At 54.2% G+C, this 57,671-nt stretch carries 26 protein-coding genes (1 of these 26 running past the window's edge); 15 read left to right on the plus strand and 11 right to left on the minus strand.

All coding sequences use genetic code 11. From position 1 onward, the window contains the following. From QET40_RS09250 to QET40_RS09265, 4 genes are all read left to right on the plus strand, one after another. On the plus strand, window positions 1–812 hold an 812-nt coding region (locus QET40_RS09250), incomplete at its 5' end, for an autotransporter outer membrane beta-barrel domain-containing protein (RefSeq protein ID WP_280126890.1). Window positions 813–967: 155 nt separating this feature from the next. Then, the gene (gene arsC, locus QET40_RS09255) at window positions 968–1,321 is read left to right on the plus strand and encodes an arsenate reductase (glutaredoxin) (protein ID WP_280126891.1); all 354 of its coding nucleotides are present in this window, start codon (window positions 968–970) and stop codon (window positions 1,319–1,321) included. A 102-nt stretch (window positions 1,322–1,423) separates the two neighbouring features. Continuing rightward, window positions 1,424–2,137, plus strand: a complete 714-nt coding sequence (locus QET40_RS09260) for a prepilin-type N-terminal cleavage/methylation domain-containing protein (RefSeq protein ID WP_280126892.1) — start codon at window positions 1,424–1,426, stop codon at window positions 2,135–2,137. Between the two features lie 196 nt (window positions 2,138–2,333). Continuing rightward, window positions 2,334–4,034 carry a trehalase family glycosidase gene (locus tag QET40_RS09265; RefSeq protein WP_280126893.1) on the plus strand — a complete coding sequence of 567 codons (1,701 nt, stop codon included), beginning with the start codon at window positions 2,334–2,336 and terminating at the stop codon, window positions 4,032–4,034. Window positions 4,035–4,391: 357 nt separating this feature from the next. On the opposite strand, the gene QET40_RS09270 is transcribed toward QET40_RS09265, so the two are convergent. From QET40_RS09270 to QET40_RS09280, 3 genes are all read right to left on the minus strand, one after another. Further along, window positions 4,392–6,989 (minus strand): alpha-galactosidase, encoded by a 2,598-nt coding sequence (locus tag QET40_RS09270; protein ID WP_280126894.1) that lies wholly within the window; start codon window positions 6,987–6,989, stop codon window positions 4,392–4,394. Between the two features lie 65 nt (window positions 6,990–7,054). Then, window positions 7,055–8,050 carry a D-isomer specific 2-hydroxyacid dehydrogenase family protein gene (locus tag QET40_RS09275; RefSeq protein WP_280126895.1) on the minus strand — a complete coding sequence of 332 codons (996 nt, stop codon included), beginning with the start codon at window positions 8,048–8,050 and terminating at the stop codon, window positions 7,055–7,057. Beyond that, complete coding sequence (locus tag QET40_RS09280) at window positions 8,031–8,201, minus strand: hypothetical protein (RefSeq protein WP_280126896.1); 171 nt, start codon at window positions 8,199–8,201, stop codon at window positions 8,031–8,033. Before QET40_RS09280 ends, QET40_RS09275 begins: the two co-directional genes overlap by 20 nt. Before the next feature lie 67 nt (window positions 8,202–8,268). Between QET40_RS09280 and QET40_RS09285 the strand changes: the two genes are divergently transcribed. Further along, window positions 8,269–10,611 (plus strand): heavy metal translocating P-type ATPase, encoded by a 2,343-nt coding sequence (locus tag QET40_RS09285; protein ID WP_280126897.1) that lies wholly within the window; start codon window positions 8,269–8,271, stop codon window positions 10,609–10,611. A gap of 3 nt (window positions 10,612–10,614) precedes the next feature. On the opposite strand, the gene QET40_RS09290 is transcribed toward QET40_RS09285, so the two are convergent. From QET40_RS09290 to QET40_RS09300, 3 genes are all read right to left on the minus strand, one after another. Then, window positions 10,615–11,046: an acyl-CoA thioesterase gene (locus QET40_RS09290; RefSeq protein WP_280126898.1), complete on the minus strand. Its 432-nt coding sequence runs from the start codon at window positions 11,044–11,046 to the stop codon at window positions 10,615–10,617. A gap of 96 nt (window positions 11,047–11,142) precedes the next feature. Next, window positions 11,143–14,478, minus strand: a complete 3,336-nt coding sequence (locus tag QET40_RS09295; RefSeq protein ID WP_280126899.1) for an SUMF1/EgtB/PvdO family nonheme iron enzyme — start codon at window positions 14,476–14,478, stop codon at window positions 11,143–11,145. 29 nt (window positions 14,479–14,507) lie between these two features. Then, a complete protein-coding gene (locus QET40_RS09300) occupies window positions 14,508–16,769 on the minus strand; it encodes a glycoside hydrolase family 95-like protein (protein ID WP_345783072.1) in 2,262 nt (753 codons plus the stop codon). Window positions 16,770–17,335: 566 nt separating this feature from the next. On the opposite strand from QET40_RS09300, the gene QET40_RS09305 reads away from it, so the two are divergent. Beyond that, complete coding sequence (locus QET40_RS09305) at window positions 17,336–18,358, plus strand: LacI family DNA-binding transcriptional regulator (RefSeq protein WP_280126901.1); 1,023 nt, start codon at window positions 17,336–17,338, stop codon at window positions 18,356–18,358. Between the two features lie 25 nt (window positions 18,359–18,383). Here QET40_RS09305 and QET40_RS09310 read toward each other — a convergent pair whose 3' ends face one another. After that, window positions 18,384–19,328 (minus strand): AraC family transcriptional regulator, encoded by a 945-nt coding sequence (locus QET40_RS09310; RefSeq protein WP_280126902.1) that lies wholly within the window; start codon window positions 19,326–19,328, stop codon window positions 18,384–18,386. 165 nt (window positions 19,329–19,493) lie between these two features. Between QET40_RS09310 and QET40_RS09315 the strand changes: the two genes are divergently transcribed. The 9 genes from QET40_RS09315 to QET40_RS09355 all read left to right on the plus strand — a co-directional run bounded on the left by QET40_RS09315 (window position 19,494) and on the right by QET40_RS09355 (window position 55,308). After that, window positions 19,494–20,606, plus strand: a complete 1,113-nt coding sequence (locus QET40_RS09315) for an alpha/beta hydrolase (RefSeq protein WP_280126903.1) — start codon at window positions 19,494–19,496, stop codon at window positions 20,604–20,606. Then, window positions 20,590–20,868 (plus strand): hypothetical protein, encoded by a 279-nt coding sequence (locus QET40_RS09320; protein ID WP_280126904.1) that lies wholly within the window; start codon window positions 20,590–20,592, stop codon window positions 20,866–20,868. Before QET40_RS09315 ends, QET40_RS09320 begins: the two co-directional genes overlap by 17 nt. Window positions 20,869–21,667: 799 nt before the next feature. Further along, on the plus strand, window positions 21,668–44,974 hold the full coding sequence (locus tag QET40_RS09325; protein ID WP_280126905.1) for a hypothetical protein: 23,307 nt from the start codon (window positions 21,668–21,670) through the stop codon (window positions 44,972–44,974). 1,070 nt (window positions 44,975–46,044) lie between these two features. Further along, on the plus strand, window positions 46,045–48,630 hold the full coding sequence (locus QET40_RS09330) for an autotransporter outer membrane beta-barrel domain-containing protein (protein ID WP_280126906.1): 2,586 nt from the start codon (window positions 46,045–46,047) through the stop codon (window positions 48,628–48,630). 771 nt (window positions 48,631–49,401) lie between these two features. Then, window positions 49,402–50,694 (plus strand): tyrosine-type recombinase/integrase, encoded by a 1,293-nt coding sequence (locus QET40_RS09335; RefSeq protein ID WP_280126907.1) that lies wholly within the window; start codon window positions 49,402–49,404, stop codon window positions 50,692–50,694. A 9-nt stretch (window positions 50,695–50,703) separates the two neighbouring features. Beyond that, on the plus strand, window positions 50,704–51,906 hold the full coding sequence (locus tag QET40_RS09340; protein ID WP_280126908.1) for a hypothetical protein: 1,203 nt from the start codon (window positions 50,704–50,706) through the stop codon (window positions 51,904–51,906). A gap of 532 nt (window positions 51,907–52,438) precedes the next feature. Then, window positions 52,439–52,615 (plus strand): hypothetical protein, encoded by a 177-nt coding sequence (locus tag QET40_RS09345; protein ID WP_280126909.1) that lies wholly within the window; start codon window positions 52,439–52,441, stop codon window positions 52,613–52,615. A gap of 102 nt (window positions 52,616–52,717) precedes the next feature. Continuing rightward, the gene (locus QET40_RS09350; protein WP_154301915.1) at window positions 52,718–53,839 is read left to right on the plus strand and encodes a toprim domain-containing protein; all 1,122 of its coding nucleotides are present in this window, start codon (window positions 52,718–52,720) and stop codon (window positions 53,837–53,839) included. Window positions 53,840–53,841: 2 nt separating this feature from the next. Further along, entirely contained in the window at window positions 53,842–55,308 is a 1,467-nt protein-coding gene (locus QET40_RS09355; RefSeq protein ID WP_280126910.1) for a DUF3987 domain-containing protein, read from the plus strand. 236 nt (window positions 55,309–55,544) lie between these two features. Here QET40_RS09355 and QET40_RS09360 read toward each other — a convergent pair whose 3' ends face one another. The 4 genes from QET40_RS09360 to QET40_RS09375 all read right to left on the minus strand — a co-directional run. After that, a complete protein-coding gene (locus tag QET40_RS09360; RefSeq protein WP_280126911.1) occupies window positions 55,545–56,297 on the minus strand; it encodes a type IV toxin-antitoxin system AbiEi family antitoxin domain-containing protein in 753 nt (250 codons plus the stop codon). A gap of 23 nt (window positions 56,298–56,320) precedes the next feature. After that, window positions 56,321–57,244 (minus strand): hypothetical protein, encoded by a 924-nt coding sequence (locus QET40_RS09365; RefSeq protein WP_280126912.1) that lies wholly within the window; start codon window positions 57,242–57,244, stop codon window positions 56,321–56,323. Window positions 57,245–57,376: 132 nt separating this feature from the next. Beyond that, complete coding sequence (locus tag QET40_RS09370) at window positions 57,377–57,508, minus strand: hypothetical protein (protein WP_256151000.1); 132 nt, start codon at window positions 57,506–57,508, stop codon at window positions 57,377–57,379. Then, window positions 57,495–57,671 carry the final stretch of a hypothetical protein gene (locus tag QET40_RS09375; protein ID WP_154301911.1) on the minus strand. The gene runs 306 nt beyond the window's last position, so the window shows 177 of its 483 coding nt (coding positions 307–483); the start codon falls outside the window, past its right edge; its stop codon occupies window positions 57,495–57,497. The genes QET40_RS09370 and QET40_RS09375 overlap by 14 nt, the downstream gene beginning before the upstream one ends.

Consider the following 57,671-nt stretch of genomic DNA (forward strand, 5'->3'; position numbering starts at 1 on the left):
ACCGCCTCAACACCGACGGGGACGAAGCGGGCTACCAGTACAACACCTGGGGAGGCACCTTCGGGGTCGACGCCAACCTCAGCAGCAAATTCACCGCGGGGCTCGCCATGACGGCGAGCTACGGGAAGCTCACCTCGACGGCGGCCGACTCCCTCAGCGGAGACATGGAAGTCTACTACGTGAACCTCTTCGGTCGCTACCAGAGCGGCAAGTGGGGGCACAACGTCATCCTGACGGCGGGGTGGAGCCAGAGTGACATCGACCGCACCGTCCCCTGCGGCTCGGGCAGCTACACCGGCCACGGCACGCCCGGAGGGCAGGTGTGGGGAGCGATGTACGAAGGCACCTACGACATCAGTCTCAACGAAGAGAACAGCGCGATCCTCCAGCCCCTCGTCAACGTCTCCATCCTCAAGAGCAGCGTGGACGACTACACGGAAGAGGGGGCGGGCAGCGCGGGACTCCGCGCCGGCGGCATGGACGCCACGACGGGCACCGTCTCGGCTGGGGTACGCTGGATGGGCCTGACGGGAGGCAACCTGTTCGGTCGCGAATCTCTGGCGGAAGTGCGGGCGCAGGTGTCGCAGGACTTCGGAGACACGCGGAACGAAGCGCAGGTGGGCTTCGTGGGCGTGCCCGGCTTCAGCCGTGGAGTGAAGGGGAGCAAGGCAGGGACGACGGGCCTGCAATTCGGTGCGGGACTGAGCATCCCGACCGGGGACCAGGGCACGATCTTTGTGGAAGTCAACGCGGACCTGCGGAGCCGGATGACCTCGGCCAACGGGAGCATAGGCTACCGGTACAACTTCTGATAGGAACAGAAGACGCAATAAAAGAGAAACACAGCGGGGCGGCTCCTCCACATAACGAGGGGTCGCCCCAAACTGTTTTAAAATGCCTCTGGATTGTCTGGACTTTTCTTGCGATTCCGTGATACGGAGGGATGTGCCTGCCCGGCAATATTTGCATGAAAAAGATCACCATTTACCATAATCCATCCTGCAGCAAGTCCCGTGAAGCGTTGAAGCTGATTCGTGAGGCCGGAGAAGAACCCGAAATCATTTTGTACAAAGAAACCCCGCCAACGCATGAAAAACTGGCGGAATTGATTCAAGCGACAGGTCTTGGCGTTCGTGGTCTCATTCGCACCGGTGAAGATATCTATGAGGAACTTCATTTGGATGATGAAAAATGGACTGACGATCAGTTGATTGATGTGATGATTGAACATCCGGAATTGATCAACAGGCCGATTGTCGTCACGGAGAAGGGCGTACGTCTTTGCCGTCCGATGGAAGCTCTGCGTGATATCCTTCCCTGAGAGCCAGAATGGATCGTTGGAGAGCAGGGCGGTAAAACGGTTTTTACCCCGGCCTATTTCTGCTTTGCATCGCGGTAGACGTATGATAGTTTATTCTAAAATATGAATATTTCCTTTTCTCCCCGAAAATCTTCCCGAGGATTTACCTTGATCGAACTTTTGGTCGTCATTGCGATTCTGGCATCTTTGGCCAGTATTGCTTATACGGTGTTTCTGGGAAGCCAGCGTAAATCGGACCGTACCCAGTGCATGGCGAACTTCAATGAACTCAAGCATCTGGGAACCCAGTATGCCGAGGATCATTATGGCATTCTGCCTTGCAGCGGCATGGATGACGATGAGACGACGGAAAATTACGATGAGAGTATGGGATGGTGGGTTGCCCTTGCTCCGTATGTGCTGACGGCTTACGAGCAGCAACCCAGCTCGGCTGCCGTGCCGCCGTCCCTGCCTGCAACGTTCCGTTGCCCGGCCGACCGCAATATGGCTCGCTATTCCCGTACCGATTACGTGGAAGCGACTCCCGACACCGTTTCCTATACGAGTTGGACGGATAACAGCCAGGATCCCTCCAATCCTTCATCCAGTATCCAGATCAGCCGAGGCCAGCTCTTGTCCGGTATTCCGTGGCTGTCCGATGGCCAGGCTATGGAAAGAAAGAGCATCCGGACCGATGCCGATTTCAAGGAATATGTCCTGCCTGTCACGGAACGCCATGCCGACTACATTTGCGTGCTGTATGCCGACGGTTCCATCAAGCAGATTGAGGAACCGACGTTCCAGAAGGTTGCCGTTGGATTGAAGGACAAAAACTGATCTCATGTTTCTTGTCCGGCGGAATGATCTGCCGTTTTCTGAAAAAGACCTCCGTTCCGGCCTTCGGGCAAGAACGGAGGTTTTGCGTTGATTAAGAAGTGGGATGGATCAGGGAGGCAGAGGGATTTTTTTCGGCGCTTACGTTAAAAGTCGTTATTTTTAGAAAGATTACCTGATTTGGCACGTATTTTGAGATATGTTCGTGAGAATGGGCAATACGACTAAGTTGTTGAAGGTGGCGGCGATAGGGCTTGCCTGCTGTACGGTTGCATTGTCGGCAACGGATGGAGGCGACTGGAAATCCCGGATTCCTCATCCCGTTTTTCCGGAACGCGGTTTGGTGGATTTGTATTATGAAGCGTGGACGATTGCACATTCCCGCGTGACGAAAGGCCCGGAGGGACTTCCTTCGTCGCCCTACATGGACGAAGCCCATTCGGCTCCGATTTTCATCTGGGATACTTGTTTCATGTCCCTGTTCTGCAAGTATGCACCGCAGGACTTTCCCGGCATGTCCAGCCTGGATAATTTTTACGTACCGATAATCGACGGGAAAGAAATTCCCCTGAAGGTGGAATGGTTGGACAACCCCCCCTTGTTTGCCTGGATAGAGCGCGATTATTTCCGATTTTCCAATGATCGCGAGCGGCTGAACCGGATATTGAATGAAAAGCAGTACCTGCAGAAATTTTTCGATTGGTTTAATACGACTCCCAAAGGATACGCACTGCCCCACGGCAAGAGTTTTCCCGTGCAGAAGAGGCTTGTGACGGATGTCGGCCATATCGGTCATGCCTGGACCGGTTTGACGAGCGGAATGGATAACACGCCCCGTGGTCGTGGCTTGGGGCGTTTTTCCAAAGGGGAAAGGATTGCTGCCGATGATTACATGGTAACGCGCGATTTCCGGGAGGCTATTCTTAAAAAGATCGAGCATGAGAAGTCCGGTAGCCGTGAAGACAAGGAATACTGGACTGCCAAGCACCGGGAATTGGATCGGTTGAAGCATGAAGTGCTCAGGGACGGCTATGACAAAATCCTCTGGGTGGATGCTATTTCCCAACAGGCTTTGGCAGCCATGTGTATCCGAGATTTGTTTGAAGCCCAGGGAAATAGTGAACAAGCAGCCGTTTGGAGTCAGAAATACGAAGATCTGAAAAAAACGATCAACGATGTTTATTGGGATGAGGAGGATGGTTGCTATTACGATGTGGAAATTGCCACGATGAAGCCGTGCCGGGTCAAAACTCCCGCTTCATTCTGGCCGTTGCTTGCCAAAGTCGCCTCGCCGGAACAGGCCGAACGGATGGCCAGGCTGGCGGAGGATCCGGAAGTGTTCGGGGGCAAATATCCTTGGGTTTCCATGCTCCGGAGCGATCCGGAGTTCCATCCTCAGGGCAATTATTGGGAAGGGAGCGTTTGGCTGCCGATGGTGTACATGGGAACAAAAGCCCTGGAAAATTACGGATATGTCGAACTTGCGGACAAGAATGCGGAAAATACCGTCCGCCAGCAATTGAGAACCTGGAAGAATTTTTCTCCTCATTCGATTTGGGAGTGCTACCACCCTGATGCCGACGAACCTGCCGGCGATTTCAAGCACCGTTATCGTGCCAATTTCTGCGGTTGGTCTGCATTGGGCCCTATTTCCCTGTTTATTGAAAATATCATGGGATTCCGGCATGTAGATGCTATCAACCGCGAGGTTTTATGGAGCCTGAAAAAAATAAATGGGAAACATGGCTTGAAAAATCTACGATTCGGTAATATAGTGACCGATATTGTTTTTGACGGAAATGATAAAATCCTCGTCAGCAGCAATGACAATTTTACGTTGATTGTGAATGGACACAGGTATCCGGTTACTCCGGAAACCAAGGAAATAGTTCTGAATTGATCAACCGGACATCTTGCCGGGGGGGCAACCTCCTGTCATAGCATACGGCACCAGAGATAATAGGGAGTCTCTCTGGTGCCGTTTTGTCTTTATCGCGAAGAGGGGGGACGTTACGGGTTCCCTTGTTTTTCCGGAGCAGGCGGCAATAGGCTTCGTAGTGTCGCTTCCCGATATCGATTATGTACCTGACTGGAGACCAGGTTATTTCTTGGAAAACGGCTCACTTCTGCAAGCAGGAGCAGTTGAATTTTTCATGAAGAGGCCATTGGATCGTTATGAAACAAACGATATCAAAGCAAAAGAGGAACCGGGGGGGCCGGTTCCTCTGTCTTGCCTGAGGGAAACAATTGCGGCCGATTACCGGGCTTGAAGATAAAGGGCGGCACTGTCGAATCTCTTGCTGCAATTGAAACGAAGTCCTTTTTCCATCAAGTCGCGGCCGGAGAGCGTCTGGCCGTTTTCCGCACAGGCAGCCTTGTCGGGAGAGTCGATGTTGACTTCTTCCAGCACGTAATTGGCATCCGGATTCAACCCCTGGAGTTTGACGGTCAATCCGTCCTGGTCGTCATTGGTCTGATAGAAGAAGACGACTGCCTTATCCCGTTTTTCCGGGCTGACGTACATCAGGGATGCCCGGTTGGTTTCGTAGGGGGAGACAAGGCGGTACAGGTCGCCGAACTGGACGACGGGACGCAACTTATCCTTGTAGGCGGCGACGGCTCTCTTGGTGATCTTCTTTTCTTCGTCCGACATTTTGGTCGGATCGGCGTCCATGCCGAGCGTTCCGCTCATGGCGACGTCAAAAGCGAATTTAAAGGGCTGGTTCCCCCAGTGGGTGACATGGGCTCCAACGGCTTTGGCAGGGAAGATATGGGAATATCCCCATTGGATGCGGACGCGGTTCAGGGGACCGGTGTTGTCGCTGGCCCAGAATTCGTGGAAGAATTTCAACGCGCCGTAGTCGGAGCGGGCTCCCCCGGCGGAGCAAAGCATCATCTGCAGGCGGGGATTGGCTTTGACCGTTTCCTGGAAGACGCGATAGAGCCCCAGGGTGTAATTGATCCAGAGGTGTTGCTGGTTTTTGCCGAGGTATTTGGAATAGGGATTGTGGAACGGGCTATTGCAGTCCCATTTGACAAAAGAAATGCCGGGATTGTCCTTGATGATCTTGTTGAAGGAAGAGATGCAGAACTGTTGAACTTCCGGATTGCTTAGATCAAGGACGTATTGGCCTCGCTGGAGGTGTTTCGGACGGTCGGGCTCGCACAGCAGCCAGTCGGGGTGCGATTTGACGAGACGGGCCTCGGGATTGGCCATCTCCATCTCGACCCACAGACCGAAATCGATACCGGCCTTGCCCGCTTCGTTGATCAGGACGGACATGCCCTTCGGATGCATGATGGGGGTCGGTTCCCATTCGCCGAGCACACGGGCCTTGTTCGGAAGGCCGAACCAGCCGTCGTCCAGCAAGAAAAGTTCGAATCCCAGATCGTGGGCGGGCTTGAAGAACGGCACGATCGTTTTGTCGCTCGTGTTCATGCCGGTTGCTTCCCAGTTGTTGAAGATCGTGCGCAGGGGTGTGTGCCCGTCCCGGAGGCCATGGGCAAGAGCCCAGCGGTGGAGGCGGCGGCTGGCTTCTCCTTTGCCTTTGTCGCTGAAAGTGTAGATGAGCCGCGGAGTTGTGAACTTCCTGCCGGGTGCCAGCGTATAGGCGGATGCCCAGGGATTCATGCCGGCCGTGACGACCAGCTTGTTGTCCGTAGTTAATTCGAACTGGAGCTTGTAGTTGCCCGACCATGCCAGACTGGCGGCCAGAACCTTGCCGCTGGTTTCCGTAGCTTCACCATCCATGGCGAGCATGAAGTGCTGCTGCCGTTCGTTGGAACTGGTTATACCCCATTTGTTCTCAATGACTTTGGACCCGGGTGTCAGCCGTGTTTCGTACACGGAGAACTCGTTGGCCCATCCGCCGGCAAAATGTGTCAGACGGAAATCCCCGGAACGGAACGTCATGGCAGCGGATGCAAAATTCGTCAGCGTCACGTTGTCGGGTTCCCGATGGCTGATTTCCGTCCATTGCTCGACGACATTGAGCTTCTTGTGGCTCTTGTAATTGAGGTTAACGTAAAATTCGTAGTTGGGGTCTTTGAGCGTGACCGTAGTCAATGTCGTGTTGGCATCGAGTTGCCGGGTGTCGGATTTCTGGAACTTGAGAGCTGTGGACATGTGGCCGTCCGCATGGATGGCATGCAGGGCGGGTTCCCCCCAGAATTGGAAGTCATTTGTGCTATTGATCGTAGGATAAGCGGGGTTTTTGGATGCTCCATGCCGGAACATGCCTGCCGTATCCGTTTCCGAGCCGATATATTGCTGGAAAACGTTGTTGTCCTTGTCAACCAGCAGGGCAATGCCGATATCGTCGGTACCGGCCTGGATGACGGTGGCGTCAGGTATGGCGACGGGTTTGCCGGATTCCATCGCAATAACGGCATCCGCCCAGTCGGCATGGTCGTAATTTTTACCATCGGGACCGGCCAGGGCTTCGAGTACCAGCTTGTTGACTCCTTTGAGGGATACGTCGATTTTGTGGGGTTCTTCACCTGCTTTGACGACGCCGGAATCAAAGAGCACTTTGCCGTCTCCCGTGACGCGGAAGGTTACGGTACCCGGACCTCCGGCGTTGTCATCGACACCGGCAAGCGCCGTAAAGCGTTCTCCCCTGCCGCCCAGGTCAATGATCATTTTGCTGTCGGCATGGGTACCTACTCCTTTGTATTCCTTGCCCTTCAGACTGATGGGTTTGCCGGAGGAGGACCTGTCGGCGCGGACGGAACCGAATCCGGCCGTCATCATGTTGAGATTTAATGAAGAGAGAGGAACGTTCTCTCCGGCTTCCGCGGAAATGCTTGTAAGGCTAAAAGTAAGAAGGAACAGGAGGAAAGGTGTTTTTTTCATGGATAGGATGGGAGGTGACGGATCTTCCGCCTCTTTCCATATACGGGCATGAGGGAGGGAATCTTTCAGGAGAGGCAGGGAGGAGGATTCTCCGGAGAACAATCGGCTGCATCCATGGAAAGGATGTTTTCGATGCCGCATCGGACCATGCTCTCGACAGCTTCCAGTGTGTAGAAGGCCATGTGCTGGGTCATGACGGTGTTCGGAAACTGGCGGATGTAGGCCATGTCGCGGTTGCTGATGATGTCGCTGCGGCGGTCCTGGTGGAAAATGCTTTCCTCATTTTCGAAAACATCTACGCCCAGGGCTCCGATCTTTTGGGATTCGATGCCTTCAATCAGGGCATTGACCTCAATCAGGGAACCGCGGGCCGTATTGATGAGAATGACTCCGTCTTTCATCCGGGCAAGAGTGTCGCGGTTGATGAGGTGGCGAGTGCTTTCCGTCAAACTCACGTGCAGGGTAATGATATCGCTTAGGCGGAACAGGTCGTCGAGAGGGACGTATTCCGCCAGCCCTGACAAAGATGGATTTTCGTGGCGCGAACTGGCCAGGATTCGGCAGCCGAATCCGCTCAGGCTGTGAATGACTGCCGTCCCGACGGAACCGGTGCCAATGACGCCGACCGTCAAATGCCTCATTTCGCGGCCTTGGAGCCCTGTGAGTGAATAGTCGTTGACGTTGCCGCGGAACAGAGCTTGCTTATACTTACGCAGGCAGTTGAGCATCAGCATAATGGTGAAATCGGCAATGCCGTGGATCGAATACTCGGCATGGCTGATCTGGATCCCGAATTCTTCGGCGGCCCGGATATCGATATGATTGACTCCGACCGTACGAGAAGAAACGTAACGGATGTTCATCTTCCGGAGTTCTTGTAGCAGGGAGCGGTTCAGCCGGCTTTGTCCGAGTGTCGTGACCCCCTCGCATCCTTCCGCCAGAGCCAGAGTGGAAGGGGAGAGTGGACAAGGGTGGAGATGCAGAGTCAGCCCCTCCCGGTTCCCGTATCGGGCGAAGAAGGGTCTCTCGTCATCCCGGACTTCAAAAGCGGCTATGTTCATAGGTATGATTGAGAGGAAATATAACAGAAATGCCTGGGCCATCAATAAACATCTCCCCGGTTTCGGGAAGGGTTTCTCCAAAAACGCTTTGGCAATTTTCCGGATCAAGCCATTCTTGAAAAGGGAACAGCTCCTCCTTCAGGCGGACCATGCCGAAGATATTCGTCTGTAGTTTGTCAGTGCTGTAACAGATACGGTATCGTTGTGGTCTACACAATATGAATATGTCTTGCCATCACTCAAAGCCGCAGGAGGATGCTCCGGGCGGTTGCGCCAGGGATCCTGTGTGTGGTATGGATGTTTCCCCGGATTCTCCCTTGAAAACATCTTTCAAGGGAAGGGAATACCATTTCTGCAGCAGGCATTGTCTGGAGAAATTCGAAGCAAATCCCGAACAATATATCGGTGATTCCCAGCCGGTTTCCACGGTTCCCGTACCGGAAGGGACTTTTTATACCTGCCCGATGCATCCCGAGGTGCGTCTGGACCATCCCGGTTCCTGTCCTAAATGCGGCATGGCATTGGAACCGGAGATTCCTTCAGCCGGAGAACAGGAGGAAAACCCGGAGCTGGCGGATTTTAAGCGGAGGTTCTATGGTTCCCTGCCGTTTACCGTCGTATTATCCGTACTGGCGATGGGAGGGCATGTGACCGATTTGATGAGACCTTCGGTTCAGAATTGGGTGGAATTGGCTTTGGCCGTTCCCGTGGTTTTGTGGGCCGGATGGCCGTTGCTGGTTCGTGGGTGGGATTCCGTCCGGACGGGCAACCCCAACATGTGGACGTTAATCGGCCTTGGAACGGTGGTTTCTTTCCTGTACAGCGTGGCGGCTACGGTAGCGCCGGGCTGGTTTCCGGTTACCTTTATGTCCCATGGCACCATTCCGGTGTATTTCGAGGCCGCGGCCATTATCATGACATTGAGCCTTCTGGGGCAGATCCTTGAAAATATGGCCCGTGCGCGGACGGCGGAAGCCATCCGTTCCCTGATCAATCTGGCTCCGGTTTCGGCCCGGGTTGTCTTGCCTGACGGGACTGAAAAGGATATTCCTCTCGGCGGGGTGCATCCGGGAGATATTCTGCGGGTGCGCCCGGGAGAAAAAGTACCTGTGGACGGGACTCTGCGGGACGGGGAGAGCGATGTGGACGAGTCCATGCTGACGGGAGAGCCGATACCGGTGCCGAGAAGGCCCGGAGACCGTTTGATTGGGGCGACTCTCAATACGACCGGCACCTTCACAATGACGGCGGAGGCCGTCGGGAGCGACACGGTGCTGTCGAGGATCGTCGGCCAGGTTGCCCAGGCGCAACGCTCCAAAGCTCCCATGCAGAGGATCGCGGACCGGGTAGCCCGGTATTTTGTCCTGGCTGTCGTGATCATTGCCGTCTTGACGTTTTTAAGCTGGGGGATCTGGGGTGCGTATCCGAGTTGGGGACACGGGTTTGTCAATGCCGTGGCCGTGTTGATAGTAGCGTGTCCGTGTGCATTGGGACTGGCAACGCCCATGTCGATGATGGTGGCATCGGGCAAGGCCGCTTCGCTCGGCATCCTGTTCCGTGATGCCGCGGCTTTGGAGGCGCTTCGCAAGGTGAACATGCTGGTCGTTGATAAGACAGGCACGCTGACGGAGGGGCGCCCCGGTATGAGCGGTATGAATGTGTTGCAGAAGGATGGAGAAGATGCCTTGCTGGCTTTGTGCGCTTCTCTGGAAAGGAACAGTGAACACCCGATTGCCAGGGCTTTCGTCCGCGAGGCCGAACACAGGAAGTTGGCGTTTTCTCCGGTGGAGGGCTTTATGTCCCATCCCGGAGGCGGAGTATCCGGCCGTGTGGAGGGTCGCGATGTTCTCTTGGGTTCTGCCGAGATGCTTCAAGACAGCAAGGTCGATGTCCTTCCTCTGGCGTCATGGACGGAACAGGAGAGGGGCAGGGGAGAAGTTGTCCTTTTTGCCGCTGTTGACGGCAAGCTTGCCGGGGCGTTCTCCCTGTCCGACAAATTGAGGGAATCCACGAAAGATGCCTTGGCCGCCTTGAAACAACGCGGCATCCATATTGTCATGGCTTCCGGCGATGCTCCGGCTACCGCCGGGTTCATTGCCCATGAGCTGGGAATTGTCGAATACCATGGCGGCATGACTCCCGCCGGCAAGCAGAAACTTGTGCAATCTCTCAAGGCAAAAGGCTACGTGGTCGCCATGGCGGGAGACGGCGTCAATGATGCCCCGGCTCTGGCGGAAGCCGACGTCGGCATTGCCATGGGAACCGGAGCCGACGTGGCGATGCAAAGTTGTGCCGTAACTTTGGTCAAAGGCAATTTGAAGGTCGTCTCCACGGCGTTCGACCTTTCGGCGGCTACCGTCGGAAACATGAAATCCAATCTGGCGTTTGCGTTCGTGTACAACGGATTGGGGATTCCGATCGCGGCGGGCGCGCTCTATCCCGTCTGGGGGATTCTGATGTCGCCGGTCATTGCTGCCGCGGCCATGTGCCTCAGCTCCGTATCGGTCATCCTGAATGCTTTGCGTCTGCGCAGGTTTCATCCGGAAAACCGGGAAGCCTAGGGATTACAAGGGGCAGAATTTGGTAAAATTGGCGCGGGATTCCTCCAGGGGAATGGGCTTTTTATCCGGCCCGAGTGCGACGTATACCAATTCTGCCTCAGTGATTTTGGCAATGTTGTTCCAGCGTTTTGTCAGGCGTTCGGCAAAAACTTCTACTTTGACGGTGATGGAGGTACGTCCGATCTTGACAATTTCGGTATAGAACGAGACGACGTCTCCGACCATGACGGGAGCTTCGAAGGTCAGGCTGCTGATGGCGCGGGTGACGATGAACCGGCTGAGAGCGTAGCGCATGGCCGTATTGGCTCCGGCCAGGTCGACCTGGCTCATAATCCAGCCGCCGAACACATCGCCGTTCTGGTTGGTGTCCGATGGCATGGTCTCGACGCGAAGGGCCGGAATGCGGTCTTTGGGAAGTTCGATATCTTCGTGCATGGAATGAATGGGGGTATCCGGGTGAGGAGACGGATGGGAGCTTCCGCGTCCATGGGTCTCTCCCATCCGCTCCCCCTTGTCAAGGAGATACTCCCGTCATTCCTCAATGAGGATACGGAAGCCGACGTTGAAGACTTTCTGGTATCCTCTGTATGGGAGCCGGAAACTGGAGGTTGCTTTAAATGGACGGTCATACCAGGAACCGCCGCGCACGACGCGCATGGCGGTCTCGTCTGCTGTATCGTTACGTCCGTCGTTATGGTTGTATGGATAGGGTTTGTACTGGGAGCGTGTCCATTCCCAGACATTGCCGTGCATATCGTAGATATCCCATGAATTGGGACGGTAACGGCCTGTATCCTCCGAGACAAATCCTCCGTCGTCAATGGTTGTATTGCGCGGAATCCAGTCATCGTAGCGATTCGGATTGTCCAGAATCCGGGTGCTTTCGTAGAATTTGTGTGCTGTACAGGCTGCGAATTCCTGAAGGCGTTTATCTCCGAGATTAGCATATTTACCGAAGTCTGCCCCCAGATCTCCGAAGGAATAAGCCATTCCACTCCCGGCACGGCATGCCCATTCCCACTGAGCTTCCGTGGGCAGAGAAACTTTCAAACCAGTTTTTTCCGACAACCATTTGCAAAATGCGGAGGCTTCCTGCCAAGAGACACGAACGACCGGTTGCTTCGGTTTGTTCAGGGGATATCCCAGTCTGCCGAACTGGTAACCGTGACGGTGTTCCGTTCGGCTGTCGTGATCTCTGCAGAAGGCGGCGAATTGTTCATTGGTGACTTCGAATTGGCCGATCCAAAACGGTTTGTGAATGGTTTGGACACTCATGGGCATTTCATCCGGCTGCCGAGAGCTACCCATGACGAAGCTCCCCCCCGGAACTTTGACAAGGTGCATTTCGATTCCGTCGGCAATATCGATGCTTTTCCTGATGTGTCCCAAGGCGATTTGGTGTTGGGCATTGTACCCGGAACCTGTTTTGTAGTAGGGCCAGCCTGGAAGGGAGGGAACGGTTGTATCTGGGAGGGCTTGCGGTTTTGGAAGTTCCGGGGTGATGTTCACCGGGCGTTCCGGGAGCCATTCCAGATCCGGAAGCCTAACTTGGAAAAGCGGAGCATATCGCGCTTTCAAGTTACACGCCTGCTTGGCCCTGTCGAAGCAAGGGATATCGGACCTCCTTCCATGGAAGGGAGCGTTCAAGTCGATCCAGCATGCCAGTTTGCGGCGTTCTTCATCGTTCAATTGAACGTTATGGTGGTTTTTGTCGAGAATTTGGAAGAGCTCCGTTTGGCTGGCATGGACATCCATGGGGGTGAGCATGTGCATGTCGCTTTCAATTCCCGGACGACGGACATACCGTTGGAGCTGGTAGTAGGATTCCGTAAATTTGCCGGAATAAGCGTGGTCTCCTCTTCCGGAAATACCGGAACTCCAGTCCGTTAACATTTTATCTCCTTTGAAATAAGGGAGTTGGGGGCGCTCTGCGTTATGGCAGGAGATACATTTTTTATCCAAAATAGGTTGGATTTCATGTATGAAGCTGAACCCCCGTTCCTTGCCGTAAAACGGTTGGATGGGCTGAGGTGCCTTGAATGCAGAAATAGTCTGTCTGGCTTTGACGACGGCGTCGCGTTCTTCATGGCAGCCGATGCAGGAGACATTCTCGCCTGGCATGGCAGTGAACCAGCTTCTCATGATCTGAAGGGCTCTGCCGTTTTCATCCAGGGGCTGGACGAATATAGGTTCATTGGCAGGCACGGTGAACATGGCCGAACCATCCGGTTCGACATCGACCTCTCCCAGGATACGTTTGATATCCCACGGACCATCCAGCCCAATGGTACCTAGCAGGCCTCCCTGGCTCCAAGGAGAAAAACTGTAGGAGCCGATTCTGAGTTTTTTGACTGTTCCTCTCGGGATTCCTTTTAATCCATTGCCAAAGTAAACATCCTGCAGGAAGACTGAAGCTGTTTGGGACTCTGGGTTGACACGCGATGGGATAATAGGGGGAGCTGGGCGGCGTTCAATGACGACGGGTTCCAGAATGGCGGTATCTTCCTGTTGGGCAATAAGAGTCATATTGTTGAATACATCCACGAGATAGATACCCCACAACGCATGAGGAGAACGTTTCATGGATACAAGGAAATACTTGTCGCTGAGCGGATAAGGATGTAAGAATTGAGGCCATTTACCGTCGGGGAATCTATCTCGTACTTCGGGTTTGACCTTTTTACCACGGAAGGGGATTTCCGCAATGACGCCTTCGGCTTCATGGCGGCTGACCGATGGATCCAAGACGATCATTTGTCCTCCCCGTGAGACGCTATGATGCCCTCCCGCGATACCGACTAATTTACCCGATTTCCCAGGTATGGGCCGGGCTCCAAACAAGGCCGTAGGAAAGTAAGAGTTAGAACCGTAGAAGGCGAGCTGGCTTGTCCCATCAGGGTTCATCGTGAATAGTATGCGGCTATTCGAGTGGGGAAGATCCGCATATTCCCACCGTTGGTAGAGAATCATCCCGTTGTCCATGACGACGGGGTTCCAGTTGCTGTCTTGGTCAAATGTGAGTTGCCTGGACTTTTTCGTTTCTGGATTGTAGGAGAACAGTCCGCACATTTTGTTCATTCCATTGGTACAGGGAAGGCCCAGAAAGGTGGCCGTGGAACAGAAAATATAAGAACCATCGGGCGAGTAACAACCATCGAAACTATCAAAGTCCTTGTATTCGGGCGGCGTGAGCTGAGTGACTGTCTCGTCATTGAAATTCAACTCGAAGAGGTGCCATCTGTTTTCCGTTCCAATGGATGAAAACATGACTTTCTCGCCGGACCAGTGCGGCTCCGGATCCGAGATGATCATGCCTGGAGCGGGCTTGTAGGCATTTTGTTCTCGTATTTCCCTGTTGCCGATTTCAAAGAACACGAATTCGTTGTCCCAACCCTTGGCAGGATTACCGATTTCGGAGTTGTTTTGGAAGTTGGAGGGTGCTAGACCAAGACCGCCTCTGGTACGTTGGCGGGCACTTCCCGGAAAGTGGCGCTTGATAGCGAGGACTTTTTTCCATCGAATCAGCGGATTGGACAACAAGGCGTTGTCGACCGACTTCAACAACTCGGCGGCACGGGCTATAGCACCATCATTGTTATCGGGGGGTGACATGTCCTGGAGCTGAGTGCGCAGTTGCTCCAATTCTTTCATTTGCGCCGCTAGTTCGGGCGGTAGGGTGTAGGTATCCGGATGGGGGCTTTGATCCTTCAGGGCGAGGAGGCAGGCCTGTGAATCAAAGTCGTTCAACCGTTGCAGGATATCATCTTTTACAAGGACTGCTTCGGTTGAATGAATGGATCCGAAAACGAACAGAATGCATAATTTTTGGAAAATGCGGTTATGTCGAAGAAGTAAATGTGAAGACATGATGTATAGGAATGGAATAGGATGTGTTCTTATTTGACTGCGCGGCCGGCGGTTGGGGGGGCGGAGAGCGAGATCGTTTCTCCCGGCCGGGTATTCATGATGAGGATGCCGTTGTCTTCCCGGAAGGGTTTGCCGTGTGTATCGGGCGTTTTCCCGGGGAAGGGATTTTCCAGACGGAGTTTTCCGCCCTGCTCGGAGTAGATGGAAACATGACCCACCTCTCCCTGGCGGCGCTCGGCGGAGACGAGGAAGGCTCCGTTGGCGCGCAGGGTGCCGAAGCGGACATCTTTCCAGTCAGCGGGGATGGCGGGAAAGACGCGTATGGTACCGGAGTGGCTCTGGAGCAGCATTTCCTGAACGCCCGCGGCAAAAGCGAAGTTGCCTTCCAACGTGAAAGGACGGTACGTGAAGCCGGATTTGCCGCTGCCCGTCTGGTCGCCGTTGGCATGGAAGGTATTCCGCAGGCAGAAACATTGTGCAAAATCGCGGAGGGCGCGTGCGGCTCCTTCTCCGTCGCGTGCGCGGGCCTTCATATTGCCGAGCCAGCTGTAGGAGTAGCCGCACCAGGCACCCGGGCCATATTGGTCGAGTCCGGCAATCGTGCTGCGGATGATTTGCCGCTCCTGCTCTCCCCGGTCCCAATCCAGCAAGCCCAGAGGGTGGATGGCCATGGCGTGCGAAAAATGGCGGTGAGAACCACGGTAGGGTTCTCCGGGGGCGAAAGCGAGAGCCTGCCCGTCGTCGACGGCAAACGAGGGCAGCTGCCCTTCCAGTTTTTTCCAGTGTGCCGCATCGTTGTTCAACCCCAGTTCTGTCGCGAGTTCGGCGCTGGCTTTGAAGGCAAACCGCATCAGGGCAAGGTCGTAGTTCGTCGTGTCGCGGAACCAGGCATTGATGCTGTTGTCATGGATTTCCGGGCTGGAGCTCAGAGGGAGCTTGCGTACGCCGTTCTCGACCGTGGAAAATTGTTCGAGGAATGTCGCCACGTCTTTCAGATAAGGGTAGGCGCGCTCCTTCAGAAACTTCTTGTCGCGCGAATACTGCCAGTGCTTGTAGAAATGCTGGGCGAGCCACGCCGAAACCGTAGGGGAACAGGAATACTGGACCCACCCTCCCATGGGGACGCCGGTCAGCGTACAGACGCCCGGCGCGTTCAGACCGTCCTTTTCGAAATAGCGTTTCGTGTATTGCTTGTGCGTTTGCCTCTGGTTCCAGAGCGTATTCAGGTAGCCGAGCCCTTCGTCCAGATAGTTGCCCGTATAGCAAGGCCAATAGCTGAGCTGGGTATTGAGGTCGTGGTGGTAGTCTCCCTTCCACGGGGGGAGCTTGCCGTTGTCGGCAGTCCAGACGGCCTGGAGGGAGATCGGGTAGGAGTTGCTGCGGGTTGTCGATCCGAGCTTGTAGATTTCGTTGTAGTACTGTTTTTCCAGAACGGGATCGGGAAGGGAAACCGAGGATTTTTTCCAGAACGTGTTCCACCAGGCCTTGTGGGTGGCGTACAGCTGACTGCCGGGTTCCGCCATGGCTTGGCGGCAGAGATTCGAGGCCTGGTCCTTGCTCAAGGACGAGGTGACGGCCCAGACTCCCGTCAGGCGTTTGCCCTCGCGCTTCCACCGGATGGAAACGTCATAGGAAAAATCCCCCCAACCCTGCTGGTGGTAGTCCGCGGTGTTGCCCGTGACGGCAACCCGGCCCTGCTTGTATCCGAGGCGGTCGAGGTCGGCCCCGGCGTGGGAATTGTCATGGGAGGCGGATTCTCCCTTGCGGTAGGCGGGGGGGACGAGTCGCGGAACAAAATCCTCCGGGACGTTGTCGAACGCGAACCAGCCCACCGGGCGCGTGGCGTGGACGAAGCTTTGCATGGAAGTTCCGTTTTCCCAGGTCACTTCACAAACGGCGTCTTTCAGATAAAGGTGCGATTGTTTGACCTTGCCCAGCGAGGAGATGTCGAATTCGAGGGCGGCCCCGGGGATTTTCGAGGGGCCGGGAAGAGCATTGTAGGGAGCGTCCAATTTCTGTTGGACAATGCCGTAGTCATTGTTCAGGACATGTTCCCTGACCCAGGAAAACCGGAAGATATCGCTCTCGACGAACTCCGTGGGCCTCAGATCCCAAAGATCGGTACGGTCCAGTGCGAAACGCAGGCAATTGCCTTTCTGCCAGATGATGGCCCCGACCGTGGCATTGCCAAGCGGCATGCCCTCATCCCAGGAAGAGGCCAGATCCGGAAATTGAAGGTCGTGGACGGATTCCGTGGTAGGGAGCATTTCTCCGGCAGACAGAGGAATCATGCTTCCGGCGAACAGGCCCAGGACGGCGAGAGATGGGGGAATCTTCATAGAAGGGATATACGTCGGCCGAACGGCCGGTATTTCAGACGGCTTTTCATCCCCTCCCGGTTTCATGGATGAGGGAGAATATGCCTCATCGATTGACAATCAATCCGGGGAGATCAAAAGAAGGGGTGGGGGAATCCGGAGGACGCGCATTTTTATCGCTTTTTTAACGTATTTTCTCTCTGCCTCAAGCTAATGCGAACACTCGTTTGGAGCGGATATCCGGACAATCCGGGAGGCAGCCGTCCGGGGAAGCGATCGTATGACGTAGCGTCAGGCGTACGGTAGACGGACCGGGAGTCGGGTGGATCGGATCGCTCCGGAGGGAGGTGAATCGTTTCCAATTGATATTGAGTTATTTTTGCGTTTCTATGGCATTTACGCAGAATGACTGCCCGGTATGTATCTAACGATATGTAACGTTTTTCTTACTGAAATTGTTGAAGATAGAGTATTTTCTTGATTCTAGATAATTTTTCTTTTAACGTAAACCCACAACTTTTCCCCAAGGGAATGATTTCATGAGGCGCAATAAGATTACTCTTCGCGATGTAGCAAAAGCTGCAAATGTTTCACAGATGACCGTGTCCAGAGCCATTCGAGGGCTGCCTGGAGTCAGTGAGCAATTGCAGCGTGACATTACCAATCTGGCTTTATCCATGGGCTACGTTCCCAACCGGAGCACCCAGGAGACGGGTCACAAAGGGCCGACCATGACGGTGGGTGTGATCCTTCCTTATTTGGGCAATACCATCTTTGCCGAAATTCTGGAAAACATTGAGACAGTCCTCTCTTCCTACGGGTACCGCATCTTCCTGTGTTGCTCCTACAATAATCTCATCAAGGAATTCCACGATATCTCCGCCTTGCTCGAAAGGCAGGTGGACGGCATCATCTGGTCCCCCCTGCATTTGAAGGACAGCCTTCCGGCGGCAAAAGCCATCAGGAAGCACCATTGTCCCCTGGTGTTTGTCGACAGGAAAATCCCCAATTGGAAAGCCGATGTCGTCATGGTGGATGACTTCGGTAGCGCCTTGAAGTTGACGCAGCACTTCCTCGACCAGGGACACAGGAAAATCGCCTATGTCGGATCCGCCCTGGATTCCTACGCCGAGAGGGAGAGGCGAAACGGCTTCCTGACTGGAATGAAGGAAGGCGGCTTGCCTGTCCGTGATGAATGGGTGATGAGGGGAGGATCCGATATCGCGGCCGGGAAAAGGGCCGCCGACCAGATCCTTGCCTGCGAGGAAAGGCCGGAGGCGGTCCTTTGCTTCAATGATTCCCTCTCGATCGGCGTTGAAATGGGACTGCTCGGACACGGGATCGAAATCCCGGGGCAAATAGCTTTGGCCGGGATCTCCGGTACCTTGGAAATGGAAATTGCGAGAGTTCCCATTACCGGCGTCTTCCAGGATGCCGTTGCTCTCGGCAAAACCGCGGCTGAATTCCTGCTCAAACGCATGATCAATCCCAAAGTCCAGTTCGTTCCCGAAGAACGGGTGTTGACAACCCGTCTCATTTCCAGGGAATCGTCCCAGTGCTGACCCGCTCCATTCCTTCTATTCCCCTTCACACTTCCTGCAAGCTTTTGATATCGGTACGGGGAGGTTTCCCGAACATGCGCTTGTATTCCCGGTTGAATTGGGTCGGGCTCTCATAGCCTACCTGGAAAGCGGCGTTTCCCGCGTCCAGGTTTTCCTGGAGCATCAGCCGTCTGGCTTCGTTAAGCCTGATGCGCTTCTGGAACTGGAGCGGACTGATGGCTGTCAATGCGCGAAAGTGCTGGTGGAATCCCGAGGGGCTCATACCCGCGTGTTTTGCCAGCTCCTTGATATGGAGAGGCTGGTCGAAATGTTCCTTCATCCAGTCGATGGCGCGCGCGATCTGGCTGCTGCGGCTTTCCGCCACGACAATTTGCCTCAACCTGGCTCCCTGTTCTTCATCCATCAGCAGCCGGTAATAGATTTCCCGCTGAATCAAATTCCGGAAGATGGGAATTTCCTCGGGCGTTTCCAGAAGGCTCACAAGCCGTTCTACCGCATTGAGCAATGGCGGGGTCAGCTTGCTGACGCCGATTCCCCGGCCAGTCGGGCCGGAACGGGGGGAAGGTAGTCTGTCGTGGTGCATGAGTTTGGAGATCTCCTTGACATCGAGTTCCAGCGTCAATCCCAGATAGGGCTTCTCCGGGCTTGCCTCGGTAACGTAGGAAACCAGGGGAAGTTCCACGGAAGAAACGACGAAGCTGCGTTCATCGTAGACATAAGCTTCTTCCCCCAGCAGGATACGCTTGACCCCTTGTGCGATGAGGCAAAGATGCGGGGAGAACATATAGCAGCTCGGCTCCGTAGGGGATTCCCTGCGGTGAAGCGCCAGCCCGGGGATGGCCGTCGTAACTTGATGCTCCCCTCTCGTCCATTTTTCAATCATGGTAGCGAGCCGGAGCGGTTTGCCTGAGGGCCGTTCCTGTTCCGTACCGGACGATGAACCGGTTGTCTCCCTTTCCTGTTTCATCATGGACGGATTCTATGCAAAGGACGGAAGAAGGCAAACACGTTTACCTTCGTTTTGGAGGATTGTGCAAGAATGCGAAAGGATCGGGCTAACTGTTTCCGGGAATCCCTGATATATTGCCATCATCCGGTTAAAAGAACCGGAATAGCCAAAATCCAAAAAGAAACCATGAACATGAAATCCATCATCGCCCGGGGTTCCCAAACCATCGGTTCGACAGTGCTGGGGGCTCTCGTCCTGTCAAGCGGCATAGCCTGCCCGGCGGACAAGCCGGAAGACGCGGACAATTTCTACAAGAGCCCCAAAATCTCCCCGCAGAAAGTGGCGTTCAACAACCAGTATGAAATGAAGGTTGCGGGCAACCTCTTCCTGCCCGACCGGATGGACGGGAGCGCCAAATACCCCGCGATCATCGTCGGGCACCCCATGGGGGCGGTCAAGGAACAGAACGCGAATCTGTACGCCGCGAAAATGGCCGAGCGCGGATTCGTAACGCTGGCGCTTGATCTCCCTTTCTGGGGCGAAAGCGGCGGGAAACCGCGGAATGCCGTATCTCCGGATATGTATGCCGAAGCATTCAGCGCTGCTGCGGATTTCCTGGGCTCCCGCCCGTTTGTCGACCGGAACCGGATCGGCGTCATCGGAATATGCGGAAACGGAAGCTTCGCCGTCAGTGCCGCCAAAATTGATCCGAGATTGAGAGCCGTTGCCACGGTCAGCATGTATGATATGGGGGCGGCCAACCGCAACGGCCTAGGAAAATCCCTGACGCTTGAACAAAGAAAGAAAATCCTTTCCGACGCAGCGGAACAACGCTACGTCGAGTTCACGGGAGGCGAGACGAAGTACACCGGTGGAACCGTGCATGAAATCCATGAGAACTCCAGCCCCGTCGAACGCGAATTCTATGATTTCTACCGTACGCCGAGAGGTGCGTTCACGCCGGAAGGCCAGTCGCCCGGGCTGACAACCCATCCGACGCTGACCAGCAACGTGAAATTTATGAATTTTTATCCCTTTGAGGATATTGAGACGATTTCTCCGCGTGCCCTGCTTTTCATCGCGGGAGAAGAGGCGCATTCCAGGGAGTTCAGCGAAGATGCCTACAAGCGTGCCGCCGAACCCAAGGAACTTTACCGGGTTCCCAAGGCAGGGCATGTCGACCTCTATGACCGGGTGAATCTGATTCCGTTCGACAAATTGACGGAATTCTTCACGGAGAACCTGAGGGAATCCTCCGGAGCCGGGGAACTTCGGTCCGACGATGAAATCGGAGGATGACGCCATCCGTAAAATCCGTGCGAAATCACCGGGAGAACGCTCCCAGAAAACGAGCCGGGCATGGAGGGATGCATGGATCCCTGCCATGCCCGGTATCGTGCTTCATGGGAACTTGATCGTTCGATTATTCAAGTCGTTCGGCATGGTCTCCGGTTCTTTCGGGAGTCCATCGAAGGCCGGTTCCCTCAAAAACGAAGCGGAAAATAGGGGCTTCCGTGACGCAAGCCGGAGGGAACTCCTCAAGGGCGGTATTTCCAGATAGGGGGGGAATTCCGGTATTTGCAAAACACTGTGCAGATCTGCTGATAATCGGTATTATTTGCGGACGGTGACTATCAGGGTATACCGGTTGCGGGAACTGTTCGAATTGGCGTTTTGACGGCATGGCCGCACGTCCCGTAAGAGGCTTGATTTCTAGGTTCCGCTTGATCCGGAGGAAAAATTCGAGCAGTCCGCGTTCCAGATCGGGAAGTCCGGTCGCGTCGGGTTATGATTCCGCATTTGTTTGTTTCTGCCGTTCCAAACATTCAATCTCGGATCTTTTCTTTTTCCCCTTAAGAGACATGCGGATTTAGCATCCGTCATCAAGTGTTTTCTTTTTTCTTTTGCAAAAAGAATATAAAAAATTTGACACACAAGAAGCCGAAGGAATCGGCATTGTATAATTGATTTCTTATCACGATGGCTTCGAATGCGTTGTGCAAAAAACAAGTGGATGCTAAATCCGCTATTTTGCAACTATGACCGATTGTATTGGAGTGGAGAATGTACACCAGATACCGGACATTTTCCCACATAGCGACTGTCCGAACTCTCTTTTGGAATCTTCTTGCGGGATTCTGTCCGACTTCTCGAATCTTGCGCAATCGTTTGATTTTCAACTTGATAAAATGCGTCGTAAAACTTTTGTTTCCAACGGCGCGCGCGGACATGGCCGTGCGACTTCTTCCATGCGATTTCCTTCTTCCCGGCGTCCGGGAAGTCGTCGTTCCGTTTTCGGAACCCTTATCCTCTCCCCTGCTTTTTAATCTTCCTTCAACCATTTTTAATCGACCAACGTTATGAAACTCCACCTCCCCCCCACGCTTCGCAAGGCTCTTCTTGCTACATTCGTCTCCGCCACTGCCTTTGTGGTGTCGACTTCCGCCGCCTCCGCGTCCACCGCTTCCGTGACGCCTCCCGGCGCGGATGTTTCCTACAATGTCCGCTCAGGCACGACCGCCACGATTACTACTGAAAATCTCGGAACAGTCGAAGGCGAAAAAACGCTTGATCCAGGCGACGGTACGACCGGGAAGGCCTACATGGCCGATGCAAACAACCATTTTAAGGGCGGCAGCGACGCCATGATCCGGAATACGGCCAACGGGAACGCCTGGATTCAGAACATTGAATCGGGCTGGAACGAATTCGTCGGCACTTATCTGGTCGACGGCGGTTCAATGACCCTCTCCAATGTTCAGGGAGGTAGTGACAACGCTGTCAACATTCGGATCGGTGTGAACTCGTCCCAGCAGAATAACGGAACGCTCGTCTTCCTCAACGGAACGTCTCTGACGGCCTCCGGGTTGACCATGCAGAGCAATACCGTCCTGACCTTGACGGGAAGCGGCGACTCCCTGTCCTTGTTCGGGAATGCCTCTATGTCCGGCAATTCCACAATCGGCGGAGATGGCATACTGACGTTGCAGGACGGTTCCTCATTGACGATGACCGGAGGTTCAAACTCTCTGGGGCATGTAGTTGTCGCGGCCGGAACCTCCGGTTCGTCTTTGACCGTGGCTGGCCTCAACAATTCCATAGCCGACTTGTCCGTTAAGGGTACGGCTAATATCACGCTGGGCGAAGGCATCGGCGCCGGCAATCTCTCGATCAAGGATTTGGGTGTTTCCTCGGAGGGGGGCCTTGCCCTTTCCGGCAAAAGCAGCATAAGTGTGACTCATGCCTCACTGGATGCTGCGATTTCTTCGACAGGAATTACCCTCAACATCAATTCTTTGGTGATCGGCAATACGGATGCCATCAAAGATGTATCCAAAATCAACCTGACATCCTCAAGTGGACTTTCTTCACTGATTTTGAATTCCTCTTTAAATACTTCATCCCCGCGTCTCGGACTGTCCAACGACATGATGGTGCTGAACCTGGGTGGATCGGCCCTTGCCGGCTATGCGGCCTCGGGCTTGTCCGATCTGTTCGATTCCACTTATTCCTGGGATGGAAAAACGATCGCTCTTGCTCCTACGGGCAATATTACCAAGGACCAGGTTCTTGGCTTGATTCATCAGATTGAGACCATGGGAGCGTCTCTGGACACGACGATGCCGTCGGTACTGGCCTCCATGGTCTACACGATGCCTTTCACCGGCAATAGCTACCTGACCAAGAATGACGGTGGCGGAACGGCCATGCTGATTAACGACCAGTCCGGATTTACGGGTACTTACAATATTGAAAAGGGCAGCCTTCTGTTCGTCGACCCCGGTTTTACTGACACGGTCAGGTCACTCGAACAGAGTGGCAAAATTGTTCTTGCCGACAATACGACCGCCACGTTCAACATTTCCGGCGGTAATACCCTCACTCAGAAAGGCGTTATCAGCGGTACGGGCAGTATCATCAAGCAAGGGGGCGGTATCCTGCGCGTCTTGACCACCGACAATCCATTCCAAACGACAGCGGGAGACATTACGATTGACGGCGGAACACTGAAGATTTTGACAAACGCCGGAGGTAATTCTTCCATATTAGGGGCGGCCGGGGCAACGGACAAGGTTGTGATCAACAATGGAGGGACGCTTGAAATTGGAGTAGAGGGAGGAAAACATCAGAATTTGATTAACAGGCAGGTAGTCCTCAACAGCGGTTCTACCCTGTACTATGTAGACGGAGCAAATGGGATAGAGAAGTCCCTCTGGTTCAAACAGGGGATTTCTGTCAATGGAGACGCTTCCTTCAAGATCGGTTCAGATAAAACGGTCCAAGTTAGCGAACTTTCCGGGAATGGGACTCTGAATATCAAAGCATTAAATAATTGGACCGGTCAAAGATGGTTCAATTTGAAAGGAGAGGGAGGTTTCGAGGGAATAATTAACGTTCAGGCACGCGCTTTTGACGCACAGACTTCGGGGTCTTATCCGATCGGACTTGTTATTCATTCGGAGAACGCTGCTGCATTGGCAACGGTAAATCTGGAAGGATATGGTGCGAATTCACAAGCCAGGCTTGTTCTGAAATCAGATGTAGGAAGAATCAATGCATTGACAGGCAATGAATACGGTTTGGTTTCAAGTGACAGTGTCCGTACCCTGAGCGTTTCTTCCGGCAACTACTCGGGACAGTTCTCCAACATCAGCATCACGAAAGTCGGTGAGGATATTCTGACGCTCTCCAACAGCAATGGGAATGGCAACGTCAAGGCACTGGATATTCAGAATGGTACGGTCAATTACGCCGCACCGGGAGTTGAATCCATCGCCATGGGTCAGGAGGGAGCCGCTACGTTGCACCTGACAGGAGGCGACCTGACGAACAGCGGAGCCCTAACGGTCTTATCCAACAGCGGTATAATCATTCTGGACGGTCACACTCTGAACGTTGCCTCCATCGCCATGTCGGGGACGGGATCCGCTACGCTGCTGAAGCTGATAGAAGGCAACCTGACGAATAGCGGAGCTCTAACGGTCTCATCCGACGGTGGTAAGATCGACCTGAACAATCACACCCTGAGTATTGCCGGGGGAACTACGCTGTCTGGTGCTCTGGAGGTAGACATGGGGCTGACGGAAGGAAGCGGAGTCACTTTCACGGGAGCTGTATCCGGTGCGGGAGCACTGACATTTTCCGGAATGGGAACCGCTACGCTTTCGAACGCAAGCACAGATTATGTCGGCGGTGTTACCTTGAAGGACTTTGCCAATCTCAATCTGCAGGCGGTCTTCGGAAAAAGTGGTAACCAGATTACCGTCGATGGTGGCAATCATACCATTGTTTTCAATGGCAAGAATCAGACCACAACCACGATTGTCATGACCAGCGATGCCAACCTGATTCTGGATGACAACATTGCAGGAAATCCTGGATGGGGTACTCTTATTACGAACAATGGTCAAGGAGAATTAATTATCCGTAGCAGTGGCAAAACAAGCTCTTCTACCAACGGAACATTTCTCTATGGCAGTGGTTCCCAGCTTGGGAAGCTCGTTCTGGAAACGAATGCACACATCGGTCTCCTTTCCCAGATGACCCTGAGTGCGTCTTCCGTTTCCGGCAATGATGCGAAGCTAAAAATTCAAAAAGGAGCTACATTTAATGTCACAGGCATAGTCGATGTGGGCAATCTGATACTTGATAATGGTAACATCGCCAACAAAATTACGGCGGCTTCCATTATGGCAGGCACCCTCACGATGTCCAATGCCACCGGAACGATCGAAGCTACGGGAAACATCACCTTCGATGGCTGGGGAAACAATGGTCGAGGCACCATTAAATCCACGGCAGGAAGCATCACCGCGAACGCGGTCTTCGGCTCAACTAACGGTTTGACTCTGAATGCTAACGGTGAGCTTAATTTGCCCCGGGGCGGCACGTTGGGCGCCGCGACATTGCAAGCCGGAACGCTGAATGTCGGCACAAATGACGCCGGCAACCAGGCGGATCTGGCTTTGTCGGGTTCATCAAACATCACGGCGGATGCTACGAACATCGGGGAGGGAGATACCCTGAGCATCGCCGTATCGAAAAGCAACAAGCTCGGTGTCCTTGACATCGCTGCGAACGGTATTCTGGCAATGACCGGCGGGGCGCAAGCGACGACGGAAAAGGGAATAACAGGGACAGAGTCCGATTACCAAACTGTCACCAATAACGGCAAGATCGACCTGAATGGTGAGAATACCTCCCTGATTGTCGGCGCTATTGCGGGCGAAGGAGATATCGTGCTGGGCGATAAGGCTGCACTGACTGCCAGCTCCATCACACTGTCTGGGGAAACGGCGATCACGGGCGGATCAACCGTTAATTCAACAGGAGACATCACCCTCTCCGGTAGTGTTTTTCTGAATGGAGGCTCGCTGACGTCCTCCGCCGGAGGCATCACCCTGTCGGACGTCTCCTCGATGGACAATGCGACCATCACGGCATCCGATGCAACCAGCGGCATGGTCACGTTTACGGGAACACAGGACATGAGCGGCACAGATGTTACTCTGACGGCGCAAAACCTGATGATCGGGGACGGAGTGAATGCCATTAAAGTGAACTTCGGAAATACGGGGGCCACGGCGCAAGAAACCGGTCAAATAACCATTGCCGATACGACGACGATTAACGCCAACGCAGAATTGTCCCTGCACAACCACAAGATCGCCAGCAATCCCGATTCTCTGGGAGCCATCGTCAACGACGGCAACCTGCGCATTGTCAATACCGACGCAACGGCGGTATCCTGGAGTGGAACCGGCACTCTGGAATTGGGATATGGTGGGCTGTATTTCGGCAATTTGACTCTGACTTCGATTGAGGAGCAAACGATCAATGGTCTCGTCAGGCTGACAGGAATAGAAGACGCCAAGCTGAGCGCCGCCGGTGATTTGACGTTGAAATCGGTTTCCGTTGAAGGGAACAACACCCTGGTTGAGGCAGTCGGAAACCTGACCGTCAACCGGATCGCTTCTACCGATTCTTCCGTTGCTACCTTCAAGGGTGCCAATGTTACCGTTGATGTCAGTAGTGCGGACAGCAAGACTTTCAGGGGAATCGTCCTGACTGCTACCGGTCAACAAGGCAAGGTTACGTTGAACGATGTCGTCTCACAGGGGGACAACTCCGTTATAGCCGCCGCCCTGATCGTTGACAGTACGACAACGCTGACGGATGCCGACACGTTGACTCTTACAACCGGTACGACGATTAACAGCGGCGCTTCACTGACCCTCGCTGACGATGCGTCGGGCAGCAACCTATTGGCTCTTATTACAGTCAGTCAACTGGGAACGTTGAATATTCAAGCGAATGTGGCCGCCACGGCAACATCCTTGACGGATACTGCCGGCAGTTCCACGATCGTGAACGGCACGCTGACCGTCTCCAATGCCATGGCCGTGAACGGTGGCCTGGCTGTCGGTGGAAACCTCGTTTCCGCCAACGGCCTGACGGCTACCGACAAGACAATCGGAGGAACCGGCACGTTGACTGTGGGCGATCACTTGTCCTTGGGCACGGGTTCGTTCCTCGGCAATGTCGTACTTTCTTCCGATACCACAGTCAGCGGTTCTCTCGGTACGATTAATACGGCGAGCCATAAACTGACGATCGGCGATTCCATGACCCTGACGGGAGCCGAAGCGAGCACGATCAACGGCGGCCTTGACGGAAGCGGTACTCTCGCCCTGACTGGCGAAGGAACCGTAAACTACACCGGACCAGGCGACTTCACCGGAACCGTGAATGTCTCCAACGGCATCCTGAACATCGGCGACAATGCCTCCACGACCACGAAACTGGGCGAACTGGCCGGGATGAATCTGTCCGGGGACGGCGCGGTCAACGTCAACGCGAACCTGACGACGAAAGTCTTGTCCATGGTGGGTACTTCCAAGCTGAACGTCAGCGGGAACGGCGTCTCCATGACGCTGAACCAGGGCGATGACAAGAGCACGGCCCTGACCGCCGACCAATTGTCGGTAACCGGCGGGGCTTCTTTCATAGCCCAGGGTACGCTTTCCATTGACAACACGTCAGAGACCGTCGTCCGATCCAACGGTACGATCCAGGCGAAAAACCTGACGGTATCCGGCAAAACCGCCGGTGTGGATGCAAGCAACAAGCTGAATCTCAAGGGAACGGACTTGCTGACTGTCTCCGGCAACGACAGTTTGTCCCACTCTGTCTTGACGACGGGAGCGGATGGCTCCTCCGGCACGCTGATTCTGGACAAGGTCACGTCCGACGGCACCAACACCTTGAATACGAACGTTCTCGTTATCGCGGGAGGAACTTCCGATACGGCCATCCACACAACGGAACTCAAGGATACGGATGTCCTGAAGCTGGCGGGAACTTCAACTTCGACGACGATCAACCAGTACGGAGAACTCTTCATCACCGACGGTGTCACGGCTCCCTCCATATCAACCATCAACCTTGACACCATCACCAACAACGGCCTACTGACCATCGACCACGACGTTGCCGCGCAGGCCACGAGTATTGGCGGAACCGGCACGCTGACGATCAACGCCAAAGACACCGCCGAGACTTCCCTCAACGGTATGCTCACTGTAACGGGCAAGGTCACGCTCGACGCCAATGGAACCGTCAACCTCGATGGCGATCTGCTGGCGAAGGGAGGCTTTGAATCTACGAATGCCGCCAACTTCCACGGAGAAGGGAATCTCAAAGTCGTCCGGACGTACAAGATGCTTGCCGGGGATAACAATGATTTCTCCGGAACGGTCGTCCTGATAGGCGACACGATAGCCGAAGGCCGCGCGCCGCAGATCGATACGAACGGCAAGACGCTGACGATCGAGACTGGAAAGACCTTCGCCATCGACTTGACCGACTCCACGAGCACGATCGGCTCTCTCGCGGGAAGCGGCATGCTGGAGATGAACGCCAAAGGAGGCACTCTGAATCTGACTGCTGCGGGCGGCTTTACCGGTACGCTCACTCAAAACAACGGCAAAATTTATATTACCGCGGGAGCGCCAGGGCCATCCTCGTTCGGGCCTCTGTCCGCCATCGACATCAACGGAGGATGGATGGATGTCGCCACGAATATTGAGACAGCCCAACTGACCGTTGACGGCGAGCCTTCCTTTATCAATGGTTTCCTGTTCATCGAGAACAACGCGACTCTGACCGTCTCCGGCAATGGGGATACAACTCTCAACGGCATGCTCGGCCTCGGAGCTTACGGTTCCAGTCCGTCCAGTGATACGCAGGGTACTCTGAAGGTAAGCGGTGGCGATCTGACGGTCAATAATCTGGATGATGGCGCCTATGGAACTCTCGACGCATCCGGGCATACGCTGACGGTGAGTGGCATTACGACGGGGCTTGGCGAGAGCAAGCGCCTGACGATGAATGCCGATTATATCGTCTTGAAACCGACTTCCAAGAGCACGGGATTCCAGTATGTCGACGCCAAGGCAGTGGATACGCTGACATTCTCCCTGACCACGAGCAAGGTGGATGTTTCCAACTCGACGATTTCCGCCGCCACTCTTCTGGTCAATGGTACGGATGTAAACAATTACGTTCAGATCATGGATTCCGTCCTCACGTTGACGACGGGAACGACGGTCGATCAGGCGACTCTTGCTTTCTCTAAATCCGCTGCGGTTGGAATGCAAACCTCCTACGTCCTCAAAGCCGTGACGTTGCGAAACGGCGGCAACCTGGTCGTGAATGACAGCCAGCTTACCTTCACGACCTGGAGTGATGTCGGCAATACCGGAACAGTCGATCTTTTTGACGGCTCGCTCTCCCAGGCCTCCGGCACAGACGACGACATTACGATCAATTCCACGGTGAGCGGTGGTAACGCGATGCTGGCGGTCAACGGCAATCTGACTCTTGCCGGTTCCGGCAACGAACTGGATGGCGACACCGTTCAGTCCGCCAAGACGCTGACGCTCCAAGGCAGCTATAAGACGCTCTCCGGGTCCAGCTTGCTGGGCAAGGACATCGTCCTCGATTCTACAGGGTTGTCCGGGACCGGACTGAAGCTGATGCAGAACGCCGACGGGGATAAGAACGCATCTCTGACGGTTTCCAAGTCGGCAACGCTTGCCGGCAGCTACATCAACACCACGAAGACGACCATCGCGTCCGGGCAGAAGCTGACGCTGGACGGTTCCTACGTCAATCCGTCCATCCGAACGGTTGAGGACGGAACCGCGTCCGAACTGGGTGAGATCATCCTCTCCGCGACAGGCGATAATGAACTCGCCCTCATCAACGGCGCGCGGGCCAACTTCAAGTCGTACAGCGACCAAGGCACTAGCGCGTTGACGATCACCGACTCCACACTGACCCAGACGGAAGCGTCTGGCAGCGGTATCACGGTCAAGGGAGTGACGACCATCACCAATACGGCTAATGATCTCCAGGCGTCTCTCGCCACGACGGACAGTCTGACCCTGGCCGGCGACAACACCATCACCGGCATAGTCGATGGCGAGAAAGCCCTCGTCTCCACCGATGGCGACCTGACCGTCGGATATGAAGGCCATACCAATAATATCAGCGCCGCCGCCCTGTCCGCCGGAAACAAGACGGACGGCAAGACGTTCACGCTCGTGGGCACGACGAGCAAGCTCGCCGGAAACTCCATTGATGCGCAGAACATTGTGTTCTCTTCGACCGGAAACGAGACAGTCACTGTCAAGAGCCTCATCGACGGACTCACCGCTTCATATAGTGATACGGTCGCAGGCTCTAATAACGCTCTCTCCGGAACGAACCTGACCGTCAACAAGGCGACTCAGCTTTCCGAAGGTTCGCTGAATCTTTCGGGTAACGTCACGACGACCATCAATAACGGAGCCATGCTCCAGTTGGACAACGTCACTCTGGACGGAACGACCGGCTCCGTCGTCGAACTCGGCTCTATCCATGTCAAAGGAGAAACTGTCCTGACGACACTCTCCATCACCGGCGGCACGCAGGCTCACGGTTCTTCTCTGGCGATGACGGGCAACTCCTTCCTATCCATCGACGGCACGGACGGCAAATTCAACACGACGCTGACGCTTGAGACCTCCGATGTACTTACCCAGTCCACATTCTCCGGCATCAGCGTGGCGAACAACGGTCACCTGGTCTTCAAGACAGGCCATATCACCATCACGGAAGACAATAAGGACAAGATCAAGTGGGACGCTTCCTCCGAAATCAGGACGGAAGCCGGAAACATCGTTTTCGACGGAGTGAAGGACGACTTCACCGGTGACCCTGTCCGCGGCGAAATTGTCACGGAAGGCAACTTCGACGTCGAACTGGTTCACGGAGCCCAGATCTATGCCACAGGCGTCTCGACGCACAACCTGAACCTGCACGACGATGCGACGAAGCTTAAGATCGACATTTCCGACCAGGGCGGCTCCACATGGTCCAAGATGGAAATCAGGGATACGCTGTCGCTGACCAACGGTGCCGACCTTGACATCGCCAATGTCTCCAAGGGGATTGATCTCGGAACGCTCGGCATTCTGGCGGTCAATGGAAATTCGAACGTTTCCCTGACAGGCCAGGCAAATTCCGACGATTTCTTCACGACGAAGACGATCACCCTGACCGACTCGACGATGAGCGTCGAGAATCTTGCTCTGAACGCGGCTAATGCCAGTGTTTCTGTTATTCTCCGGGGAGTTTCCGAATTAACTCTGAATGGAGCGACTCTCGCGGGTTATGACGTGCTGTCCCTTGCGGGCGCATCCTCCGCGAGCTTGAATAACGTGACGCTGGATTATGTCGGAGGAATCAACATGAATTCCACCGGTACCCTGGCATTCACCGGCACCAACGATCTGGGTATGGCCGCCGTAACCATGACGTCCGGCTCCGCTTCCATCACCGGGCGGACGACCGGTTCATTTGCTTTGGCGGGAGGTTCCGGCTTGGCAATCGGCGGGGTAGACTACGGAGAATTGATCGGACAGGTTGACTTCCATGGAGGTACGCTGTTCATCACCAATCTGGGCGATAGCTCCGGGCTTTCGCTGAGTACCGGAGTCAATGGAAACGGCACGGTTGACATTGCCGATGGCCAGGAGCTGGTTCTGGAAGCAGACAGCCTGATCGGTTCCGGTACGCTGACTGTTACGGGCCAAGGAGCCCTGACGGTGAATGGGACTCAGTCTGCCTTCTCCTCCAATGTGAACTATGGCGCGGGCACGCTGACGCTGGGCGCGAACAATGCCCTCGGCACGGGCATGCTGACGCTGACCAATGACACGACGGACATGGTCGTATCCGGCAGCCAGTCCAACACGCTCTCCTTCATCGGCAAGACGTTGAATCTGGCCTCCAATGGAACTGTGACATGGACGAAGAACGTCACGGGCGGACATTTGAATGTCACGGGAGGCGCGACAACCCTGGCCGGTCCGGTGAAGCTCTCAACGCTAACCGCCGACGGAATAGTAGTCCAATTGACGAACATTGGCGCCGATGCCCTGAACGCCAACGACATCGACAGCCTTGTCTCCGCCAACGGAGGTTCCATCTCCAATGAATCGGCAGCCGGCAAGGGATACTACGGTTCCTACGGCAGTCTGACTGTCACAGGAGGTGCTTCCATTACCCTGCATGATGCGGCGGTCAAGGGAGCCATCAACGCCGAGAACGGCGCTATCACCTTGGAGGATACGGCGGCGAATCTTGGATTCAATGATATCGCGGTCAGCAAGAACGGAGAATTGTCCATCAACGGGGGAACTCTGTCGACGGGCGGGGATCTCACCGGTAATGGTTCCGTTGTTTTGACGGATCTCGTAGCCCATGTCGGTTCTGTCGATTTCGAAGGAAATCTGGAACTGGACAATGCGGGAATTACCGCTACGAGCGACATCGACCTGACGAATGCGACGCTGACAGTCTCCGCTGACGGCGGTGCCCTGACGTCCTCCGAAGGAGACATGGATCTCGGAGCGGTCACGGCTCAACATCTCAAGTTGACGGCCAATCATGGTGTCCTGACCTTCAACGGGGCAACCGGTCTCACTTATTCCATGGTCAATGTCGGAGCCCTTGATGTCGAAGCCGCTACGACCTTGACGGATTCCCTGCTGAATGTCGCTTCCGAGACACTTCTGAATGCCAGCCTGACCCTCACCGGTACGACGAATCAGCCGAGTCTGAACAACACGCTCGGAACCATCGTGCGTGGCAGTGGCACGCTGACGTTGGACAACGCCCAGGTTACGGCCAGCGGCTGGACGACGACAAGTGCTTCCCTCGCCATGAACAACGGGACGCTGTTCCTCAACGACGCCCGCCTCGTTACGTTCAAGGGACTGACCATGAGCAACGGTTCCGTCCTGAATGCCAAGGCAGGGCTGACGGTGACGGATGTCGTAGAGACCCTCCAGGGTTCTTCGATTACCGCGGGAGGAGACCTGACATTCAGCAATGGATTGAAGAACGCCAGCGCTTCCACATTGAAAGCAACGGGCGATATTACCGTCACGGATACTTCCTTGAAAGGCTCTGCTCTCAATCTGCAGAACGCGATCGTTCGGGCCGGGAAGAACGTCGAACTGGCACTAGGCAGAGGTAGGGATTCCTCCATCAATCTGACCGGAGCCGCTGTAACGGCCGAGACGGGCAATATTTCCATTCATGGTTCTCTCGTTTCTCAGGTAGGGAACGTTACCTTGCAGGCCTTGCAGGGAGATGTGCTCCTGGATTCCTCGGGTACAATTGCCTGGTCGGATTCCACGATCCAGGCCCAAGAACTGGTCCTGGATAGCTCGGGACGACACACGTTCTCCGGAACATCCTCTATCGACGTCAATGCCCTGACCTTCCAAGGCTCCAGTAGCCTAAGTACCCTTACCTTGTCGGGAACAGGAACCTACAAGCTCGGCGTGATTTCCAACACAGGAAACAGAGAAAAGGTGTTGTATATCACCGGCGCGCAAGCAAGCGGAACAAGCATAACCGATACCCGGTTGGAGATGAGCGCGAATTCAGTTCTTAACCTGAGCGGTGAGGCTCAGCTGAATGCCGGCTATGCCAAGCTGACCGATTCCACGTTAAATGCGGCAAACATAACTGCACAGGATAACAACCACACGATATTTGATCATGCAACGGTCCAAGCAACAGCAGGCGATATCGTCCTGGAGAGTTCCGGCAGCATCAAAACCATTAAGCTTGCCGGTACCGAGACAAGTACGTTCATGGCAAACCGTGATATCGTAATGGTCGGAGTGGACAGCGACAGCGCGACTTCCCAGGCCAATGCAAGTCTTTCCGCCGGAAGGGACATCAGCTTGTCCAATGCCTATTTTGACGATCTGACGGCTTCCGCGGGCAATGCCGTGACTCTTAACGGAGTGATCGGAAGAGATCAGGTAAGCCTGAGCGGGAAAACGCTGTCTGTCACAGGCCAAACAGGAACAACGCTGTCCGGCAGCTCGACGCTGATCAACTTCGGCAGCGGTTCTTCCTTCACGGCGGCTTTGACGGTCTCCCATCTGGCAAACGGTTCCATGATGGGAGCGGTCAATGTCAGCGGCAATGGTTCCCTGAAGCTGACGGGGGATGGAGGAACGCTTGGCATGTCCGGTCTGACGATAGGAAGCGGGAGCAATGCCCTGACCAACCTCAATGTTGACTTGGGTGGCGGCAATCTTGTCCTGACAGCCGGAACTCTGACACTGGACGGCACATCCATGCAGAACGGCTCGTTGCTCACAACAGAAATCGGCACGACACTGACCCTGAACAACGCATCCTCCCTTGCCATCTCAGGGGCAGGAACAATCGACGGCACGCTGGCATTGACCGGCGGGTCCCTCCTGACGACGGGCGGCGCCTTGACGGTGAACAGCCAGGTCGCCGGCATGAACGGCACGGTGACGTCCGGCGGCGACATGACGTTCGCCGGGGGGCTTTCTACAACCGGTCTCGGCAACGTCCTGAATGCGGTTGGCCATACCTTGACGCTGGGTGCAGCTTCCTCCCTTACCGGGGCAACGGTCAATGCCGGAACGCTGGCGGTCAACGGCGCAACGACGGTTGACGCCAATTCCCTGCTGAACGTTTCCGGGGCCACCGGGATCGGAGTCGCCCTGACTCTCAATGGAGGAAGGGGTACGCACGAACTCGGGACGATGATCGACAACTCGGGCAGCTTGACCGTCGGAGAAGGCGGCAGCGCCGCAGGCGGCACGCTTTCCGGAAACGGAGCCTTGACAGTTACAGGTGAACTCAATCTGAGGGAAGAAGCCATGGTTGACGGAACGGCGGCAATCGCCGGCGATCTGACTGCCGCCGGAGACATCCTCCTCTCACAGGTCGCATCCATCTCCGGACGTGTAACCTCCTCCAACGGTTCCGTAGGTCTCGACGGTGACGGCAAGAATCTCACCGGAGCAACGGTGAACGCCGCCGGAGACCTGCTTATCCTCGGCAGCAATGCCGAACTCGGAGAAGGAAGTCTGGTTCTGACAGCAGGCAGGAATCTGGTTGTCAATGAAGGCTTGACCGACAGCGCCGCCACCGCTTCCGTCTCCCTTGAGGGGATGGACGTCGACCTCGGAGCGACGACGCTGACCTCCGCCCTGACGGATCTGGAAGTCGGGAGAACCCTCTCCGTCGACGAAAACCTGACCATCAGCCGGCTCGCCAACGATTCCTCCCTCGGCAATGTAGTAACATCCGGAGATTCCGCGCTCTCCCTCAAGGGAGAAGGCGGCACGGTGACGGCCACCGGCCTCACACTGGGCGGCGCTTCCGTGAGGCTGGAATCGATGAACATGGATCTCGGTACGGCCGGAGTGGCCGTCCTGAACAGCGGTACGCTCGACCTCGTCGGCATGTCCCTCTCCGGCCAGTCCATGACGACGGCCGCGGGCACGACGCTGACACTGGGTACGGAAGGCACAGACAGGCATACGAGCCTGATCGACCTGACGGGCGACTTCACGGCCAACGGAGCGGTCGCCTTCTACGACGGCAGCATCATCAAGGCCCATACGGTAACCTTCAACGGTTCGGTGACGGGCGACATGGGCATTGAATCCGGCACGGACATCTACCTGAACCATGTCAATGGAGTCCTGAACCTGAAGGCCGGCAGAACGATCGACATCACCAACGGCGATACGCTCGTTGCCGGTTCCAGCCTGGAAGCGGTCAACCTGGCCGTTCACGGTACGGACGCCCTGACGGCGACCGATACTTCCTTCTCCATCTCCGGCACGACGACGATCGACCGGGCCGGAGCCTTGAACCTGGTCTGGACGACCGCCCGGACGACCGATTCCCTCGGGACCGTCACGGTCTCCGAAGGCGCCTTCTCGGCAACCGGCGTTGAGGGAACGGAACTTACGGTCAACGGCATCACGGCAGGCGGAGGTTCGGCAGCCTCATTGAACAACCTGACTCTCAACGGTGGCATCTCAACCGTAGCCGATGAACAGCTTGACACGGTCAACCTGACGGACGCCACGGTGACGGGCAACATCACCGTCAACGGCGGCGACGTCATGAACATGACGACATCCACCGTGCAGGGCACCGTCCTCCTCAACGGATCGACGTTGAACGTCCTCGCTACCGGCGAGAACTCCATCAACACGCTGACGCTGGCCTACGACGCCCGGGTGAATATCAATCAGGGAGCAACCCTGAACGTGGACACCACGGGCATCGGCACCGGTTCCGACATGCGGATCAACGGTACGGTTACAGGCAACGTCACTCTGATGGGCGGTACCGCCACACTGGGCTCCACAGGTATCTTGACCGGTAACCTGGGCATCCAGGGCGGCACGCTGACCTACCAGGGCGGCAGAGTAGACGGAGACCTCTCCTTCCTCGCCGATCCGGTCGGCAACTCCGTGATCAACCTGGAAAATTCCTGGACGCTCGGCAACGGCAAGGCTCTTGCCGTCAACGGAGACGGAACGATCAACATGGGTTCCAACTCCATGACGAGCCACGGTCTCACCGGAAACGGCGACCTGACTCTTACCGGTTCCGGTACCTTCACGTTTGACAAAACCGGCACACATACCGGCAATATCGTCTTGAAGGACTCAGTTTCCATTACTGCTTTGGGTGAAAACTATGGTATGGGAACAAGCGGTTCCCTCATTGCCGAATCCGGAGAACATACTATCACAATTGGAAAAGATCAGAGCAAGGGACTGGTTATTAACAAGGGATCTACTGTCAATCTGGTTACTACCCGTGACCTGGAGTGGCAAGGATTGATTAATAACCGGGGAATCTTGAATGTTGAGGTAGGGGTATCTCCCCTCTATTTGACATACTCCGGGTCCGACCTCGGTGACCTGAATCTGACGCAGGGAGAAGTTGCTCTGAGCCACTGGAATTCCACTCCTTTGCTGGATATGAAAGCCCGTGATATAACCAGCAATGCCGGTACTACCTTCAAGTTGCAGAAGTCTTCCCTGACAGCCGACAGCATGACGCTGGAAGGCGCTTTGACGGGACTGGATGGAAGTAAGCTGACTCTCACCAACGGATTGACGGCCAACTCCATCGATCTGGAAGGAACGACCGTATCTGCCCGGAGCATCCAGGCAAACGCAACTTCACTGGGCAACAATTCCAAGTTGACGGCTACGGAAGATCTCACCCTCTCCGGCATCACGAATATCGGCAACGGCGTCTCCCTCGCCGGAGGCAATGTCTCGCTGTCCTCCACAGCCGAGTTAACCTCGAATAACTTGTCACTGACAGCCGGGCACAAACTGCTCCTCAACAGCGGCACCTACATTTGGACCAACTCCACAGTAGACGTGCACGACTCGACCACGCTTGCTGAAAGCGTTAGGCTGACCTTGACGGGGGGCGACGGATACAGCTTCGGCAATCTCACAAATGCCGGTTCCATGATTCTGTCCGCCGGAGCAACGGCCCAGGCCACCACGGTGACCAACACTGGCAGCTTGACGATCGGTGGCACGCTGAACTCCTCGGGAGCTGTCACTTCTACCGGAGAGCTTGCCTTGTCCGGCACGCTGACGGGTACCGATATCGCCTTGTCCGGCGCCACGGACGAAGCCAATGACTTGCTCGGCGGCACGATTCGGGCTTCCGGTAATCTCAGCATCGCTCAGGCGATTCTGGGCGGAACGACTCTCAGCGGTATGACCGTGAGCTTTGATGGTGCCGTTAACGGTGGGGCGGATAACACGGTTACCGCCGGTTCGCTGCTCGTCAACACGGATGTTGCCATGGCAGGCTCCACCATAACCGTTTCGGATTCCACCACGATTGATGCTGGTAAGACCCTGAGCCTGACCGGAGGTACTCAAAGCTTCGGTATGCTCACCGGTGGTGCTGGCAGTGTGCTTGGTCTGGCAGGCGGAGCGACTGCGGAAGCTAAGGACATCCGGTTTGCCGATGGCAGCATCACGCTGGACGCATCTTCCCTCACGACAACGACGGGGGCGGACAGTGCCATCGGAAGCTTGACTCTGGCAGGAGACTCTTCGCTGGAGACGGCAGGCGACCTGGAAATTACGACTCTGGAAGACGAAGCCAACGGATCGATTGTATCGGACGGAGACTTGACCATAGACAACGACATCACGACTTCCGACACGTTGTCTCTCATCGCAGGCGGAACACTGACGCTCCAGGGAGATTCCTCCACGATCAATGGAGACGATAGCCTCCTTGCGGGAGAAACCATTTCCGTTGACGGAGATTTGACCATGAACGGGGCCAATGCTTCCATTGAAGCAATCGGCGAGATTTCCCTGAACAACATCACGATGACGGGAGAAGGTTCTTCCATCACGACGGGAGGAACACTTGCCATCTCCGGTTCGGGTAATCTGGAACACACCACGGTTGAAACCGGCACATTGCACCTTGTCAAAAATGGAAACGGGACGAACATGACGGACGTTTCCCTGACGGCAGCTAACACAATTGTCGACGCCGGCAAAATGCTGAGACTCATGGCCGGCAACAAATATTCCCTCGGAATAACGAGTATCACCGGCGATTTGAACCTGGGTGGAAACAATGAAGCAGCCAACGCCGCGACAGTCACGGCCGAATCCATGAGCATCGGTTACTCGTTCGATGCAAAGGGACGGCAAATTGACGGTACGCTGACTGTAAATACGGGCAGTTCCCTCACGGTACGCCACTCCCTGACGTCCACGGGATCGACTTCCATTGTCGGTTCCGTCACTGCCGGGACAATCGTTCTCTCCGGAAATGCCAATGACCTCTCAGGATACGGTACTGTCGACGGGGGAACGCTCAAATCCCTCAGTTCCATGACCATCACGAACGCCACGCTGGGCCGCACGACGCTCTCCTCCGTGACGGACATGAGCATCGCCGGAACGCTGACGGACGGCGGCCATAACACGCTGACCTCTTCCGAGGGCAACATCACGCTGAACGCCTCCATGACCGGCACCGACAACACGATCTCCGCCGCCAACGGCACGGTCGATATCAACGCCGCCATCTCCGGAGACGGACTCAACGTGACTGCCCAGGATCTCGTCATCGACGCGGCCCTGACCACGGCGGGCGACTACGCCGGACGCGGTGAAATCACCGTCGCCGGGACGATGGACGTCAACGCGGCGGCCACGCTGGCCAATGTCACGCTGAATGTGGCCCGCACGGACATCACCGGCAGCGGCTCCAGCCTGACCGTTTCCAACACCGGAGCCTTCGGCAAACTCGGCAACGTCACTGTAGCCGACCACGGATCCCTGACACTGACCGGGACAACTGCCGGTACGGCTTCATCCCTGACCGCCGACATCAGCGTCAGCAATAACTCCACGGCAAGCCTCGCCAATACGGCACTGGCAGGCAGCATCCTCGTCAGCGCCGACGCCAACACGCTGACGCTGGCCCAAACCTCCGTCACAGGCAACGTCACCCTGCTGGGTACGACCAACACTCTGTCCATGACGGATTCCACCATCGGACAGACCCTGACGATGGACGGCGGCCAGTTCGACCTGTACGGCGCCAATACCGTCGGCGAGCTCCTGCTCAACACGACCAACATCAACCTGACCCTGCACGACGGAGCCACGTTGAACGCCGTCGGCAAGGAAACCGTCATCGACAAGAACGGCCTCTACCGCATCGAAGGAACCCACACGGGCAGCATCCGCATCGCCAACGGTACGGTTGACCTCGGTTCGGAAGATTACGCCGGCATGCTGGACGGAGCCCTGGCTTTGGCCTACGGCACGTTGAACTACAACAACGCGGATTCCGCGATTTCCGCCGGCAACGCCATCACGCTGACCGGAGAATCCGGCTTCGCCCGCAATATCAATGTCAACGCCGACTGGGATGCCTCCGGCAACAGTCTCGTCGCCAATGCCGACGGCGTCATCAACCTCGCGTCGAACCTGACGCTGGGCTCCATCGCCTCCGGAAGCGGCACCATCACCGTCAATCCCACCGATCGCCCGCGTTTTCTGACGCTGAATGAGACAGGGGAACATACGGGCGATATCGTCCTCAACAGTTCCAGCGATTATATCAAGTCAGCCGGAGCTTCCTCTTTCAAGAGCGTGATGCTCTTGACGCTCAACGCGGCTAACGCCCTCGGTACGGACGGAGCCCTGAAAGTCATCGGCGACAACAGGCTTGTCCTTGCCGACGGAGCCGACCAGGACAAGAAGATCCAGTTGTCCGGCGACGGCACCGATTCCCTGATCGTCAACGTCAACAATGAAGACGAAGCCACGCTGTACGGCACTGTCACGACGGGAGACGGAGACATGATCGTCAAGATCGGAAGCGGGACGCTGAATCTGGAAGGAATCGCCAATACGGTTCATAACCTCGGTGTTTATGAAGGCATCGTCAATGCGCCGGGATCCGACGGTACGGTCCAGGTTATCAACAAGTTCGGCAACCTGTTAGTCGGCGGTAGCGAAGACGGAAACTCTACTCTCAATCTGGGATACGCCACGCTGATGGGCGGATCGCTCATCCAGGCCGATACAAACGGCACGATCCGTCTGGACAATGTCCTCGGCACATCCGTCGGAAACGTCCTCACCTTGGACAATGGCGCCATCACCGTGAATGAAAGCGATTTGAGCGTCAACTCGGTGAAGAACGAAGGCACCTTCGAAACGACCGGAACGATCCTCAACGTCACTAACGGCCTCCACAACATGGGAGCCATGACCCTGAAGGGCAACTCCACCGTCAACGCCGGAGAACTCGTCTCCAGCGGCGACCTGAACATCGGAGACGGAACGGATGCCACCAAGGTCGGCATCGTCCGCGACGCCGACCTGTCCGGAACCACGACCATCGGCAGCGGTTCATCCCTCGCGGCCGGACAGACGGTTACCGTCACCGGCCAAACGACAGTCAACGGTGCCCTGTCCGGCAAGGACATTGCCCTGAATGGCAGCGACGCGGTCGTCAGCGGTCATGACGGCAGGATCGAGGCGGACAGAAACCTGAATGCAGTCAGCGGCTCCGACCTGGTCATGAACGGCAATTCCTCCGTCAGTGCAGGCAACGACATGAACCTGGAAGGACTCGTCTCCGTAGACGGTTCGCTTGCGGCAGGCAACAACCTGAATGTCACCGGCGACGGAACCACCCTTGAGGGAACCGTCACCGTCAACGGCACCACCACGGTTGGCGGCAGCCTCACCGTCACCGACGGCGACGTCACCCTGAACGGCACCGCCAACGTCACGGACAAGACCACCGTCAACGGCAACGGTTCCCTGACGCTCGACTCCACCGGAGCCGGCGATCTGGGCAACGTCACCGTCAATGACGATGGCAGTCTGACCGTCAACGGCAATGGGAACAGCGTCAACGCCGACAACATCACGATGAACGGCAATGCCTCCGGATCCATCTCCGACACCGTGCTCAACCTCAACGGCGGCCGGGGTGAGATTATCCTCAACGACGCTTCCAGCCTCGACATCGCCAATACGACCGTCAACGGCAGCATCAGCACCACCAATACCTCGTCCACCGACTCCACCCACCTGGGACTCGACAAGGTCGACATCAACGGTGACCTGACCGTCGTCGGCGGCGACCTCGTCCTTTCCAACGACAACACCGTCTCCGGTTCCCTCAACATCTCCGACACGGTCAACGTAACGGTCAATGACGAGAACGGCAATCCGGGCACCCTGGTCGTCAAGGAAGGAACGCTGATTGATCCGAACGCCAGCCTCACCATCGACGAGAAGAGCAACTTCACTTCCAACGTCACCATGACCGGAGGAAGCTTCACCGTCAACGGAAACGCCGAAGGCAACAACTTCAATGGAGCTATTTCCTTCCAGCCCAACGACAACCTGGCCTATCCGGGCGCCTCCAGCCCCGTCGTCACCATCAACGGCACGCACAACCAGAACATGGGAATCACGGTGGACGCGGACGCCTCGATCAACGTCAACGGCACGCTGAACATCAACGGTACGCTCAGTTCCGGTTCCAACGGAGACGATACGCTCTCCCTCAACGCCAACGGTGAAACCGGCGAAATCGTCATCAATTCCACCAACGAAGGATTCGAAGACGACATCGCCATCGGCGGCGGCACGCTCGTGGTCAACGCCAATGAAGCGATCGGCAAGGACGGCACCCTCTCCGTCACCGGAGAAGGCGTCACGCTGAAGAACACCGCCGACGGAGCCACCGTCAGCAAGGACATCGCCACTAACGGCAACGGCCTGACCATCCAGACGGACCAGGACTTCATCCTGGCCGGACAGCTCGACGCTGCCGGAGACACCATCGTCAAGAGCGGAGACGCCGACCTCGTCCTCTCCCATGACCCGATCCTCAACGATGCTCCCTCCATCATCGGCACCCTGGATCAGACGGCCGGCGACGTCACCATCGACGGAACCGACTACACCGTCGGCAACCTCCATATCGCTGCCGGGGACCTGAACTTCACCTCGCTGGGCGGCAACACCATCCACAACGTGACCGCCGGTGAAGGCTCCAGCATCACGCTCACGGGCGCCAATGCCGCCACCAACGGATCCTCCGCCGACATCCTCGGAAACTCCGAAACCAATGAAGGCGCCGTCGAACTCGACGGAGCCACGCTGGAAACGGACGGCACCATCGTCGGCCTCGACACCCTGAAGGTGGGCACCAGCGCCAACGGCGTCGGTTCCAGCGCGACTCTGGCCAACTCCGCCGGTACCATTACCAGCACGACGGTCGAAACCGGTTCGGAACTTACCCTCATCGACAGCGCGATCGAAGGAACGAGCCTCGCCACCTCCGGCACGACCAACGTCACGGACACGGAACTGACCTTGGACGAAGCTATCTACGTCCGGGACGGAGGCATCCTCAACCTGGACGGCGCCAGCGTCATCGACAGCGACATCGTCCTCTCCAACGGCACCGTCAACATCCTCGAAGGCTCCTCCTCCGTCATCACGGCGGACAGCACGCTCGACTTCAACGAAGGCATGCTGTGGAGCGCGGGAGACCGCCTCGTCAACGTCCATGAAAACTTCACCATGGAAGGCACCGTCCGCATGACCAGCGACGGCACCGTCATGGTGGACGCGGACAAGACCATGAACGTCAACGGAGGATTCGACGGAAACGGAGAACTCCACAAGACAGGAAACGGCACCCTCGCCTTCAACAAGGCCGCCGCCGCCTACACGGGCACCGTCAACCTCAAGGAAGGAACCATTGACGCCACGGCCTCCAACGCCTACGGCAGCTCCTCCACCCTCAACATCGCCGGCAGCGGAGTCACCCTCCAAACCGGAGTCCGGGACGGAGACCCCGTCCGGTTCGATTCGGCCCTCACGGTCGACGGCGACCACGCCTTCACCGTCAACACCCTCGCCGACACCGCCTGGAACGGACAGCTCGCCGGAGCCAAGGGCGCCATGACCAAGACCGGAAACGCCACGCTGGCCATCAACAACGCCAACAGCCAGGGCTTCGCCACCGCCATCAAAGTCAATGAAGGCGACCTCGCCCTCAACGGCAATATCGGCAGCAACGTCACCCTCGCCCGGGGAACGATGCTCTCCGGCAACGGTTCCACCACAGGCCACGTCGACGCCCGCAACGATAACACCGTCATCGAAATCGGAGAAGCCGGCAAGATGTGGAACGGACACACCGGAGGCGTAGAAACCCTCACCCTCGGCTCCGCCGCCTTCGAACGCTCCGAAGCCGACTGCATGGGCGTCTACAAGACCGGCACCAAGACCATCGTCGACCTCGATCTGGCCAACAACGCCAGCGACAAACTCGTCGTCACCGGCAAGGCCGACCTGAACAACTCGCTCGTGGAAATCCGCAAGGGTGCCTACACCCCGACCCAGGAACGCGGCGTAGCCGACGGCACCCGCTTCCACATCGTCGATGCGGGCGAACTCACCGGCACCTTCCATGACGAAGTCCAGCACGACCTCTACCTGCTCAACGCGCACCTCGAAAACACCGCTACCGGAACCGACCTCGTCCTCTCCGTCAACCACAAGGGAGCCGACAAGCACCAGAACCAGAGCGGCATCTCGGGCGTCATTGAAAGCATTGACAACGACGGCATCGCCACCGGCGAACTGCTCGACATGATCAACGCCTTCAAGCACACCAGGAGCGAAGCGGAAGCCAAGGCTGCCCTCGACTCGGTCGGAGGCACCCGCCTGAGCACCATGATGAGCTCCATGCTCGCCGGCAACGTCAACCACCTGCGCAACCTGCGCAGCTCGATGGGCACCGGCAGCTACGCCATCTCCGTCACTCCGGACGCCAAGGGCGGCATGATCAGCCACGGACGCAGCAACACCGAAGTCTGGGTCACCCCGACGGCCGGCTACAACAAAGCCAACGGAGACAGCAACGCCCCCGGCTTCAGCCGCAGCTCGTGGGGAGCCATGATGGGGGCCGAACGCAGCCTCGATGCCAACACCATGCTCGGCATCTCCCTGGGCTACGACTACGCCCGTACCGAAGTCCTGGGAGCCACCGACGAGACCGATACCTACAACATCGACCTCTACGGCACCTACCGCAACGGAGCCTGGCAGAACCGCGCCAGCCTCGGCATCGGGTTCCACGACTTCACCAACGACCGCTTCGTGACAGTCGGCGACCGCTTCGCGCACATGTCCCGCGGCGCCGCTTCCGGTACGTCGTTGAACTTCGCCTACGAGCTCTCCTACACCTTCCAGCTGGACGCCAAGTCCACCATCGCCCCGCTCTTCACCGTCGAGAGCAGCCTGGGCTGGATCGGAAGCTACTCGGAAAAGGGTGATATCGGTAACGCCGGGCTTCACCTCGACCGCCAGGACGCCTGGGCCACCATCCTCGGCCTCGGCGGCCGCTACACCCGCGACTTCAGCGTGATAAGCAGCGCCCCCTCGGCCCGCTTCGAAGCCATGGCCCTCATGACCTTCGACGTCGGCGACCAGGGAGCCCCGCTCACCGCGTCCTTCATGGGAGCCCCCGGCAGGAACTTCACCGTGAACCCCGCGGCCAACAACCGCATCGGAGCCCTGATTGGAGCCGGAGTCACCGTCCCGTTCAATGAACGCCTCTCCGCCTTCGGAGGAACGAACTTCGAATTCCGCAGCGGCACGAGGGACTTCACGGCAAACGTCGGTGTGAGATACACGTTCTAATGTAAAGAACACCCCTCCTCCTAACAATCAAGGCGCGGCTCCGCAAGGAACCGCGCCTTTTTTTGCATGGAAGACAGGATGGAAAAGAAAACGCTGGAAGAGACCGGCAAAAACTCAACGGGTGTACTCCATGCATGCGCTTGCCCGAAATGCATCCTGAACGAAGTCCTGCGGACTTGCGATAGAGTTCGCGTGTGGATGGACGAGTATTCATTCCCTTTTACTTTGCCGAATATCATCGAGCGGAGGGACTTTTTTTGTATTGATTGTTAATTGCTTGTGTGTGAGGCAAAGGGTCGAATTAGCGGATTTGGAATCCGTTTGTCAAGACTGAACTGCCATTTTTTGATGCTTCGTTTGATTTACCCCGTTATTGACTGATTTCCCCAATGAATTTCTTCATGCAGTTAAGTTTGATTAATTCATAATACTTTATATGTAAATGTATTATATTGGAAACGGATTCCAAATCCGCTATGAAGGCCTTTTCATTTTATCAGTAATAATCAAAGAAGGGAATTTCGATGAAATTAAAACTTTTTCTCAAGAGGCTATTTCTTTTTTCCAGTCTTCTGCCTTTGTCCGCCCGGGGAGGCGAAGCACGGGAAGAGATTTCGGCAGGTGTTTACGGTAATGAACACGTAGAATTTTTTAGGGAAGAAGATGTCACCTATCTCCTCACCGGAGATGGGACGGTATCTTATGAAGGCGTATTTACTCTGGATTGTTATTTTAAGCCGCCAATAAATGGAGATAGACAGGGGGTCTTTGGCGCGGAAAGCGTTCATTTTACCAGTGAGGATAAAACTTCCCTGAATTTCTACTGTACCGGTTTTGATCCGGAAGCTTTGAAAAATCCTACGGCATGCAGGTCTTTTGTCTATGTACAGGAACGACAGAATGCACAGGTTGCTTTCCAGAATTTAGGGGATCTGACATTTCGTTCCGATGACTTGAATATGATGGGTATTACTTCCGGTAAGAATGCGGGAGACTATATTCGGACCGTTTCGTTCGAGGATGTAGGAAATATCAGCTTCCAGGGTTTGAGCTCCGGGGGAATTTACATCATGAGTTCAAACCATGTGTCCTTTACTAATACAGGGGATATCTCCTTTACGGATATGAATGGTTCGGACGATTACAAGGGGGCCATTTTCATCAATCAGGGGGAAACATTTTCCGGAGCAACCGGAAAGGGAGATATTTTCTTTGATACGACGGGAAATATTACATTCAAGAATTTGCGTAAGACGTCCAGCTATATTGCCGCCGCCGGTATTTACACAGGTGAAGGCAGTGTATCGTTCAATAATACGGGAGACATTCTGTTTGAAAATAATGAAGCTCTGCAGGGAGCGGGGGGGATCAATGTGTATGATGATATGTATGGGCGCGGAGAAATGCTATCATTTACTAACATCAATGGCTCCATTGTTTTCAGAAATAATGCGGGGAAGAGCACATCGAGTCCGGCAGTAGTTAAGGGTGTCGGAGCTATTCTGGCGAGAGGTTCTTTTCTGCTTTTAAATGCGGGGGAAGTTCTGTTTGAGGGCAATACGACCGACGTGGTTTCGGCGGGAGCGATTTATGGAGATTTGAGAGATGGAAACTCCCGTTCATTCACCATGTCGGCAGACAGGGGAAATATTACGTTCATAGGCAATGCAATCCTGGACCAGCAGGATGTCTGGCTCAGGGCGGTGCGGCTTGATTGTGCGGCGAGTAATGAAATCAACTTCCGTGCACAGACAGGCAGGGAAATTACCTTTTACGATGGCATCGATATTAATGGAGGAGGGACGGGCTTGCTCAGCGGATCTCCTACGCTTTATATCAACAGGATTCCGAATCAGGAAGAACGGGAAAAATATTACGCAGAGGGGGGACATTTCGGAGGGAGCATTCGCTTTACCGGGATCAAAACGGAAGAAATTTTAAAGGAAAGACTGGGAAATGGAGATTCCGTTTCTTTGAAGGAGATGGTTGAAAAATCCCGGAAAGTCGATGTGGATGCTCATGTTTCCGTGGAAGGTGGTACGCTTGCCATCGAATACGGCATGGTTCTGGATAATTCCTCAAGCCGGACATTGAAGCCTTCCTTTACCTTGAAATCCGGTATACTGGAAATGACTTCGGGTGCGGCCTTGAATAGCAATAAAGTAGTCGTTTCCGGCCGGGATGCCGGATCTATTCTGCGTATTGGAGGAACTCCCGTTTCAGCTCCTGAAGGAATTTTTGAACGTCCTTCCCTGAAAGTTTCTACATTCGATATTTCCCGGGGGTTTAACTGGGATCTTATGCCTTTCCTGGCGACAGGGGACAGTGGCATGGAGATTCAGGTTGGCTCATCCTTCAAACTGGGCGGAACCATAGGAATCATGGATACTCTGGATGGCTATGCCGATAAATACTGGTCGGAACAGAGAGAATTCTCCTTGTTTAGTTTCGATGGGGACACCTGGAAACGTAAAGACGGCGATCCGGAGAGTCTGGTTTCCAATACGACCGGCACATCGGAAATTGATTCTGAATATACGTACAAGGGAATCTGGAACTACGAATGGCAGGATACGGATAGCGATGGTACTCCTGATGAACTCGTTGCCGTCTGGAGCCCCAGGGAAGGTGAGGATCCAGTTGATCCGATTGATCCGGTAGATCCGGTAGATCCGGTAGATCCGGCGAAACCGAGCAAGGCTTTTCCGGACAGGCGTGGAGAACTGGCACTCAATTCCCTCTGGAGTTCCGCCTCGAATATTGCGGCCTTGGGCAATACCGCTCTGGGGCAGCTTTCGGATATCCGGTTGAGCAATAAGTTGTCTTCTCGGATCTGGGCCATGGGTCTGGGAGATTTTGCCCGGCGTCATTCCAGAAGCGGGGTAGATGGTTATGACTACGACGGGGGAGGATACTCTGTCGGCATGGATTCCGATTTTGGCAGTGGCAAGGGAGTTTGGGGTATTGCCTTCGGGCAGATTTACGGTCATAGCAGGAGCAGAGACTACCAGTCTAAAATCGACCAGCGTACCATGATGGGGACCTTGTATTGGGGCAAGCTCTTTCCGGTTGATGAAAAGACATGGTGGACAGCGAAGGCAGATGTTTCCTGGGGATTTACGGACAACTGCATGAAGTCTGTCTTTACCGGTGGTCTGAATGCCCATGGAGACTGGAATAACAGAACATGGCTTGTACAAACGGAAATTTCCAGAAGTTCGGTGCTTTCCGGGCAGTGGATCATATCTCCGTTCGTACGTCTGGAATTGACGCGTGGCAAGGAAGACGGCTTTTCAGAAGACGGAAGTTATGCCCGGTGTTTCGGAAGTGCTCGCCTCCAGCGTTTCACGATTCCCGCCGGCGTGTCTGTTAGCAAGGCTGTGACTTGTTATGACAAGCCCTGGCATCATACTCTGAGATTATCTTACGCAGGAGATGTCGTTCGAGATATTCCGGAAGCCGGCGTTTATAGCTTCTATAGTGATTTTTTCTGGACAGCCCGAGCCGTGAAACCTTCCCGGCACGCTATGCGTGTTGAATACGATACTCTGCTCCAGTGGAATGAGCGTTGGAATTTATACGCCGGATACGGATTGGAACTTCGGGATCGTTCTACCTTGCATCAAGTTCATGCCGGAGTATCCTGGGCATTTTAAGATTGTTTCTTTCCTTGAACAACCGATATATAATATGAGCTTAATCTTTTGATGTCCGGACAGAATCATCCCGGCAACATACATTGTTGCCGGGATGTGTTTAGAGTAAATTGGATGTCGTAGTATTCATTGTAAATGGATACAATTTTTGCATTTTCTTGAAATACAGGCTTTCCTGCTATAAATAAAAACGGGCGGGGGTAATCGTCCCTTCTGCAGCTCCTCCTCCAGATCTCCAGTCGTAATGCTTTCATTCGGACCATCTGTGGCCGCATCCGGATATGGAGCAGAGCATTCTCTCTGGGCGGAACGTCAAAAGTCATGCAGCGCAAGCCTCCCGGCGGCAGGAGAGGGCGTTATGCCTCATTCGGGGAACATCCTGTATTTTTCTCGAACATGCGGTTCAGATGGTGAGGGTACTTGAACTCCAGTTCCTGTGATCTGCTTCCCTCGAAATAGAAATCCAGCAGGCGTTCAAACGCCGTCAGCACATCCCTGTTCAGCGACCGTCAAAGCGCGTGCAGTGGTTCAGGAGGATCTCGATAGTGATGTTCCAGATATGGAAAAAGGCTGAAACAGGCAAAAGAAAAGAGCCTCGATCCTTTCGGAATGAGGCTCTTATTAGTGGCTCCCCCGGTTGGGCTCGAACCAACGACCTAGTGATTAACAGTCATTCCGAATCTCTTATTCCATAAGAATTTATTGCCAATGGTCAGAAAAAAGTCAGAAAAAGAGATTCCTCTATGATCCGTTTTTGGTACTGTAATGAGCATGGGAAAGGTCTCGTCATACAAAACAGGTGACATTGCACAGAATATCTATGAGCGAGTAAAAATCCAGATTCCGGGCATCTACATCCTCCACCAACCCAAAAGGAAGAGCCCATGGTATATCCAGATCAAACGGGATCTTCCTGCCGGGGTGAAGAAGAATCATTTTTATCGTACTGTGGATGAAGCCATTGAAGCATACAATCGATTCGCAGATATCGTCGTCAGGCAAGAAGCAGAATTTTTGCTGACTCCAACAGAAAGACAAGCAATTCGCCTTTGGCGCAGACACCGGGAGAAGCGCATGCAGGAAGGTAAGAAATCACAGACGCTGGAGGAGGCTATTCGGTACGCTATGGATGCGGAACATAAACAGGATATAGCCCGGCGAACGATTGAAGACCTGTTCCACGAATATATCCTTTATAAAGAAAAAGAAGCTGAAACCAGAAAGGCCGATACCGCCGTCAAGCAATGCAGGCGCAACCTGGCCGATACGAAAAGGACGTTGGATTTGTCTGACGCTATTTACATTGATGAACTTGGTTCCGTAGAAGCTCTTGAAGAAGTCGAATCTCTCCTGCGTGATACTGTGGTTGGCAGAGATGGAGGCCTTCCGTCTCAAACGACCATCAAACATTACCGAACAGCCCTGAATACATTCCTGAATTGGTGCGAAAAGCGGGCCTATATCGCGAGGAACCCGATAGTCCTGCTTCCCCCTATTCAGGCAGAAGAACCTACCCGGGAATCCTATGCTCCACAAGAACTCTCATCCCTGCTTCACACAGCCATCGGTGTATGTCCCAAAGCCATTCCCTGGTTGATAACGGCAGCATTTATGGGAGTTCGCCCTAGAGAATTGACTCGTTTGACATGGAGAGAAATAGGGCAAGCCCTTGGAAACGGTTTCCTGAAAATAGAGCATGTTAAATCAAAGACTGGCCAAGACCGGCTTATCCCCGTTAATGAAGCATTCCGTGCCTGGATGACATGGTGGCTTCAGAAAAAAGGCAAACAATCGGGCTACCTGCTGGCGGGGGATACGAGAGAGCAACGGGAATGGAATCAGGGCCGGGATATCATGGCGTTAAAAGAAGCAGGCATTGAATGGAAAAAAGATGGGCTACGGCATTCTTACGGAACCTACATGTGTGCCATTGAACCGAATACTTCAGTTGTTGCCAAAGCCATGGGCAACAGCGTGGAGATTTTGCTTAAGCACTATGTCCAAGCGAGAACAGACAAGGAGGGAGAAGGCTATTTTGCTATTCGGCCCCAAAATCAACAATAGAAGCTATTCATGAGTGACAACGATACAAGGCCATCACTAGAATCGATCTTATTTCCTTGCCCAGAACAGAACGGCGGAGGGAGATTAAGACTAAGAGAATGTGATGTGGTAATGGGGCAAAGCTCCGGCAGGATTGAATTGCTTTATAATCATAACCTTAACATCCAAGCCAAGTTCGAAGATTCTTCGACTCGACAGTCTCCTCAAAAAGGAAAGCGTATCCTCAAAGTATCAATACCTTCTATCTCATCACATCAACTTGTTGTACACATCTGTTGCCGTCATTATACTCGTATTCAAAGAAGCAAAAAACCGAGCCGTTTGCCTTCTGAAATAAAATCTCCTCCAGGAACACTTGAATTTATTTTCCATAAAAGCGATAATGGCAGATACGATATTAAAGTTCGATTTATAGATGCAAGTGTTTTCAAGCAAGATCCTATTTATTTTTGGTATGGCGAAGCATACAATTTATATTCAATGGGTATTTGGTCACCTCGTCATGGTTGGAACAATGCCTTTCTAGAATATGTATGGAGCCATGCAGAATTGTTCGGTATGCGCCCAGAATCGGTATATCGACGTCAACTATATGATCAAGAAGGATATGAGCCAGATGAAGCTAATCTAGCTATTAATAACTGGTTGCAGCTTGAAAATCTACATCAACAGACGATCAAACTACAACATGAACACGAGATAGCTTCCGATATTTTGTCTGACACTCTTTTCTGGCTAATGTTAAAGTACTGCAAAGAGCCACTTGATAAAGAGATAAAAGATATAAGGCAAATGATCAAAGGTCTTAGTCCAAGAAAACCTATATCCCCTGTATGGGAATATTCCATAAAGGAATTTATTGTATTTAATAAATTTGATTCTGAATCGTTCTTAAAGAGAATCCCGTGGTTTGCTCCTTGGACTTATATTCAAAAATGGCATGAAATAAGTCGTCCAGGGTTGAGGTGGCTTCTGGATCGAATTAAGGAAGTAATGTCAGTGTATATGGATTACCCTCTACGTCCGAAACAAATGGAGAATATGGAAAAGATTCTTACATTTTTACACAATCACACTCAAATGAATCCCTCTGAGAAAAAAATCACAATCCCATGGCCTCGTGCAGGAGATATAGGGGGAACTCCACGTTCCCTGACGGATGCGGGAATGGGCTGGCTTGTGTGTGGACGAGGTAAGCGCGCAATATGCTAGTTCCAGAGCATGCTTCGGGATATCTACAATAGTCCTGATCTGCTTACTTCCATTATAACGCTTGTGCCATTTTATCAGATCGGATTTTTTGGTACTTTTCCAAGCAGGCAAGTTCGGTTGTTTTCGAAGCGCTTCTCACTGATCTCCTCCGCCAGTAGGACGAATCCTATCCAAGCACCGAGAAAATGTGGTGTCGATTCCCGCGTGACTACCTGAGAGATTACAGTATGACAAAATCAGCATATTCATCACAAATATTTCATAATGTTCATTATACGTAATTAAACGCATATTCCATTAATACATCCCATTATGCTCTCTTTTTGCTCAGAAATCGAGGATATTCCTCGCTGTAAAAGGCCTAATAAACCCTACTATTTCTTAATTAAACGCAATATATAAACATTGCAAACATCTTATTATTAGCAGTATATGACGTGTTGACATTCTGCAGAGAAAATTCAATTCTCCGCACATGTCACCGACAAAACCACAGAGACAACTTCGAGATTTGGGCGGAATTGCCCATATCATGGATAGGGCCGAACTGGCTCAACACTTGAAGATCTCGACCAAGAAGGTAGACGAACTCGTAAAATGCGGACTTCCCTACTTTTTGGTCCAGAACAACCGCCGTGGTGGAATCAAAAGGTTCCGCCTTTTGGATGTCCACGCATGGCTTGACCGCCAAACCGAATTGGCAAAATAAGAAACCCCGCCCGCGCATGCTGCGATCAGGCGGAGTTCCAAGGATGGGTTATCCTCGAATATCCTACCAGATCACAGCTGCCGGGCAACAACAAAGAAAACAATGAAGATAAATCATCAAAACATCAAGAAGGACCTGGCAGCATTCAACGCTACCTTGGCTCGCATCTATAAAGAAAGAGGGCGTAGTCTGTACCTCAACGAACTCTATAGTAATCGCCCAGGGCATCAGCAGACCGTTTGTTGTCCCATTCATAACGATCATAATCCATCCTGCTCTTTCAGCGTCATGGAGGACGGAACTATTCTGTTCAACTGCTTTGCTTGCGATGCAGCAGGAACAATTTTCGACCTGGTGTGCGCTCACAAGCAATGGACGATGCAGGAGAATTATTCCGACATCATCCATTTCATCAAGGAAAGTATGCAATCGGATAACGATTTCTCCGCAATTCCTGAGTTACAACCCGCAGTTAAGGCTGTCGTACCCAAGGAAACACAGCCTCTGACCAATATTGAGGAAATGGGATGTGAAAACCTTCGTATGGCTATTTTCCTAGAACACCCCAAGGTCCAGAGAATGGCGCTTATTCTTGGTTTTGCTGAAGAAACCCTGATGTACATGGCCGCCAGGCCATGGTATGCGTTAGGACTGAGCCCGGAAGGAGGGCTTTGCTTTCTCTATACAGACGAGAATGGAAAGTATATCGGGGTCAAAGCTCGCTTGAAAGAACCCTGGGCCTGCTACTTTGGATTCAGTATGAATGGGAATCCTTACACCATTCCCGGCCCTACTGACCACGCTTTCATAAAAGTTTGCGGGACAGTAACCATGTGGGGCATTCATGCCATCCCTGGGTCTACCCACTGCATTATTACGGAGGGAGAAACCGATGCCATCGCTGCCATGGATGCCATTCTTCACTCGGGCATGCCTGAAAAAGAGTTCCCTGCTATCGTCTCCATTAACGGTGTGAAGAGTTTTAATCCTGAACGGGCGGAATATTTTCGAGGTAAGCATGTCCTTTTGGCCTTTGATGCAGACGAGGCAGGAGAAGAAGGGAAAGCCAAGGCGACGGGGTTATTGGCGGGTATTGCCGCTTCTGTTCACGCTTTAACATTGCCCAACGGTAAAAAGGACGTGCGGGAAACCAATATTAGTCACCAGAGCTATTTGATCGGGGAGATTCTTTCTTTCACGGCTATCGGAAAGGAGGTCATCTGATCATGCAACAGCTCATTCCGCCCTGTGAACCACAGCAACCCGATATTTCGTTCCCAACGGAACTATTGCCGGAAGTTTTGAAAAGAACCGTGCAAAATGTTGTCGATGATTTTCGCGTACCGGAAAACATTGTAGGAGTACAGGTTCTTGGCCTGCTCTCGGGATGTCTCGGGAAAGTCTACTCCCTGCAATTCAATGGAAACAGGGTCCGATCCAATCTGTTTTTCCTGATTGTTGAAGGCTCCGGAGTAGGGAAATCGCGTCCTATGGATTACCTGAGAAAAGTCATCACAGAAATAGAAACAGCCAGGGAGTATTCCCTGGCGACACGAAAATCTCTATGGAAACGGGAAAAAAAGAGGCTCGATGAACAATACCGCAAACTCGAAGACTCCATGCCATGTCCAGCCCCGGATTTACAGGAAACAGCAATACGGGAAAGAGACGACCTGTTACTCAAAATTCATTCTCTGGAACGTCGGCTTGCCTGTCATGGTGATATTACGATTGAAGACATTACCCCGGAGGCTCTAGTCAAAAAACTATCCGATTCACCAGACCAATCCTTATTGTCAGCTTCATCCGAAGCTCGTGAACAAGTTAAGAAAGTCATGGTGGGGTATGGCGGTAACGATCTATCAGGAGAAAAACCATATCTGGCCGGATTTAGCGGCGATACGATCAAAACAGACCGTATCGGACGATCTGGAGACCGGGTCAACAGTCCATGTCTTGCCCTGGTATGGGCAACCCAATATGACTCCATGGAACAAGTCCTGGGGGATGAAGGAATGCTTCAATCCGGATTCATGGCCCGTTGCCTGGTCTCCTCAAGTTTTCGGGATCTGGAACGGGGACAAATCGTTACCTATGAACCAGACAAAAAAACGGATCCCGACCTTGGCGAGTGGAACGCCTTAATCAAAAATATTTTAGCCCGTCGACCCATAATGGTTGATCAATCGGATGCGATTCCGTTTGTAGAAGTTAAAGTAGATAACCCAGAGCTGGTACTAAATGAAATTTGTGATCTGAAAGCCCTATGCGTGGAATATCATGCTGAAGTAGAACATGAAGCACGGATCATGGAAATAGCTTACCGCTTGTTGCTTGTGCTGGCTGTGGCAGATCACCCGGATCAACCTGTCGTAACAATCGACCATGCCCGTTGTGTTCGCGAACTTGTCAGACATTTCCTCTCATGCAGGAATCGTCTGACGGGTGACTCCTTCCATGATCGGCTGCGTACATTACTGGGATACATTTACAAGGAGGCTCAGAAGAAAAACTGGCCTTTGAATGGAAAGGCTCCCATACGCAGCGGACAGATTACACGCTCACACAAGGTTAAACTCGACGACATCAAGGAAATGGCCCGCTTGTTCCCAAGTGACTTGCGCATCGAAGAAACGGATCGTTGCGATTCCTTTCAGGTGTACCTCCTCCAGAAAGAACTCCGGGGTTGTTGAAACGGAAAAATATGACATAACATGCTATGAATGAATAACTACAATACTCCGTTTACTACAAGGGAGATACCATCTATTATATTATTTCATATACTAAATATGAATTTATCCAGGTTCCCCCTTCGTAGTTCAGGGAGTTCTGTAGTTATTCATTATCAATAATCAAGAAAGACAGCAATACTTCTGAAGGTTGGACAGTGTTTCTTAAAAAACGCCGTCCAACCTTCCATTTACATTCAGGAAAGAGCGAAAGGCATATAACGGGGGAACTCCCGTTCCAGCTTTTCCGGCACCGTGATCCTGAAATCAGGAACGTACATTCCCGGTGTGTGCAGAGAATATATGCTGTTCGACAGGGCTTTCCGGACAACCGAGTCCCGGGTACAAGCCCATGCCCAATCCCGCGACACCTTGGAGGCAAGGTAGAAGAACCAGCGCTTGACCTTTTCCCTCTGGCAGCATTCCAGGACCTGCCCCAGATCATCCATGTCCATTTCTTCCAGTTGCTCCATGGCCCGGATGATGATACGGCAATCATCAAGATTCCTGATCATGTCAATGCTCTCAAGCAATGCCCGGGCGGGAGTAGACCAGTACAGTCCGTCACGTTCGATGATCCCGCAACATTCATCAAAAAAGTATTCGTCGTGGAATATTCTGCATGGAATGGGCTGTACCTGAAGCGAAACATTTAACGTATTCGGATATTCTCTTGTTTCCCGATGATCAAACAGTTGTATTCGCCTCGGTTCGGGAGCTCCGAGCAGAAGGTACAGAATGGTTCGTCCACCTATGTGGCAACTTTGCGATTCTTTCTGGAATGCTTTCAGAGCCCCGTACAGGCAGCGAGGAACGTGACGAGCCCAGACTCCGTACCCGCAATGGACAAGAACACCTTCTTTCCCGGCGCGGGCCAGATCCTGGTTGGTAAAGCCTCGCTGCCTGAGTTCCTTCGTCGTCATCACGACATTGACAGGCAGCTGGTTCATTTTCTACATTTTCGTCATCTTCATTATTGTTCGTGGTTGGAGGTGAGGGGAACCGGTTCCCGGGGGATGTCGTTCATGTTGCGGTTCAGGGCTTCCGCTTTGTTCCGGGCAAGTTGTTCCAGCTCCTGCTTCATCGTATCCCCGAGGCTGATCAGTTGACCAAATCCATCGGGCTTGACCTGATGCGCTGCATTGACGGCGACCTGTCTGATGACAGGACCCAGGGGATGCCGGGAGCTGTTGGCTATGCCCATTCCGGTTGCCATGGCGGCCCGCTCCAGCATGTCCCGGCAGATCTTGTCCGTTTTCTCGGCATTGTTTCCCTGGGCATAGGGGCTGGTCATTTGCAGCCCGGCAAGGAAGGCCGTCTGCCTGACGGTACTGTTGAATCCAGTCCGAAGAAGCAATTCCCTGTTGCCCGCCGCGTCGAAATAATCGGGACGCAGTTCGTCGATTCTTCCATTGGGATAGACAATGCCGGAGAGGTAGGTTTGTTCATCCCGGCGATCCCTGACATTGAAGAAGAGTTCTTCGTGAGCACGAATAACCTCCTGTGGAATTCCGCTGATCCGACTGATTTCGTCGTAATCACATCCGTCATTCAGGAGGAGGGCGTGAATAAGATTGCGTGCCCCTGCTGCCATCTCGCCTGAAAGAGCGATGGCTTCCATCAGGACGACATTGTTTTCTTTACCCATGAGGAGTTTGATTGTTCTGCGTATTGCCTGTTCCTTGAACCAGGCTGGCGGCATGATTTCTTCCCGAGCATATGACCTGGCAATGATCCAGCCGGCATCGGGACACCCCAGCAAGGTCTGAATCCTCCTGATTCTATTCGCCATCTCCAAAGGGATAACCCGGAGAACAGGATCGTCATGCTGCGGGGAAAGCCATGTATCGGGATGAGGGACTAGTGGGGCGATTCTTTCGATGATTGCGCGTTTCATGAAGGAATTTTAAATACTGCACTAACAAAAAGCAACACATTGATATTCAGCTTGAAAACAAAGGATTTTTCATGGCTGACAGCTAAAAAACAACTCTCCTTCATGATGAAGAAGAGCTGTTGAATATCGGCCTTATCCGTCCCTGGCTTCCAGCGTCCTGACGATTGCCTCGGCTCCCCGTTTGTACACGGTCACGGCCAACAGCTCTCCGTCGCGGAAGACGGCCCAGAAGCGGGTCCCCTTGTACTTTTCAATCGTCAGCATCAGGCAACACCTCCTTTCCGGGGTGATGGTGTGAGTCGAGCAGATGTCTCAGTACGGCCCCGATATTGGCTTCGTACATGTCCCGTGTGTGCCTGTTGCAGGCGACGGCATAAAGGCACCGGGCATCAAGGATGTCGATGTCTTCACCACAGAGCCGGATGCA

It is taken from the genome of Akkermansia sp. N21169 (assembly GCF_029854675.1).
GTDB lineage: Bacteria > Verrucomicrobiota > Verrucomicrobiia > Verrucomicrobiales > Akkermansiaceae > Akkermansia.

Bases quoted from the DNA above. Each gene is read 5' to 3' on its own strand.
- arsC (WP_280126891.1), top strand. From the start codon at position 968: ATGAAAAAGATCACCATTTACCATAATCCATCCTGCAGCAAGTCCCGT.
- QET40_RS09260 (WP_280126892.1), top strand. From the start codon at position 1,424: ATGAATATTTCCTTTTCTCCCCGAAAATCTTCCCGAGGATTTACCTTG.
- QET40_RS09265 (WP_280126893.1), top strand. From the start codon at position 2,334: ATGTTCGTGAGAATGGGCAATACGACTAAGTTGTTGAAGGTGGCGGCG.
- QET40_RS09270 (WP_280126894.1), bottom strand. From the start codon at position 6,989: ATGAAAAAAACACCTTTCCTCCTGTTCCTTCTTACTTTTAGCCTTACA.
- QET40_RS09275 (WP_280126895.1), bottom strand. From the start codon at position 8,050: ATGAACATAGCCGCTTTTGAAGTCCGGGATGACGAGAGACCCTTCTTC.
- QET40_RS09280 (WP_280126896.1), bottom strand. From the start codon at position 8,201: ATGGTCCGCCTGAAGGAGGAGCTGTTCCCTTTTCAAGAATGGCTTGAT.
- QET40_RS09285 (WP_280126897.1), top strand. From the start codon at position 8,269: ATGAATATGTCTTGCCATCACTCAAAGCCGCAGGAGGATGCTCCGGGC.
- QET40_RS09290 (WP_280126898.1), bottom strand. From the start codon at position 11,046: ATGCACGAAGATATCGAACTTCCCAAAGACCGCATTCCGGCCCTTCGC.
- QET40_RS09295 (WP_280126899.1), bottom strand. From the start codon at position 14,478: ATGTCTTCACATTTACTTCTTCGACATAACCGCATTTTCCAAAAATTA.
- QET40_RS09300 (WP_345783072.1), bottom strand. From the start codon at position 16,769: ATGATTCCTCTGTCTGCCGGAGAAATGCTCCCTACCACGGAATCCGTC.
- QET40_RS09305 (WP_280126901.1), top strand. From the start codon at position 17,336: ATGAGGCGCAATAAGATTACTCTTCGCGATGTAGCAAAAGCTGCAAAT.
- QET40_RS09310 (WP_280126902.1), bottom strand. From the start codon at position 19,328: ATGATGAAACAGGAAAGGGAGACAACCGGTTCATCGTCCGGTACGGAA.
- QET40_RS09315 (WP_280126903.1), top strand. From the start codon at position 19,494: ATGAACATGAAATCCATCATCGCCCGGGGTTCCCAAACCATCGGTTCG.
- QET40_RS09320 (WP_280126904.1), top strand. From the start codon at position 20,590: ATGAAATCGGAGGATGACGCCATCCGTAAAATCCGTGCGAAATCACCG.
- QET40_RS09325 (WP_280126905.1), top strand. From the start codon at position 21,668: ATGAAACTCCACCTCCCCCCCACGCTTCGCAAGGCTCTTCTTGCTACA.
- QET40_RS09330 (WP_280126906.1), top strand. From the start codon at position 46,045: ATGAGTTCAAACCATGTGTCCTTTACTAATACAGGGGATATCTCCTTT.
- QET40_RS09335 (WP_280126907.1), top strand. From the start codon at position 49,402: ATGGGAAAGGTCTCGTCATACAAAACAGGTGACATTGCACAGAATATC.
- QET40_RS09340 (WP_280126908.1), top strand. From the start codon at position 50,704: ATGAGTGACAACGATACAAGGCCATCACTAGAATCGATCTTATTTCCT.
- QET40_RS09345 (WP_280126909.1), top strand. From the start codon at position 52,439: ATGGATAGGGCCGAACTGGCTCAACACTTGAAGATCTCGACCAAGAAG.
- QET40_RS09350 (WP_154301915.1), top strand. From the start codon at position 52,718: ATGAAGATAAATCATCAAAACATCAAGAAGGACCTGGCAGCATTCAAC.
- QET40_RS09355 (WP_280126910.1), top strand. From the start codon at position 53,842: ATGCAACAGCTCATTCCGCCCTGTGAACCACAGCAACCCGATATTTCG.
- QET40_RS09360 (WP_280126911.1), bottom strand. From the start codon at position 56,297: ATGAACCAGCTGCCTGTCAATGTCGTGATGACGACGAAGGAACTCAGG.
- QET40_RS09365 (WP_280126912.1), bottom strand. From the start codon at position 57,244: ATGAAACGCGCAATCATCGAAAGAATCGCCCCACTAGTCCCTCATCCC.
- QET40_RS09370 (WP_256151000.1), bottom strand. From the start codon at position 57,508: ATGCTGACGATTGAAAAGTACAAGGGGACCCGCTTCTGGGCCGTCTTC.